This is a genomic window from Kitasatospora sp. NPDC086791 (assembly GCF_040685975.1).
In the GTDB taxonomy this organism is placed as follows: Bacteria; Actinomycetota; Actinomycetes; order Streptomycetales; family Streptomycetaceae; genus Kitasatospora.
The window spans coordinates 1-57,011 of the sequence record NZ_JBFBOC010000005.1 but is presented as its reverse complement, the minus strand read 5'-3'; the positions used below and the strand labels follow the sequence as shown (position 1 = coordinate 57,011).

Annotated in this window: 52 protein-coding genes and 3 tRNA genes (1 of these 55 running past the window's edge); 10 read left to right on the top strand and 45 right to left on the bottom strand. The window is 71.8% G+C overall.

Annotation, left to right across the window (positions count from 1 at the left end):
• From AB0Q99_RS10530 to rfbB, 7 genes are all read right to left on the bottom strand, one after another.
• On the bottom strand, positions 1-476 hold the 5' portion of the coding sequence (locus tag AB0Q99_RS10530) for a glycosyltransferase family 2 protein (protein WP_363570153.1). The gene continues 214 nt to the left of window position 1, outside the view; 476 of the gene's 690 nt are visible here — the first part of the coding sequence; it begins with the start codon at positions 474-476; its stop codon lies beyond the left edge, outside the window.
• A 48-nt stretch (positions 477-524) separates the two neighbouring features.
• Positions 525-1,418, bottom strand: a complete 894-nt coding sequence (locus AB0Q99_RS10525; RefSeq protein WP_363570151.1) for a glycosyltransferase family 2 protein — start codon at positions 1,416-1,418, stop codon at positions 525-527.
• Positions 1,419-1,425: 7 nt separating this feature from the next.
• Positions 1,426-2,205, bottom strand: a complete 780-nt coding sequence (locus AB0Q99_RS10520; protein WP_363570149.1) for a glycosyltransferase family 2 protein — start codon at positions 2,203-2,205, stop codon at positions 1,426-1,428.
• Positions 2,202-2,582 (bottom strand): DUF2304 domain-containing protein, encoded by a 381-nt coding sequence (locus AB0Q99_RS10515; RefSeq protein ID WP_350519905.1) that lies wholly within the window; start codon positions 2,580-2,582, stop codon positions 2,202-2,204. The genes AB0Q99_RS10520 and AB0Q99_RS10515 overlap by 4 nt, the downstream gene beginning before the upstream one ends.
• A gap of 121 nt (positions 2,583-2,703) precedes the next feature.
• Positions 2,704-4,002: a hypothetical protein gene (locus tag AB0Q99_RS10510; RefSeq protein ID WP_363570147.1), complete on the bottom strand. Its 1,299-nt coding sequence runs from the start codon at positions 4,000-4,002 to the stop codon at positions 2,704-2,706.
• A 17-nt stretch (positions 4,003-4,019) separates the two neighbouring features.
• On the bottom strand, positions 4,020-4,934 hold the full coding sequence (gene rfbD / locus AB0Q99_RS10505) for a dTDP-4-dehydrorhamnose reductase (protein ID WP_363570145.1): 915 nt from the start codon (positions 4,932-4,934) through the stop codon (positions 4,020-4,022).
• Entirely contained in the window at positions 4,931-5,908 is a 978-nt protein-coding gene (gene rfbB, locus AB0Q99_RS10500; RefSeq protein WP_363570143.1) for a dTDP-glucose 4,6-dehydratase, read from the bottom strand. The genes rfbD and rfbB overlap by 4 nt, the downstream gene beginning before the upstream one ends.
• An 83-nt stretch (positions 5,909-5,991) precedes the next feature.
• Here rfbB and rfbA point away from each other — a divergent pair, with 83 nt between their 5' ends.
• Positions 5,992-6,867, top strand: a complete 876-nt coding sequence (gene rfbA, locus AB0Q99_RS10495) for a glucose-1-phosphate thymidylyltransferase RfbA (protein WP_363570141.1) — start codon at positions 5,992-5,994, stop codon at positions 6,865-6,867.
• Complete coding sequence (gene rfbC, locus AB0Q99_RS10490; protein WP_363570139.1) at positions 6,864-7,469, top strand: dTDP-4-dehydrorhamnose 3,5-epimerase; 606 nt, start codon at positions 6,864-6,866, stop codon at positions 7,467-7,469. Before rfbA ends, rfbC begins: the two co-directional genes overlap by 4 nt.
• A gap of 79 nt (positions 7,470-7,548) precedes the next feature.
• Here the strand turns inward: rfbC and AB0Q99_RS10485 are convergent, their stop codons facing one another.
• The gene (locus AB0Q99_RS10485) at positions 7,549-7,986 is read right to left on the bottom strand and encodes a GtrA family protein (protein ID WP_363570137.1); all 438 of its coding nucleotides are present in this window, start codon (positions 7,984-7,986) and stop codon (positions 7,549-7,551) included.
• Positions 7,987-8,087: 101 nt separating this feature from the next.
• Between AB0Q99_RS10485 and AB0Q99_RS10480 the strand changes: the two genes are divergently transcribed.
• Positions 8,088-9,662, top strand: coding sequence for a DUF2142 domain-containing protein (locus AB0Q99_RS10480; protein WP_363570135.1), 1,575 nt, complete (start codon positions 8,088-8,090; stop codon positions 9,660-9,662).
• Here AB0Q99_RS10480 and AB0Q99_RS10475 read toward each other — a convergent pair.
• The 7 genes from AB0Q99_RS10475 to AB0Q99_RS10445 form a co-directional block, all read right to left on the bottom strand.
• On the bottom strand, positions 9,649-10,134 hold the full coding sequence (locus AB0Q99_RS10475; protein ID WP_363570133.1) for a GtrA family protein: 486 nt from the start codon (positions 10,132-10,134) through the stop codon (positions 9,649-9,651). The genes AB0Q99_RS10480 and AB0Q99_RS10475 overlap by 14 nt on opposite strands.
• The gene (locus AB0Q99_RS10470; protein WP_363570131.1) at positions 10,131-11,096 is read right to left on the bottom strand and encodes a glycosyltransferase family 2 protein; all 966 of its coding nucleotides are present in this window, start codon (positions 11,094-11,096) and stop codon (positions 10,131-10,133) included. Before AB0Q99_RS10470 ends, AB0Q99_RS10475 begins: the two co-directional genes overlap by 4 nt.
• A 191-nt stretch (positions 11,097-11,287) precedes the next feature.
• Positions 11,288-12,481: an elongation factor Tu gene (tuf, locus tag AB0Q99_RS10465; protein ID WP_363570130.1), complete on the bottom strand. Its 1,194-nt coding sequence runs from the start codon at positions 12,479-12,481 to the stop codon at positions 11,288-11,290.
• A 219-nt stretch (positions 12,482-12,700) separates the two neighbouring features.
• On the bottom strand, positions 12,701-14,806 hold the full coding sequence (fusA, locus tag AB0Q99_RS10460; protein ID WP_363570128.1) for an elongation factor G: 2,106 nt from the start codon (positions 14,804-14,806) through the stop codon (positions 12,701-12,703).
• 39 nt (positions 14,807-14,845) lie between these two features.
• Positions 14,846-15,316 carry a 30S ribosomal protein S7 gene (gene rpsG, locus AB0Q99_RS10455; RefSeq protein WP_148644378.1) on the bottom strand — a complete coding sequence of 157 codons (471 nt, stop codon included), beginning with the start codon at positions 15,314-15,316 and terminating at the stop codon, positions 14,846-14,848.
• A gap of 2 nt (positions 15,317-15,318) precedes the next feature.
• Complete coding sequence (gene rpsL / locus AB0Q99_RS10450) at positions 15,319-15,690, bottom strand: 30S ribosomal protein S12 (RefSeq protein ID WP_014144289.1); 372 nt, start codon at positions 15,688-15,690, stop codon at positions 15,319-15,321.
• Positions 15,691-16,110: 420 nt separating this feature from the next.
• The gene (locus AB0Q99_RS10445; protein WP_363570126.1) at positions 16,111-16,707 is read right to left on the bottom strand and encodes a DUF1707 domain-containing protein; all 597 of its coding nucleotides are present in this window, start codon (positions 16,705-16,707) and stop codon (positions 16,111-16,113) included.
• 242 nt (positions 16,708-16,949) lie between these two features.
• Here AB0Q99_RS10445 and AB0Q99_RS10440 point away from each other — a divergent pair, with 242 nt between their 5' ends.
• The 4 genes from AB0Q99_RS10440 to AB0Q99_RS10425 all read left to right on the top strand — a co-directional run bounded on the left by AB0Q99_RS10440 (position 16,950) and on the right by AB0Q99_RS10425 (position 22,057).
• Positions 16,950-17,771 (top strand): ABC transporter ATP-binding protein, encoded by an 822-nt coding sequence (locus AB0Q99_RS10440; protein WP_363570124.1) that lies wholly within the window; start codon positions 16,950-16,952, stop codon positions 17,769-17,771.
• Between the two features lie 23 nt (positions 17,772-17,794).
• Positions 17,795-19,405, top strand: a complete 1,611-nt coding sequence (locus AB0Q99_RS10435; RefSeq protein ID WP_363570122.1) for a transporter — start codon at positions 17,795-17,797, stop codon at positions 19,403-19,405.
• 167 nt (positions 19,406-19,572) lie between these two features.
• Positions 19,573-20,889 carry a DUF2786 domain-containing protein gene (locus AB0Q99_RS10430; RefSeq protein ID WP_363570120.1) on the top strand — a complete coding sequence of 439 codons (1,317 nt, stop codon included), beginning with the start codon at positions 19,573-19,575 and terminating at the stop codon, positions 20,887-20,889.
• A gap of 55 nt (positions 20,890-20,944) precedes the next feature.
• Positions 20,945-22,057 carry an ADP-ribosylglycohydrolase family protein gene (locus AB0Q99_RS10425; RefSeq protein ID WP_363570118.1) on the top strand — a complete coding sequence of 371 codons (1,113 nt, stop codon included), beginning with the start codon at positions 20,945-20,947 and terminating at the stop codon, positions 22,055-22,057.
• Positions 22,058-22,129: 72 nt separating this feature from the next.
• Here the strand turns inward: AB0Q99_RS10425 and AB0Q99_RS10420 are convergent, their stop codons facing one another.
• The 20 genes from AB0Q99_RS10420 to AB0Q99_RS10325 form a co-directional block, all read right to left on the bottom strand.
• The gene (locus AB0Q99_RS10420) at positions 22,130-23,449 is read right to left on the bottom strand and encodes a serpin family protein (RefSeq protein WP_363570116.1); all 1,320 of its coding nucleotides are present in this window, start codon (positions 23,447-23,449) and stop codon (positions 22,130-22,132) included.
• Between the two features lie 117 nt (positions 23,450-23,566).
• Positions 23,567-24,565: an ADP-ribosylglycohydrolase family protein gene (locus AB0Q99_RS10415; protein WP_363570114.1), complete on the bottom strand. Its 999-nt coding sequence runs from the start codon at positions 24,563-24,565 to the stop codon at positions 23,567-23,569.
• Between the two features lie 29 nt (positions 24,566-24,594).
• The gene (locus AB0Q99_RS10410) at positions 24,595-25,809 is read right to left on the bottom strand and encodes a cytochrome P450 (RefSeq protein ID WP_363570112.1); all 1,215 of its coding nucleotides are present in this window, start codon (positions 25,807-25,809) and stop codon (positions 24,595-24,597) included.
• A 131-nt stretch (positions 25,810-25,940) separates the two neighbouring features.
• On the bottom strand, positions 25,941-26,681 hold the full coding sequence (locus tag AB0Q99_RS10405) for a Sir2 family NAD-dependent protein deacetylase (protein ID WP_363570110.1): 741 nt from the start codon (positions 26,679-26,681) through the stop codon (positions 25,941-25,943).
• Between the two features lie 125 nt (positions 26,682-26,806).
• Complete coding sequence (locus tag AB0Q99_RS10400) at positions 26,807-27,424, bottom strand: hypothetical protein (protein ID WP_363570108.1); 618 nt, start codon at positions 27,422-27,424, stop codon at positions 26,807-26,809.
• 195 nt (positions 27,425-27,619) lie between these two features.
• Entirely contained in the window at positions 27,620-28,300 is a 681-nt protein-coding gene (locus tag AB0Q99_RS10395) for a response regulator transcription factor (protein ID WP_363570106.1), read from the bottom strand.
• On the bottom strand, positions 28,300-29,496 hold the full coding sequence (locus tag AB0Q99_RS10390; protein ID WP_363570104.1) for a sensor histidine kinase: 1,197 nt from the start codon (positions 29,494-29,496) through the stop codon (positions 28,300-28,302). The genes AB0Q99_RS10395 and AB0Q99_RS10390 overlap by 1 nt, the downstream gene beginning before the upstream one ends.
• 82 nt (positions 29,497-29,578) lie before the next feature.
• Positions 29,579-30,253, bottom strand: coding sequence for a DUF4097 family beta strand repeat-containing protein (locus tag AB0Q99_RS10385; protein WP_363570102.1), 675 nt, complete (start codon positions 30,251-30,253; stop codon positions 29,579-29,581).
• A gap of 272 nt (positions 30,254-30,525) precedes the next feature.
• The gene (locus tag AB0Q99_RS10380) at positions 30,526-34,419 is read right to left on the bottom strand and encodes a DNA-directed RNA polymerase subunit beta' (protein WP_363570100.1); all 3,894 of its coding nucleotides are present in this window, start codon (positions 34,417-34,419) and stop codon (positions 30,526-30,528) included.
• A 100-nt stretch (positions 34,420-34,519) separates the two neighbouring features.
• Positions 34,520-37,996: a DNA-directed RNA polymerase subunit beta gene (rpoB, locus tag AB0Q99_RS10375; protein WP_360254595.1), complete on the bottom strand. Its 3,477-nt coding sequence runs from the start codon at positions 37,994-37,996 to the stop codon at positions 34,520-34,522.
• Positions 37,997-38,691: 695 nt separating this feature from the next.
• A complete protein-coding gene (gene rplL / locus AB0Q99_RS10370; protein ID WP_363570098.1) occupies positions 38,692-39,075 on the bottom strand; it encodes a 50S ribosomal protein L7/L12 in 384 nt (127 codons plus the stop codon).
• A gap of 87 nt (positions 39,076-39,162) precedes the next feature.
• Positions 39,163-39,726, bottom strand: a complete 564-nt coding sequence (gene rplJ, locus AB0Q99_RS10365; protein WP_045693068.1) for a 50S ribosomal protein L10 — start codon at positions 39,724-39,726, stop codon at positions 39,163-39,165.
• A gap of 406 nt (positions 39,727-40,132) precedes the next feature.
• Positions 40,133-41,011, bottom strand: coding sequence for a hypothetical protein (locus AB0Q99_RS10360; RefSeq protein WP_363570096.1), 879 nt, complete (start codon positions 41,009-41,011; stop codon positions 40,133-40,135).
• 231 nt (positions 41,012-41,242) lie between these two features.
• Positions 41,243-42,070, bottom strand: a complete 828-nt coding sequence (locus AB0Q99_RS10355) for a hypothetical protein (RefSeq protein WP_363570095.1) — start codon at positions 42,068-42,070, stop codon at positions 41,243-41,245.
• A 126-nt stretch (positions 42,071-42,196) separates the two neighbouring features.
• Complete coding sequence (locus AB0Q99_RS10350; protein ID WP_363570094.1) at positions 42,197-42,979, bottom strand: hypothetical protein; 783 nt, start codon at positions 42,977-42,979, stop codon at positions 42,197-42,199.
• A gap of 201 nt (positions 42,980-43,180) precedes the next feature.
• Positions 43,181-43,903: a 50S ribosomal protein L1 gene (gene rplA / locus AB0Q99_RS10345; protein ID WP_030290441.1), complete on the bottom strand. Its 723-nt coding sequence runs from the start codon at positions 43,901-43,903 to the stop codon at positions 43,181-43,183.
• 76 nt (positions 43,904-43,979) lie between these two features.
• Positions 43,980-44,414: a 50S ribosomal protein L11 gene (gene rplK / locus AB0Q99_RS10340; protein ID WP_363570092.1), complete on the bottom strand. Its 435-nt coding sequence runs from the start codon at positions 44,412-44,414 to the stop codon at positions 43,980-43,982.
• A gap of 165 nt (positions 44,415-44,579) precedes the next feature.
• Positions 44,580-45,479 (bottom strand): transcription termination/antitermination protein NusG, encoded by a 900-nt coding sequence (nusG, locus tag AB0Q99_RS10335; protein WP_363570090.1) that lies wholly within the window; start codon positions 45,477-45,479, stop codon positions 44,580-44,582.
• Between the two features lie 209 nt (positions 45,480-45,688).
• Positions 45,689-46,048, bottom strand: coding sequence for a preprotein translocase subunit SecE (gene secE, locus AB0Q99_RS10330; protein WP_363570088.1), 360 nt, complete (start codon positions 46,046-46,048; stop codon positions 45,689-45,691).
• A gap of 146 nt (positions 46,049-46,194) precedes the next feature.
• A tRNA-Trp gene (locus AB0Q99_RS10325) sits at positions 46,195-46,267 on the bottom strand.
• Between the two features lie 284 nt (positions 46,268-46,551).
• Between AB0Q99_RS10325 and AB0Q99_RS10320 the strand changes: the two genes are divergently transcribed.
• Together AB0Q99_RS10320 and AB0Q99_RS10315 are read left to right on the top strand one after the other, a co-directional pair.
• Positions 46,552-47,799 (top strand): pyridoxal phosphate-dependent aminotransferase, encoded by a 1,248-nt coding sequence (locus tag AB0Q99_RS10320; protein WP_363570086.1) that lies wholly within the window; start codon positions 46,552-46,554, stop codon positions 47,797-47,799.
• Positions 47,800-47,951: 152 nt separating this feature from the next.
• Positions 47,952-49,073 carry an adenosine deaminase gene (locus AB0Q99_RS10315; protein WP_363570084.1) on the top strand — a complete coding sequence of 374 codons (1,122 nt, stop codon included), beginning with the start codon at positions 47,952-47,954 and terminating at the stop codon, positions 49,071-49,073.
• On the opposite strand, the gene AB0Q99_RS10310 is transcribed toward AB0Q99_RS10315, so the two are convergent.
• From AB0Q99_RS10310 to AB0Q99_RS10275, 8 genes are all read right to left on the bottom strand, one after another.
• Positions 49,070-50,113: a UDP-N-acetylmuramate dehydrogenase gene (locus tag AB0Q99_RS10310; protein ID WP_363570082.1), complete on the bottom strand. Its 1,044-nt coding sequence runs from the start codon at positions 50,111-50,113 to the stop codon at positions 49,070-49,072. The genes AB0Q99_RS10315 and AB0Q99_RS10310 overlap by 4 nt on opposite strands.
• Positions 50,114-50,225: 112 nt before the next feature.
• Entirely contained in the window at positions 50,226-51,683 is a 1,458-nt protein-coding gene (locus AB0Q99_RS10305) for an MFS transporter (RefSeq protein ID WP_363570080.1), read from the bottom strand.
• 86 nt (positions 51,684-51,769) lie between these two features.
• Positions 51,770-52,333 carry a TetR/AcrR family transcriptional regulator gene (locus tag AB0Q99_RS10300; protein ID WP_363570079.1) on the bottom strand — a complete coding sequence of 188 codons (564 nt, stop codon included), beginning with the start codon at positions 52,331-52,333 and terminating at the stop codon, positions 51,770-51,772.
• A 149-nt stretch (positions 52,334-52,482) separates the two neighbouring features.
• Positions 52,483-52,905 (bottom strand): MaoC family dehydratase, encoded by a 423-nt coding sequence (locus AB0Q99_RS10295; protein ID WP_363570077.1) that lies wholly within the window; start codon positions 52,903-52,905, stop codon positions 52,483-52,485.
• 5 nt (positions 52,906-52,910) lie between these two features.
• On the bottom strand, positions 52,911-53,369 hold the full coding sequence (locus AB0Q99_RS10290) for a MaoC family dehydratase N-terminal domain-containing protein (RefSeq protein WP_363570076.1): 459 nt from the start codon (positions 53,367-53,369) through the stop codon (positions 52,911-52,913).
• A 134-nt stretch (positions 53,370-53,503) separates the two neighbouring features.
• Complete coding sequence (rpmG, locus tag AB0Q99_RS10285) at positions 53,504-53,668, bottom strand: 50S ribosomal protein L33 (RefSeq protein WP_006604855.1); 165 nt, start codon at positions 53,666-53,668, stop codon at positions 53,504-53,506.
• Between the two features lie 83 nt (positions 53,669-53,751).
• Positions 53,752-53,824: transfer RNA gene (locus AB0Q99_RS10280), tRNA-Met, on the bottom strand.
• Between the two features lie 43 nt (positions 53,825-53,867).
• A tRNA-Thr gene (locus AB0Q99_RS10275) sits at positions 53,868-53,940 on the bottom strand.
• Positions 53,941-54,192: 252 nt separating this feature from the next.
• Here AB0Q99_RS10275 and AB0Q99_RS10270 point away from each other — a divergent pair.
• On the top strand, positions 54,193-55,461 hold the full coding sequence (locus AB0Q99_RS10270; RefSeq protein ID WP_363570074.1) for a hydrolase: 1,269 nt from the start codon (positions 54,193-54,195) through the stop codon (positions 55,459-55,461).
• Between the two features lie 279 nt (positions 55,462-55,740).
• On the opposite strand, the gene AB0Q99_RS10265 is transcribed toward AB0Q99_RS10270, so the two are convergent.
• Complete coding sequence (locus AB0Q99_RS10265; protein ID WP_363570072.1) at positions 55,741-56,415, bottom strand: response regulator; 675 nt, start codon at positions 56,413-56,415, stop codon at positions 55,741-55,743.
• The coding region (locus AB0Q99_RS10260; protein ID WP_363570070.1) for an ATP-binding protein at positions 56,408-57,011 on the bottom strand (604 nt) is incomplete at its 5' end. The genes AB0Q99_RS10260 and AB0Q99_RS10265, both read right to left, overlap by 8 nt.

The following is a 57,011-nucleotide window of genomic DNA, read 5'->3' as shown; positions in this document are numbered from 1 at the left end:
ATCACGCGCAGGCCGTTGTGCGAGTCGGTGAGCTTCAGCTTGCGGGCGGTCGGGCTGACCGCGGCCGCCGTGCGGAGCACCACGCGCTTGATCATCGGGACCTGCTCGGACTGCTCGATGAACCGCGACCCGAGGACGACGTCGGCGGTTCCGCCGCGCAGCACGGCGACCATCTTCTCGACGTCGGCCGTCTGGTGCTGGCCGTCGGCGTCGAAGGTGGCGAAGTAGCGGGCGTCCGGCTGCTGCAACGCGTAGGAGAGCCCGGTCTGCAGGGCGGCGCCCTGGCCGAGGTTGACCGGGTGCCGCACCAGGTGGGCGCCGGTGGTCAGGATGTGCTCGGCCGAGCCGTCGGTGCTCCCGTCGTCGACCACGACGATGTTCGGGAACGTCTTGCGGGCGTTCTCCACCACATCGGCGATCACCTGGCCTTCGTTGTAGGCGGGGATCACCAGCCAGACGTCGTCGTATTGGGACATGGTCGCTTCCTGGGCGCTGGGAGGGGGTTGCTGGAGGGATCTCACGGGTCAGGCCCGGCGGCCGGCCACATGGCTCAGCATCGCCCCGACGCCGCGCAGGCCCGCCTTGCGGCCGGCCGCGGGGATCATGCTGAGCGCGTGCAGCCGGGACGAGACGAAGCGGCGGGAGATGGTGGCCGCCCGGTGCCAGCCGTGCGCGTCCAGCCGGTCCGCGGTCTCCCGGAAGAAGCGGCGGGCCTCCTCGAAGCGCTTGCCGGTGAAGGCGGTGACCGAGGACTCGCTGACCGCGTGCCGCCGGTAGCTGAAGCACACCTCGGGCACGACCGCCAGCGACACGTCGGCGAGCAGCAGGTCGACGATGATCGCGAGGTCCTGGATGACGCCCAGGTCGGCCCGGAAGCCGGTCGCCTGCATCTCCTTGGTGCGCCAGCACACGGACGGGAAGTACAGCCAGTCGCCGCGCATCAGGCTCATCGCGAGCGGCTCGCCGGACATCAGCAGCGGCCCGGGGTCCTTCGGCGCGTACAGCCGGCGCTTGACGGTGTCGGCGAGGCTGCCGACCGGGTTGCCGTCGGCGCCGATGACCAGCACGCCGGGCTGGACCATGCCGGCGTCCGGGAAGCGCTCCAGCGCGTCCCGGACCACCTTCAGGTAGTTGGGGTGCATCAGGTCGTCGCAGCCCATGAGCACGAGGTAGTCGTACTCGGCGAGCTGGACGCAGCGGTTGAAGTTGCCGCTGACGCCGAGGTTGGTCTCGTTGCGCAGGTACCGCACCCGTGGGTCCGCGAGGGACTCGAACCAGCCGGGGACGTCCGGCTCCTTGCCGTCGTCGACGACCGTGAGTCGCCAGTCGTCACCGTCCTGGGCCAGCACGCTGCGGACGGCGTCCTGCATCAGCCGGACGTCGCCGTAGTACGGCATCAGGATCTCGAAACGGGACATCGGGTACCTAGACCTTGCCAATGAGCTCGGGGCGGCGGGCGGCGGCGCGGGTGGCGGGCTCGATGGCCTTCACGTTCGCCGGCATGCGGCGGATGAGGGCCAGCAGCAGCACCAGGCCGGCCCGGGCCAGGTAGATCGTCGCCTTGATCGGGGAGGCGGAGGGCGTACCGGTGGTCCGCTCGCGCATCGCGACCGGGACCTGGCGGATGACGAAGCCGCAGCGGGCGGCGCCGACCATGCTCTCGATGGTGTCGCCCAGGTACTCGACCGGGTACCAGTGCGAGAAGAACTCGATCATCGGCTTGTTGCAGGCCTTGAAGCCCGAGGTGGTGTCGGTGAGCCGGGTCCTGGCGACCCGCGACAGCACCACCGAGAGCAGCTTCATCGCCCAGGCCCGCGGGCCGCGCACCTTGTACGAGCCCTCGCCGGCGAAGCGGGCGCCGATGACCAGGTCCGCCTCGTCGCGGAGCTTCTCCAGCAGCGCGGGCACGTAGGCCGGGTCGTGCTGGCCGTCCGCGTCGCACTGGATCGCCACGTCGTAGTCGTGCAGGTGCGCGTAGCGGTAGCCGAAGCGCATCGCGCCGCCGACACCGAGGTTGTACGGCAGCTGCGCGACCTTCGAGCCGTAGGCGGCGGCGACCGCCGCGGTGCTGTCCGTCGAACCGTCGTCGACCACCAGGGTGTCCACGCCGGGGAGCTTCTGCTGGATCTCGCGGAGGATCTTCGGCAGGCCCTCGGCCTCGTTCCAGGCGGGGAGGATGATCAGTACCCGCTTGCCGTCGATCATGCCTTCACCTCGGGGTCGTTCACGTCGCTGCCGGAGCGGGCAATCGGGAAGTCGTGGTGCTCGGCGAGGTGGGCGCGCATCATCGCGACGTCCTCGGCCAAGGTACGGGTCTCGGCCTCCAGCCGGCTGGTCTCCCAGCTGAGGTGCACGCAGACCAGCAGGACCAGCACGAAGCCGGCGAACAGGACGAGGCTGACCCCGGAGGCGACCCCGAGCCGGCGGGCCGTCGAGTCCAGCAGCCGGGGGAAGAAGCCCAGCGGGGCGATCACGACGCCGATGGCCAGCCAGAGGGCCGCGTACTTCTCCCGGAGCTGCTGACGGCGCAGCAGCTCCAGGATCCACACGAGCACCAGCACGCCGGTGATCGAAGTCAGCACACTCAGCTGCACGATGGATCTCGCCTTTCACGCTTCGGTGAGGCATGGGGGTGAATGGGGCACATGCTAGGGATACCGGTACCGCGGGACGTCTCCGGGGGGAGCCCTGACGACATCGCGATCAGCTCGCGGAGACCGAGTCGGCGGAGACGGCGGCCTGCGGGGAGTCCGCACCGGCGCCGCGCACGCTACCGTCGCCGCGCAGCGCCAGCAACATGACCAGGAGCACCACCAGCGGACCGGCGGTGTAGGCGGCCTCCACCCGGACGGCGGGGGCCCCCGGGAGGCAGGTGACCAGCAGCAGCGCGGCGGTGCCGATCGCCCAGCCGAGCAGTTGGCGGCGGTGGTGGCCGCGGGCGATGACCGCCTGGCCGACGACTGTGGCGAGCAGGTAGGCGAGCGTGCCCACCGAGAGCCAGAGGAAGTCCACCGGGCCGAGAGCATGCCGGTCCGCGTTGAACGCGACGTGAATCATCCATGGCCCCAGGACCACGGCGGGCACCCCGCCGAGGACCCCGAGGGCCGTCACGATGCCGCAGGTCTTGGTGAGGAGCTTGCGGAAGCCGACCCGGTCGCCGGTCGACGCGGCCGTCGACAGCCCCGACATCAACGAGGCCTGCAGCGCGCCGAACACGAACAGCGGGACCCGGCTGAGCACCATCGCGCCGGTGATCGCGCCGACCAGGACGGCCTGCGAGGGCGCCAGCACCTTGATGCTGAGCACGGCGGCGTTGGCGACGAACTGCGCCAGCAGGAAGGAGACGGTCAGCATGCCCAGGCCGCTGCACAGCTCCCGCCAGCCGATGGCCGGCCCGGGCAGGGCGATCCGCAGCGTCCGCGGCAGGCTGACGAGCATGGCCAGCACCGGGGAGACGGCCAGGACCAGGCTGTACGCGAGCGCCGAGTGCACACCCGCCACCAGCAGGCCGACCGAGAGGGCGATCCGCAGGACGCCGTCCAGGCCGAGCTGGAGGCCGTACGAACCGAAGTGTCCGAGACCGGCCAGCACGCCGCGGGTCAGGTAGCAGGCGGCCGGTCCGACGAAAGCGGCGGCCAGGGCCACCACCAGGCTCCGGTCGCCGTGGAAGAACGTGTCCGCGAGCGGGCGGGAGAACGCCCCCAGCCCGGTGAGCACCACCAGCAGCAGCCCGCCGGTCAGCACGGTCGCCTTGCGCAGCACCGGGGCCGCGCCCTCGCCCCGGGCGGCGCGGGCGGCGATCACCCGGGTCAGCTCCTGCTCGACCGGGAAGAACAGCCCGAGGGCGAACGCCATGGCTATCGTCCACAGGACGTTGACGTCGGCGATCGCCTGGCGGTCGAGCGCGTGCCCGGCCACCCCGAGGTGCACGTACGAGGCGCCCCCGAGGGTGACCGTCCCCACGCCGACCGCCAGCAGTCCCGGCGGCAGCGCGCGCGTCATCCGGCCGAGCACCCCGCTCACCGCTCCGCCGCGACGCGCAGCGCCTCGAAGGCCGGGCGCTCCAGGGCCTCGGCGAGCATGGCCCGCCACTCGGGCAGCGGCGCCAGCCCGGCGGCGGCCCAGCGGTCGTGGCCCAGCACGCTGAAGGCGGGGCGGACGGCCGGTCGGACGAACGCCTCCGAGGTGGTCGGGCGGATCCGCTCCGGGTCGAGCCCGCTCAGCGCGTAGGTCTCCCGGGCCAGTCCGCACCAGGTGGTCCGGCCGCTCGCGGTGCCGTGGTAGACCCCGGCCGGGGCCCGCCCGGCGAGCGCGGCCCGGCCGAGCTCGGCCAGCCGGCCGGCCAGCGCGTACGACCAGGTCGGCTGACCGTGCTGGTCGTCGACCACGTCCAGGGTGTCCCGCTGGGCGGCCAGCTTGAGCATGGTGGCCACGAAGTTCGGGCCGTGCTCGCCGTACAGCCAGGCGGTGCGCACCACGTAGCCGTGCTCGGGGAGCAGTTCGGCGACGGCCCGCTCCCCCGCCAGCTTGCTCCGGCCGTACGCGTTGACCGGCGCGGTCGGGGCGTCCTCCGGGCAGGGCTCGGTGGCGTCGCCCGGCAGCACGTAGTCGGTGGAGACCTGCAGCAGCCGGGCACCGGTCCCGGCGCAGGCCGCGGCCAGGTGGCGCGCGCCGGTGCCGTTGACGGCGGTGGCGGCCTCCTCCTCGGTCTCCGCGGCGTCGACGTCCGTCCACGCGGCGCAGTTGACCACGAGGTCGTGGCCCTCGACGGCGGCCCGCACGGCCGCGGCGTCGGTGATGTCGAGGTCCGCCCGGCGCAGCGCGGTGACCCCGGCGGCCGGGTCGGCGGCCAGCACCGACAGCAGGTCCTGCCCGAGCATCCCGGCCGCGCCGGTGACCAGCCAGCGCACCCGGCCGGCGGCGTTCACGGTCACTTGGCCAGGGCCGCCTTCTGCTTCAGCGGCTCCCACCAGGCGCGGTTCTCGCGGTACCAGGCGATGGTCGCGGCGAGGCCGTCCGGGAAGGACACCTGCGGCTCGTAGCCGAGCTCTTCGCGGATCTTGCTGATGTCCAGGGAGTAGCGCAGGTCGTGGCCCTTGCGGTCCTCGACGTACTCGACCATGTCCCAGCCGGTGCCCGCGGCCTCCAGCAGCAGGCCGGTCAGCTCCTTGTTGGTGACCTCGGTGCCGCCGCCGATGTTGTAGACCTCGCCGGCGCGGCCGTCGCGCATGACCAGCTCGATGCCCCGGCAGTGGTCCGAGACGTGCAGCCAGTCGCGGATGTTGCCGCCGTTGCCGTACAGCGGCACCTTCTTGCCGTCGATCAGGTTGGTCGTGAACAGCGGGATGACCTTCTCCGGGAACTGGTAGTGCCCGTAGTTGTTGGAGCAGCGGGTCACCACGACGTCCATGCCGTGGGTGCGGTGGTACGCCAGCGCCAGCAGGTCGGAGCCGGCCTTGGAGGCCGAGTAGGGGGAGTTCGGGGCCAGCGGCCAGGTCTCGGTCCAGGAGCCCTCGCTGATGGAGCCGTAGACCTCGTCGGTGGAGACGTGGACGAAGCGGCCGACGCCGTGCTTGCGGGCGGAGTCCAGCAGGACCTGGGTGCCGAGGACGTTGGTCACGACGAAGGGGCCCGCACCGGCGATCGAACGGTCCACGTGCGACTCGGCGGCGAAGTGCACCACCACGTCGTGGCCCGGCATCACCTGGTCGACGGCGTCCGCGTCGCAGATGTCGCCCTGCACGAAGGTGTAGCCCTGGTGGCCGGCCACCGGGGCCAGGTTCTCCAGGACGCCCGAGTAGGTGAGCTTGTCGAAGACGGTTATCCGGGCGCTCTCGTCCGCTCCGAGGAGCTGACGGACGAACTCCGAACCGATGAATCCGGCGCCGCCGGTCACGAGGATGCGCATAATGCGCGTAGTCTACCGTCGCCGATCGGCCCCCTCGAACGGCCCGGGACGGGGCGCACCCGGCTCTCACTTAAGCTGCTCGCATGCGTGGAATCCTCCTGGCCGGCGGGACCGGCTCGCGCCTGTGGCCACTCACCCGGGCGGTCTCGAAGCAGCTGCTCCCCGTCTTCGACAAGCCGATGATCTACTACCCGCTGTCCACCCTGGTGATGGCGGGCATCAGCGAGATCCTGATCATCACCACCCCCGCCGACCGCGAGCAGTTCGAACGCCTGCTGGGCGACGGCTCGCAGCTCGGCCTCAAGCTGGAGTACGCCGTCCAGGAGAAGCCCGAAGGCATCGCCCAGGCCTTCGTGCTCGGTGCGGACTTCATCGGCGACGAGTCCGTCGCCCTGATCCTCGGCGACAACATCTTCCACGGCAGCGGCCTCGGCACGCGCCTGGCCGAGCACACCGACTCCGCCGGCGGCCGGGTCTTCGCCTACCCGGTGGCCGACCCGACCGCGTACGGCGTGGTCGAGTTCGACGAGAACGGCCAGGCGATCTCCATCGAGGAGAAGCCCGAGAAGCCCAAGTCGCGCTACGCCGTCCCCGGCCTCTACTTCTACGACAACCGGGTCGTGGAGATCGCCCGCGGCCTGAAGCCCAGCGCGCGCGGCGAGCTGGAGATCACCGCGGTCAACGACGCCTACCTGCGCCGGGGCGAGCTGAACGTCACGATCCTGGACCGCGGCACCGCCTGGCTGGACACCGGCACCTTCGTCTCGATGGTGCAGGCCTCGGAGTTCGTCCGGGTCATCGAGGAGCGCCAGGGCTTCAAGATCGGCTGCATCGAGGAGGCCGTCTGGCGGGCCGGCCTGATCGGCTCCGAGCAGCTGCGCGAGCTCGCCGAACCGCTCCTGAAGAGCGGCTACGGACAGTACCTGCTGGCCCTGCTGGACGAGGAGGACGCCCGGTGAAGTTCCGCGAACTGAGCATCGAGGGCCTGGTCGAGATCACCCCTCAGCTGCACGGCGACCCGCGCGGCATGTTCACCGAGTGGTACCGCTTCGACCGGCTGGCCGAGGTCGTCGGCCACCCGCTGCGGCTGGCCCAGGCCAACCTGTCGGTCTCCTCGCGCGGCGTGGTCCGCGGCATCCACTTCGCCGACGTGCCGCCCGGCCAGGCCAAGTACGTGACCTGCGTGCGCGGCGCCGTGCTCGACGTCATCGTGGACCTGCGGGTCGGCTCGCCGACCTTCGGCCGTTGGGAGGGCGTCCGGCTCGACGACGAGGAGCGCCGCGCGGTCTACATCCCGGAGGGCCTCGGCCACGGCTTCTGCGCACTGAGCGACGACGCCACGCTCTCGTACCTCTGCTCCGAGACGTACAACCCGACCGGCGAGCACTCGGTCCACCCGCTCGACCCCGACCTGGGCATCGAGTGGCCGGCCGAGCAGCCGCTGCTGTCGGCCCGGGACGAGGCCGCGCCGTCGCTGGCGGAGGCGATCTCCTCCGGCCTGCTGCCGACGTACGAGACCTGCAAGGCGTTCACCGAGAGCCTGCGCACCGAGCAGGCCTGAGGCCCCGGCGGGACCGGGGTCCCGTCACGACGCGCGAAGGCCCGGCCGGATTCCTCCGGCCGGGCCTTCGTCGTCCCGGTCACTCGTCCCGGAACACCCAGTACTTGTAGCCGAAGTAGTTGACCACCGAGAGGACCACCAGCGCGACCGCGCGGGCCAGCAGGTAGAAGAGGCCCAGCTTCACCAGGCCGCCGACCAGCAGCACGGTGCCGACCCAGTTTCCGCCCGCCATCACCAGGTAGCGGGCGGTCTGCTTGCCGACCGGCGAGGAGCTGTCGAACGCCCAGATCCGGTTCAGCAGGAAGTTCGTCGTGAAGCCCGCCAGCACCGCGACGAACGTGGACGGGGCGAGCGGCAGGTCGAGCACCCCGTGCAGGACGTACAGCAGGCCCATGTCGACGGTCGTGCTGGTGACGCCGGCGGCCAGGAACCGCACCGCGCTATGGCCCAGGAGTCCGGCGATCCTGCCCTTCGCGGTGGAGCCGGACACTTCCGAGGGCGATTCCAGTTGAGTCACGGGGAAATCGTAAGTGCAACGCCCGGCGGCCACACAGCCGCCCGGGTCGGGCGATTTCGGCCACCCGTTATCTTGGTCGCGTGTCCTCATACTCCCCCTCCGTGACCTCTCCTCCCTCGCCCGCCGCGAGCAGATCCGGCCACGGCTCCAGCAGTTCGGGCCGGCTGCTGTTCCGGCGGACCTGGTGGACCGCGTTCATCGGGTTCTTCCTCGTCTGCGCGGGCTGGGCCCTCGCCTCGCCGTACGACGCGAGCCCGGACGAGCGGGAGCACATCATCCGCGCGGTCGGGGTGGCCCGGGGCGAGTTCGCGCCCAAGCCCGAGGCCGCCGGTGGTGGCGTCGGCGCCTTCCAGCACGTGCCGGCCTCGATCGTCCGGGAGAACTGCTGGTGGTTCGACCCCACCAAGTCGGTGGCCTGCGCCAAGGCGCCCGGCGGTGAGGACCGGCAGATCGAGCGGGTGGGCACCCGGGCCGGCCGGTACAACCCGGTCTACTACGCGCTGGTCGGCTGGCCGATGGCGCTCTGGCCGAACTGGCTCGGCCTCACCCTGGCCCGGCTGATCAGCGCGGGCCTGGTCGCGGCGCTGCTCGCCTCCGCCGCGCACAGCCTCGTCGCCTGGACCAGGCACCGGGTCGCGGCGGCCGGGCTGCTGGTCGCGGTCACCCCGATCACCGCGCACCTGGCGGGCTCGATCAACCCCAACGGCATCGAGATCGCGGCCGGGGTGGCCCTGGTCGCGGCCCTGATCCCGACCCTGCTGGACCCGGAGCAGCCGCTGCGCCGCGCGGCCATGGTGCAGATCGGGATCGCCGGTTCGGTGCTCATGACGGTCCGCGCGCTCGGTCCGCTCTGGTGCGCGGCGATCTTCGGGATCATGCTGGTCCCGGCGAAGCGCGAGCGGCTGAAGCCGCTGCTGCGCTTCCGGCCGGCCTGGTGGACGGCCGGCGCCCTGGGCGCGGTCGGCGCCGCGGGGGCGCTGTGGACCGTGGTCATGAAGGCCTCGGAACTGATGCCCGTCCAGGTGGCGCCCGGGATCACGGTGCCCAAGGCGATCCGGCACGAGGTGATCGTGCGCTGGCCCGACTACTTCACCGAGGTGATCGGTGTGCCGTCGTGGCTGGACACCCACCTGCCCGGCACCGCGTACTACCTCTGGTACCTGGCGATCGGCTGCCTGGTGCTGCCCGCGCTCGCCTTCGGCGCGTGGAGCGACCGCTGGCGGGTGCTCGCCTTCTTCCTCGCCCCGTTCGCGGTGGTCACGCTCTCGGACGCGCTCGCGGCGCACAAGGTCGGCTTCGTCGGCCAGGGCCGGTACCTGCTCCCGGTCGCCGTCGGGGTGCCGCTGATCGCGGCCTTCGTCCTCGGGCGCCGCGGTGTGCTCGACGGGGCCCGGTCGGCCTCGCTGGTGCGGACGATCGCGCTGCTGGTGCTGCCCCTGCAGCTGGCGTTCCTGGGGTACACCATGATCCGCTGGCAGTCCGGGGTCGGCACCTCGGTGGACTACACCCCGCTCAACCCGCTGGCCGGCAGCTGGCACCCGCCGGCCGGCTCGGCGACCGCGCTGCTGACCGCCGCGGCCGGCTGCGTGGTGCTCGGGATCTGGGCCTGGACCAGCACCGGCCGACCGGCCGGGGCCGAGCCGGCGGCGCGCACCGCCGAGGTCAGCGCTTCCTGAAGACCCACAGTTTGAGGAGGACGAACCGGGCCACGGTGGCGAGACCGTTCGCCACCACGAGCCCGGTCACCTCCACCACGCGGGACGCGTGCGGCACGGCCGCGTCGAGCAGCGCCAGGGCACCGCTGCTGAGGCCGAGCCCGATCAGGAACGCGACCGCGCCCTGCAGTTGGTCCCGCACCGCGCCGGCCGAGCCGGTGATGCCGAAGGTGAAGCGGCGGTTGGCCGCGGTGTTGGCCACCGCGCTGACGGCCAGCGCGACCAGGTTGGCCACCTGCGAGGAGGCGACCAGGCGCAGGGTGACGAACAGCGCCAGGTAGAAGAGGGTGCTCAGCACCCCGATGACCAGGAAGGACGGCAGCTGCCGCCGGACCGTTCGCGGGCCGGCGGCAGCCGCGTTCCGGGCGTCCCGGGCGGAACCACCGCGGTGCTCGTCGTGCTCGTCCCGGTCCGCGGAGAGGATCTCGTTCACTCGCCGGACCCGCCGTACCGGTCCGGCTCCTCGGCCGAGTCGTAGCCCACGAAGTAGGCGGGCCGCGCCTGGACCGCCGAGTAGATCCGGCCGACGTACTCGCCGAGCAGTCCGACGCAGACCAGCTGGACGGCACCGATGAACAGCATCCCTATGAACAGCGAGGACCAGCCGGGCACGGTGGAGCCGACCGCGTACGCGATCGTGGTGTAGAGCGCCAGCGCGATGCAGACCAGGAAGCTGAACAGCCCGAGCCAGGTCGCCAGCCGCAACGGGGAGGCGGAGAAGCTGGTGACGCTGTCCAGCGCCAGCCCGACCATCTTGGACAGCGGGTAGTGGGTGCTGCCCGCGACCCGCTCCTCCCGCACGTAGACCACCTCGCCGCTGGGGAAGCCCAGCCACGGCACCAGCAGCCGGTAGACCGGCTGGTGCTCGGGCATCGCCTTCAGCGCGTTCACGGCGGCCCGGCTGAGCAGCCGGAAGTCACCGGCCTGGTTGGGCATCCGCTTGCCGACCAGCTTGCGCATCAGCCAGTAGTACCCGCCGGCGGTGTGCCGCTTGAAGAAGGTGTCGGTGCCGCGGTCCCCGCGGACGCCGTAGACGATGTCGAGGCTCCGCTCGCGGGCGAGCTCCAGCATCTCCGGGATCTTCTCCGGCGGGTCCTGCAGGTCGGCGTCGATGGAGACGACGTAGTCGCCGAAGGCACGGTGGATGCCGGCCGTGAGGGCGGCCTGGTGGCCGGAGTTGCGGGCGAAGCGGACGATGCGGAACTCCGGCCAGTCCTGGTGGACCTTCTGCATCAGCACCGGGGTCGCGTCGGTGCTCCCGTCGTCGACGCCGACCACCTCGTAGGTCACGTCGAGCGCGTCGAGGATCGGCCGCAGCCGTTCGACGGTCAGCGGGAGCGCCTCCTGCTCGTTGTAGATCGGCATCACGACCGACAACAGCGGTGCCGTTGACATGCGTTGGTCCCACTTTCCGCGACGGCGGGGCTGGTTGGTGGCCCGACCATAACAGTCTGCGATGAGCGGCCGGTGAAAGGAGGAGCGCTCCGGTGAGCGCCCCGTGAGACGCCGAAGGGCCCCGCGCACCGTGCGGTGCGCGGAGCCCTTCGGACTCAGCCTGTACGAGGCAGGCAGGTCAGATCGTCAAATTACTTGAGGATCTTGGTGACCTGGCCGGCGCCGACGGTGCGGCCACCCTCACGGATGGCGAACTTCAGGCCCTCCTCCATGGCGATCGGCTGGATCAGCGCGACGGTCATGGCGGTGTTGTCGCCCGGCATGACCATCTCGGTGCCCTCGGGGAGGGTCACGACGCCGGTCACGTCCGTGGTACGGAAGTAGAACTGCGGGCGGTAGTTGTTGAAGAAGGGGGTGTGACGGCCACCCTCGTCCTTCGACAGGATGTAGGACTGGGCCTCGAAGTCGGTGTGCGGCGTGACCGAACCCGGCTTGATGATGACCTGGCCGCGCTCGACGTCCTCGCGCTTGATGCCACGGAGGAGCAGACCGACGTTCTCACCGGCCTGGCCCTCGTCGAGCAGCTTGCGGAACATCTCGATGCCGGTGACCGTGGTGGTGGTCTTGGTCTCCTTGATGCCGATGATGTCGACAGTCTCGTTGACCTTGAGGATGCCACGCTCGATACGACCGGTGACGACGGTGCCACGACCGGTGATCGTGAAGACGTCCTCGATCGGCATCAGGAACGGCTGGTCCACGGCGCGGGCCGGGGTCGGGATGCTCTCGTCGACCGCGTGCATGAGGCCGAGGAGCTTCTCGCCCCACTCCTTGTCGCCCTCCAGCGCCTTCAGCGCGGAGACGCGGACGACCGGCAGGTCGTCGCCCGGGAACTCGTACTCGGAGAGGAGCTCACGGACCTCGAGCTCGACGAGCTCCAGGATCTCCTCGTCGTCCACCATGTCGGCCTTGTTCAGGGCGACGACGATGTAGGGGACGCCGACCTGGCGGGCCAGGAGGACGTGCTCCTTGGTCTGCGGCATCGGGCCGTCGGTGGCGGCGACGACGAGGATCGCACCGTCCATCTGGGCCGCACCGGTGATCATGTTCTTGATGTAGTCCGCGTGACCCGGGCAGTCGACGTGGGCGTAGTGACGCGCCTCGGTCTGGTACTCGACGTGCGCGATCGAGATGGTGATACCGCGCTGCCGCTCCTCCGGCGCCTTGTCGATCTGGTCGAACGGCGTGAAGGGGTTGATCTCCGGGTACGCGTCGTGCAGCACCTTGGTGATGGCCGCGGTAAGGGTCGTCTTACCGTGGTCGATGTGACCGATGGTGCCGATGTTGACGTGGGGCTTCGTCCGCTCGAACTTCGCCTTCGCCACTGCAGTCCTCCTGAGGACAGTTCCTGTACGCCGTGCTGACGTCAGTTGGTCTTGTATCGGGCTTGGTCCGCGGTGCCGGAAGCACCTCGTACCGTCCCGCGGGTGGGGGCCGGAGGCCCCGGGAGGATCCGTGCGGATCCTCCCGGGTCGCCTCCTCATAGCCTAAGGGGTCGGAATCATCCCGAATGTCGGACTGATTCCGGACCGGCGGAGCCGGACCTACTCGCCCTTGGACTTGGCGATGATCTCCTCGGCCACGGCCTTGGGGACCTCGGCGTACGAGTCGAACTGCATCGAGTAGCTGGCGCGACCAGAGGTCTTGCTGCGCAGGTCACCGACGTAGCCGAACATCTCGGAGAGGGGCACCAGCGCCGTGACGACGCGGGCACCGTGACGCTCGTCCATGGACCGGATCTGGCCACGGCGAGAGTTGATGTCGCCGATCACATCGCCCATGTAGTCCTCGGGCGTGGTGACCTCGACGGCCATCATCGGCTCGAGAAGGACCGGCTTGGCCTTCTTCGCGCCTTCCTTGAAGGCCATCGAACCGGCGATCTTGAACGCGAGCTCGGAGGAGTCGACGTCGTGCGCCTGACCGTCGAGCAGGCTCACGCGGACACCCTGCAGCGGGTAGCCGGCGAGGATGCCGAACTCCATGGCCTCCTGGCAACCGGCGTCGACCGACGGGATGTACTCCCGCGGCACGCGGCCACCGGTGACCTTGTTGACGAACTCGTAGCCCTCGGCCTGCTCGAGCGGCTCGATCGCGATCTGCACCTTGGCGAACTGACCGGAACCACCGGTCTGCTTCTTGTGGGTGTAGTCGATGCGCTCGACGGCCTGACGGATCGTCTCGCGGTACGCGACCTGCGGCTTGCCGACGTTGGCCTCGACCTTGAACTCACGCTTCATACGGTCGACCAGCACCTCGAGGTGCAGCTCGCCCATACCCGCGATGATGGTCTGGCCGGTCTCCTCGTCCGTGTTGACCTGGAAGGACGGGTCCTCCTCGGCGAGACGCTGGATGGCGACACCCAGCTTCTCCTGGTCACCCTTGGACTTGGGCTCGATCGCGACGCGGATGACCGGGGCCGGGAAGTCCATGGACTCCAGGATGACCGGGTTCTTCTCGTCGGACAGCGTCTCACCGGTGGTGGTCTGCTTCAGGCCCATGACGGCGACGATGTCGCCGGCGCCCACCGACTCGATCTCCTCACGCTTGTTCGCGTGCATGCGGTAGATCTTGCCGATGCGCTCCTTCTTGCCCTTGACGGCGTTCAGCACCGAGGTGCCGGACTCCAGGCGGCCGGAGTAGATCCGGACGAAGGTGAGCTTGCCCAGGTGCGGGTCGGACATGATCTTGAACGCCAGCGCGGACAGCGGCTCGTCGTCCGACGCCTTGCGGGAGATCTTGGTCTCCGGGTCGTTGGGCTTGGTGCCCTCGACCGACTCGATGTCCAGCGGCGACGGCAGGTACTTGACGACCGCGTCGAGCAGGGGCTGAACGCCCTTGTTCTTGAAGGCGGTACCGCAGAAGATCGGGGTGAAGTCCGAGTTCAGGGTGCCCTTGCGGATCGCGTCCTGCAGCAGCTCGACCGGGATCTCCTCGCCCTCCAGGGCGAGCTCCATGATCTCGTCGCTGACGTTCGAGACCGTGTCGATCAGCTGCTCGCGGTACTCCTCGGCCTGCTCCTGCAGCTCGGCCGGGATGTCGACGATGTCGTACATCTCGCCCTTGGCGGCCTCGGCCGACCAGACCAGCGCCTTCATGCGGACAAGGTCGACAACGCCCTTGAAGTCCGACTCGGCACCGATCGGCAGCTGCATGACCAGCGGGGTGGCGCCGAGGCGGTCCACGATGGTCTTGACACAGAAGAAGAAGTTCGCGCCCGTGCGGTCCAGCTTGTTGATGAAGCAGATGCGCGGGACGCCGTAGCGGTCAGCCTGCCGCCACACGGTCTCGGACTGGGGCTCGACACCGGCGACACCGTCGAACACCGTCACGGCACCGTCGAGGACGCGCAGCGAACGCTCCACCTCGACGGTGAAGTCGACGTGACCCGGGGTGTCGATGATGTTGATGGTGTTGTCGACGCCGTCGACCGTCCAGTGACAGGTCGTCGCGGCCGACGTGATCGTGATGCCGCGCTCCTGCTCCTGCTCCATCCAGTCCATGGTGGCAGCGCCATCGTGGACCTCACCGATCTTGTACGAGACACCGGTGTAGAACAGGATCCGCTCGGTGGTGGTGGTCTTGCCCGCGTCGATGTGCGCCATGATCCCGATGTTGCGGACCCTGGCGAGGTCAAGGGAGGTTGCAGCCATGGTGGCTCGTTCTCTCTCTGTCTAGTGACGGGGTACGGACTACCAGCGGTAGTGCGCGAAGGCCTTGTTGGACTCGGCCATCTTGTGGGTGTCCTCGCGACGCTTCACGGAAGCGCCCAGGCCGTTGCTGGCGTCGAGGATCTCGTTCATCAGGCGCTCGGTCATGGTCTTCTCGCGACGGGCGCGGGAGTAACCGACCATCCAGCGCAGCGCCAGGGTGCTGGCGCGGCCCGGACGGACCTCGACCGGAACCTGGTAGGTCGCGCCACCGACACGGCGGGACTTGACCTCGAGGGCCGGCTTGACGTTCTCCAGCGCGCGCTTCAGCGCGACGACCGGGTCCGAGCCGGTCTTCTCACGGACGCCCTCGAGGGCGCCGTAGACGATCCGCTCGGCGGTGGAGCGCTTGCCGTGCAGCAGGATCTTGTTGACCAGCTGGGTGACGACCGGGGAGCCGTAAACCGGGTCGATGATGACCGGGCGCTTCGGGGCGGGGCCCTTACGAGGCATTCTTACTTCTCCTTCTTGGCGCCGTAGCGGCTGCGGGCCTGCTTGCGGTTCTTGACACCCTGGGTGTCGAGCGAACCGCGGATGATCTTGTAGCGGACACCAGGAAGGTCCTTCACACGACCACCGCGCACCAGCACGATGGAGTGCTCCTGCAGGTTGTGGCCCTCGCCCGGGATGTAAGCGGTGACCTCGATCCCGCTGGTGAGGCGCACACGGGCGACCTTACGAAGCGCCGAGTTCGGCTTCTTCGGGGTGGTCGTGTACACACGCGTGCAGACCCCACGGCGCTGCGGGGAGCCCTTCAGCGCGGGAGTCTTGTTCTTCTCGACCTTGTCCTGCCGGCCCTTTCGGACCAGCTGCTGGATCGTAGGCACCGTTTCTCCGTTTTCTGTGTGCCAAGGCTTGGTGGAACTAACCTGCGGTGTCTCCCTCGCACACGACCCCGTGGTCGACCCACGCGGTCGGGTGTGTTGGGCTTTTTCCGGCACGGAATCCCATGGCTGATGTACAGCGACGGCGCTCTACGCGCGGGGCGCTGGGAAGCGCTCCGGCTCGGCGCGGCGACCGGTGTGCATGCACGCACAAGGACCCGGGGACACCCCAGGCACAAGGTCAGAGCGTACCTAGCGCATGGGGCGCGGTCAAAACAAATGCAACACCGCAGGTCGCCGCCTTCGGCCGGGCGTCACGCGGGTGTCCCGCACGTGACCGCCCGGTGTCGGGCCGTCTCCACCCGCTCTACCACAGTCGCCGGCCACCCGCCACCGGAGCGCCGGCTGGCCGGGCCGGCCCGGCTAGCCGATGCCCGCCAGGATCATCAGGGTCCAGAACGCCGAGCCCAGGTAGCCGAGGACCAGGCCGAGGACCGCCGCCCAGTCCCCGTCCATGTTCCGCCGGCGGATCTGCGAGCGGGCGATGTGGCCGGTGACCACCGCCGGGAGGGAGAAGAACGACAGGCTGAAGACCAGGGAGACCACCGCCAGCACGTTGGTGGGGCGGGCCGGCGGGGGCGCGGCGGGCAGGAAGGTGGCCGGCACCGGCGGGGCGGCCGGGGCCGACGTGCCCATCGGGCCGACGGGCAGGTCCGCCACCAGCGCGGCCAGCTGGCCGTAGGTCTGCGCCATGGCCGCGGCCTCGTGGCGCTGCTCGTACTCCTCGACGGTGAGCCGGCCCTCGGCGAAGCCGGCCTTCAGCACGTCGATCGTCCGGTCGCGGTCCGCGTGACCCGCCCGCATCGCGTCCTGCCCGAACGCGGCCGGGGCCGGGGCCGGCTGCCGGCCGACGAGCGGACGGTGACCGTGCCCACGGTCGCGGCCACGGTAGTGGTCGACGTCACGGTCGTGGCCGTGCTCGTGGCCGGGACCGGACTCGCCCCACGGTTGAACGGACATCCGCCACCTCCCGGTACCGCGGCACCCCCGCGCACCCTCACTGGTCCTCATAGTGCAGGACGAACAGGCGAACTGAGTAGTTGCCGATTCGGTCCGGCAACCGTCGGGAAAGGGGATCCGAGCGGCGTGCCTCACCCGTTCGGCGGACACGCTCAGGGGATCCTCAACTCGGGCGACAGCCCGTCCGGGCAGTGACACGCTGAAACCCGGGAGTTCCGTCCACCACGAGCAGAGAAGGCCGCATGCAGGCGTCAGCACCACCGTCCGTCGACCACCCCGAGCCGGGCACCCCGTCCGCCGTCAGCATCCGAGGGCTGTGGAAGCACTTCGGCACCCAGGCCGCCGTGGCAGGACTCAGTCTGGAGCTGCCGGCCGGCTCGTTCATCGGCCTGGTCGGTCCGAACGGCGCCGGGAAGACCACCACGCTGTCGATGGCCACCGGCCTGCTCCGGCCCGACCAGGGCACCGTCCTGGTGCACGGCACCGACGTGTGGGCCGACCCGGTCACGGTCAAGGCGCGGATCGGCATCCTGCCCGAGGGCCTGCGGATGTTCGAGCGGCTCAGCGGGCGCGAACTGCTGCAGTACACCGGCCGGTTGCGCGGCCTGCCGGGCTCCGAGGTGGACCGCCGTGCCGAGGAGCTGCTGGCCGTCCTGGACCTCGGCCGGGACGCCGACAAGCTGGTCGCCGACTACTCCACCGGCATGCGCAAGAAGATCGGGCTGGCCGCCGCGCTGCTGCACAACCCCGACGTGCTGTTCCTGGACGAGCCCTTCGAGGGCGTCGACCCGGTCTCCGCCCAGACCATCCGCGGCGTGCTCAAGCGGTACGCGGCGGCCGGCTCCACGGTCGTCTTCTCCAGCCACGTGATGGAGCTGGTCGAGCAGCTCTGCGACTGGGTCGCGGTGGTCAACGCGGGCCGGGTGATCGCCCAGGGCCCGCTGGACTCGGTGCGGGACGGGCGCAGCCTGCACGAGGCCTTCCTCGACCTGATCGGCGTCCGCGAGGACGACGGGCAGGCGCTCGGCTGGCTCGGCGGCGGGCAGTTCGGGGGCGGGCAGTGAGTGCGGCCGTGCCCCGTCCGGCCGTGCCCCATCCGGTGCCGGACGGGCGGACGGTGGTCCGCGCCCTGGTGGCGCTCAAGCTGCGGCTGCTGCGCAACGGGCTGCGGCGCAGCCCCGGCCGGACCGCCGTCTACGTGATCGGCGGCATCGTCGGCCTGGCCTTCGCGAGCGGCATCGCCGTTGCCATGGCCGCGCTGAACGGGCGCTTCGCGGGCTCGGCGGACGCCGGGGTGATGCTGCTCGGCGTGCTGACCCTGGGCTGGGCGGCGCTGCCGCTGTTCCTGTTCTCCAGCGACGAGAGCGCCGACCCGACCCGGCTCACCATGCTGCCGCTGCGGCCCGGCCCGCTGCTGCGCGGTTCGCTGCTGGCCGCGCTGATCGGGCCCGGGCCGCTGATCAACCTGGTGCTGGTGACCGGCGCGGTGCTGGCCGGCGCCGACGGGGGCGTCTCCGCCGCGGTCGCCGTGGTCGGCGTGCCGCTCACGGTGCTCTGCCTGGTCACGCTCTCCCGGGCGGTCGCGGCCGGCAACGCCCGGATGCTCTCGAGCCGCCGCGGCAAGGACTTCGCGATCTTCGGCGGGCTGTCCTTCGCACTGCTGATCCAGGCCGCCAACGTCGGTTCGCAGAGCGTCTTCGGCCGCCCCGGCCAGGACATCGACCTCGGCCCGCTGAAGCCGATCGCCGCCGTGCTGCGCTGGATCCCGCCGATCAGCGCGGCGGACGCGCCGCACACCGCCGCCGAGGGCCGGTACGGGCTCGCGCTGCTGCAGCTCGCCGCGGCCGGCCTGCTGCTGGCGCTGCTGCTGCGCTGGTGGCGCGGCAGCCTGCGGGAGCTGATGGTCACCGCCGACTCCTCCACCCTGGAGGTGGCCCGCGGGGTGCAGCGTTCGGGCGGCTGGTCGTTCCTGCCCGCGGGCCGGGCCGGCGCGGTGATGCAGCGCCACCTGCGGTACGCCTGGCGCGAACCGCGGGCCAAGGCCGCGCTGTTCACCAGCATCGGGATGACGGCGGTGATCTGCGTGCTGTCGATGGTCCAGGGCTGGGCGAGCGTCTACCTGCTGGCGATGACCGGGACGTTCCTCGGGCTGCAGATGCTCAACCTGTTCGGCATGGACGGTTCGGCGTTCTGGATGGTCGCCGCCACCCTGCGCACCCCGGCCGACGCCCGGGACGAGCTGCGCGGCCGGGCGTACGCGGTGCTGTCGTACGCGGTCCCGGTGACGGTGGTGCTCGGGCTGGCGCTGGCGGCCGTCACCGGCGGGTGGGGCGAGCTGCCGGCCGCGCTCGGCCTCGCGTTCGCGCTGCTCGGCTGCGGAGTGGCGCTCGGCACGGTGTTCAGCGTGCTGGTGCCGTACACCATGCCGGCCGACAGCAACCCGATGCGCAACGCCGCCCCCGGCCAGGGCGGGCTGGTCATGCTCAACTCGTTCGGCTCGATGTTCGGCGTCGCGCTGCTCGCCCTGCCGGTGGGCGGCTACCTCGGCTGGGCGCTGCTCTCGGACGGGCCGAGCTGGCCGGTCCTGCTGATCGGCCCGCTCTACGGCGCCCTGGTCGCCGTGCTCGGCGTGCGGATGGCGGCCGCCCGGCTGCTGGAGCGCGCCCCGGAGATCCTGGCCAAGGCCGTCGAGCGCTGAGCCGCGCCGTTCCGTCCGGCGCCCGGTCCCGCCCCGGGGCCGGGCGCCGCTGTCTCTCCCGGTCTCCGAAGTCCGCCCCGGCCGCCCGCCGGCCGCCCGGGCGTTCCCGGGCGCTCCGGCATCATGGGCAGGAGGAACCGGGCCGTCGAGGAGAGCAGGGACACACCGTGGGCAAGCGCGCGCAGCAGGGCGGGGACGCCGGGCCGCTGCTGGAGCAGGCGGTGCGGTCGGTGCTGACGGCACCGGAGGAGGGGCTGGACCTGGCGCTGGACACCGGGGCCTCGCTGCTGGCCGCCTCGGCCGGGCAGTGGTCGGCGGTCAGCCGGGCGCTGCTGGGGTACGCGGACACCGCCGTCGGCCGCTGCTGGTCCGCCGGGTGGCGCCCGGCCGACCTGGTGCGGGTGGTGCGGCGCGGGCTGAAGCCCGTCCACCTGGCGCTCGCGGTGGACCTGATCGCCGCCGAGGACCGCCGCCACCCCGCGGCGGCGCTCGACCGGCGCTGGCGGGAGCAGCTGCGCGAACTGGAGGCCGAGGTCTGGTGGCCCGGCGACGAGCAGTACCTGGGGGCCTTCGCCCACCGGCACCGGCTGGACCGCTTCGCGCTCGCCACCGCCGTCCTGGAGCTGTTGCGCACCTGGGGCCGGCTGCCGCCGATCGCCCCGGTCGGGCCGGTCCCCGGGCGGACGGCGCGGCCGCAGCGCTCCGGTCCGCAGCAGCACGGGCCGCAGCACTCCGGGCCGCAGCACTCCGGGGCGATGACCGGCGAGCCGCGGATGCTGGCCCGGATCCGGGCGCTGCTGGCCAAGGCCGAGTCCACCGAGTACCCCGAGGAGGCCGAGGCGCTGACCGCCAAGGCCCAGCAGCTGATGGCCCAGCACAGCATCGACGAGGCGCTGCTGGCCGCGGCCGGTGCCGACCGGGACACCCCGGCGGCGCTGCGGATCGGGGTGGACAACCCGTACGAGGGCCCCAAGACGATGCTGCTGGACGCGGTCGCGGCGGCCAACCGGTGCCGGGTGGTGTGGGCGAAGGAGTTCGGCTTCTGCACCGTGGTCGGCTTCGACGGCGACCTGGACGGCGTCGAGCTGCTGTACACCTCGCTGCTGGTGCAGGCCACCCACGCGCTCAACAAGGCGGGCTCCGGCCGGGATTCGCGCAGCAAGGCGTTCCGGCAGTCCTTCCTGGTCGCCTACGCGGCGCGGATCCGCGAGCGGCTGACCGCCGCCACCGAGCGGACCACCAGCGCCGCCGCGGCCGGCCGGCACCTGCGCGAGGACGGCACCGAGGAGCAGCTGCTGCCGGACGAGCGGCTGCTGCCCGCGCTCGCCGCCCGCTCGGAGGCGGTGGACGAGGAGGTCGGCCGGCTGTTCCCGAAGCTGGTCTCCCAGCGGGTCCGGGTCAGCGACGGCGAGGGCTGGGCGGCCGGACGCGCCGCCGCCGACCGGGCCGCGCTGCACGGGCGCGCCGGGGAGATCCGCCGTTAGCTCCGCACGGAGACCTGATAGAAACGAAGCCGCCACGAACCAAGGGGGATTCGACGTGACGGAGCCGGCTGCCGAGTCGGGGTACCGGGACCGGGTGCGCGGAGCCCTGCTCGGCGGAGCGATCGGCGATGCGCTGGGCTGGCCGGTGGAGTTCCAGCAGCTCCACCAGATCCAGGACCGGTACGGGCCGGCGGGTGTGACCGCGTTGCCGGCCGGGCCGGGGCCGGTCGAGGTCACCGACGACACCCAGATGACGCTGTTCACCGCCGAGGGCCTGATCCGCGGCTTCGTCCGCGGCTGGACGGGCGGCGGCGGCTCGGTGCCGGAGGCCGTCCACGGCGCCTACCGGCGGTGGCTGCTGACGCAGTACCAGCCCGCGCCGGACGCCGAGCCGCAGCCCCGCCCGTACGACGGCTGGCTGCTGCGGCAGCCCTTCCTGTACGCGCGGCGGGCGCCGGGCAACGCCTGCCTGAGCGGGGTGTCCGAGCACCCGGTGTTCGAGGCGCCGTCCACGATCGGGCGGCCGGGGCCGATCAACCCGGGCTCCAAGGGCTGCGGCTCGGTGATGCGCTCGGCGCCGTTCGGGCTGGCCCGGTTGGGCGTCGAGCACTCCTTCGGGCTGGCCGTGCAGTGCGCCCAGCTCACCCACGGGCACCCGACCGGCTACCTCGCGGCGGGCGCCTTCGCGGCGCTGGTCGAGCGGCTGGTGAACGGGACGGAGCCATGGGCGGCGGTCGGCGAGACCGTGGAGCAGATCCGCGAGCTGCCCTCGTCCAAGGAGACCGTCCAGGCGCTGGCCCGGGCGGTGCGGATCGCCCAGGAGTCCGAGCCGGGGGCGGAGTCGGTGGAGCGGGTCGGGCTCGGCTGGACCGCCGAGGAGTGCCTGGCCATCGCGGTGCACTCGCTGCTGGCGGCCACCCTCGACCCCGACCCGGTGCGCACCGCACTGCGGCTCTCGGTGAACCACTCCGGAGACAGCGACTCGACCGGCGCGGTCTGCGGCAACCTGGTCGGGGCCGCGTACGGCGCCTCGGCGCTGCCCGCCGAGTGGGCCGGGGCGGTCGAGGGGCGGGCCACGCTGCGGCAGGTCGCGGACGACCTGCTGGTGCTGTTCGGCAGCCGCGACCCGCTCCACCCGGGGCTCGGCGGGCGCTACCCGGCCTGGTGAACCGCCCGGCTCCCGCTCCGGCGGGCGGCCGAGTAGCCCGGCGGCCGCTCCGGCGCCCGGCCGGCCCGGCGGCTACTTCGCCGTCGGGTCGGCGACCTGGCCCAGGAACAGCGGCTGCCCGCCGTGGGTGTCCCTGATCAGGAACAGGAACGGCCGGTCGATGTGCAGCTGGACGGCCTGGTCCTGGGCCGGCGCGGCCGCCGCGGCGACCCCGGCGCCACTGCCGGCCGCCGCGACCGTCCCCTTCTCGTCGACCTCGACGGTGGCCTTCTGCACCACCGTGCTGACGGCGAGCGGCTCCTCGGCGATGCCGCTGAGGTCGGCGTGGTCGAAGACCGCGTTCACACCGAGCGAGCGCAGCGCGGGGGTGAGCTCGTTGGACGTGTCGAAGTGGAAGCGCGGGAGCTGCAGGTCGACCCGTCGCTCGGCGAGGGCGCCGAGGATCCGGTCGAGCTGGGGCTGGTCCAGGCCCTTGCCGAAGGCCGCGAAGCCGCCCTGCCCGGGGACGATCAGGTCCATCACCAACCCGCCGTCCGCGTAGGGGAGTTCGACGGCCTGCCAGGGCTCGCCGACGATCCCGCCGGAGCCGTCGGCGTACTTGAACTCGCCGGTCTGGCTCATCGAGGGGACGGCCGGGGCGGAGCCGTCGAGCTGGTGGAACGGGCGGTCGGCGGTCTGCGCGGGCTTGAACGCGGAGGCCCAGTCGGCCTTGAGGTAGAGCGCGTCGGTGAGCACCAGCCGGGTGTCCGGGGTGATCGCGTTCGGGGCGAAGAGGTCCTTGATCCGGCCCTCGGTGGCCTTCTCCACGGCCGCGTTGACGGTCTTGCGGGAGCCCTCCGGGTCCTTGGCGAAGTCGACGGGGTGCACGCCGGTGTCGAAGGCGGTGGCCAGCGTGGCCAGGTAGTCCGGCCGCACCGGGAAGCCCTGCTGGGTCCAGAGGTCGTCGCTGCGACGCAGGGTGAGCCCGCCGGCGGACGGGGTGCCGCGGTTCAGCGCGCCGGTGGCGAGGGCGTACTGCTGCGGGGTGAGCCCGGTGTGCAGGGCCTTGGCGAGCTCGTCGGCGGTGGCGCCGCGGGCGCCGGGCAGCAGCATGGCGAGCACGGTGGCCAGGCCGGACGGGGAGACCACGAGGTTGCGGCCGGCGTCGTCGGGCCGCGCGGTGAGGGTGTGCAGGAGGTCGAGACCGAAGGCGTCGGTGGCGGCCGCGGTCGCGGCGATCTGCGCCGGGTCGACCGCCGGGCGGCTCGCGGGCGCCGAGGCCCGGAGCTCCGCGGGCGCGGCGGCGCCGTTGCTGCCGCACCCGGCGAGCAGCGGTGCGGCGAGCGCGGCGGCGAGGAGCAGCGCCGCCGGACGGCGGGGTGGACGACGGGTTCCGGTGCTGCGGTTCGTCATGGCCCTTCGACGCACCACCCCGCGGACCGGTTCCCCGTCGGCCGGTTCCCCCCACCCCGTCGGCCGGTCGCGCTCAGCCCGTCGGCCGGTCGCGCCCGGCCCGTCGGCCGGTCGCGCTCAGTCCCAGAGCGCCCCGAGCTCCAGCAGCTCCTCCCGGTGCTCGATCCGCTCCACCCACTCGGCGGGCCAGGCCGTCTCGCCGTGGCGGGCCCCCGCGAAGGCGCCGGTCAGGCAGGCGAGGGAGTCGGAGTCGCCGCTGGAGTAGGCGGCCCGGCGGACGGCGGCCACCGGGTCGTCCGGCAGCAGCAGGAAGCAGAGCAGGCCGGTGCCGAAGGCCTCCTCGGCGACCCAGCCCTCGCCGGTGGCCAGACAGGGGTCGGCCTCCGGGTCCGGGGCGGCGAGCGCGGCGTCCAGCTGGTCGAGCACCGTCAGGCAGTCGTCCCAGCCGCGGGCGAGGACGGCCTGCGGCGAGCGGCCGTACCAGCGGTCGGCGAGGTCGCCGAGCCAGAACTCGTCGTACCGCTCCCGGCTCGCCAGCGCGTACGCCCGCAGCACCGCCGGCAGGCCGGCCGGCGGCAGGCCCTCGGCGAGCTTGCGGACGGCGTACGCGGTGAGGTCACTGGCGGCGAGCGCGGTGGGGTGGCCGTGGGTGAGCGCGGACTGCAGCTGGGCGGCACCGGAGAGCTGTCGGCCGTCCAGCTCGCGGACCAGCCCGATCGGGGCGACCCGCATGTTGGCGCCGCAGCCCTTGGAGCCGACGTCGCTCGCCTGCTGCCAGCGGACCCCGTCGTGGCTCAGCCGCTCGCAGGAGCGCAGGCAGGTGATGCCGGGGGCGCGGTTGTTCTGCGGGGAGCGCCACCAGTCGACGAACTCCTCGCGGACCGGCCGCTCCAGGCGCGACGGGGTCAGCGGCCCGCGCGCCAGGGCGGTGCGCAGGCCGCGGCCGAGGGCGAGCGTCATCTGGGTGTCGTCGGTGACCAACGCCCTTTCCGGGAGCGGGAGTTGCCGCCAGTCCGGATGGTCGGCGGCGATCGCCTCGACGGTCTTGAACTCCGTCACCCGGCCGATCGCGTCCCCGATCGCCAGCCCCAGCAGTGCTCCGGTCGCCTTGCCCACGGCCGCTCCCCCTCGTCTCCGCCGCCCCGTCAGACCTCGACCGGCAGTTCCTTGAGCCCCCGGATCACGTAGCCCGGGTTCCACTCGGGCTCGCGGACCAGCCGCAGGCCCGGGGCCCGGCGCAACAGCGCGCCGTAGGACTCGGTGAGTTCCAGTCTGGCAAGCGGGGCGCCCAGACAGAAGTGGATTCCGGCGCCGAAGGTGATGTGCGGGTTGTCGGCGCGGCCGAGGTCGAGGCGGTCGGGGTCGGCGAAGCGCTCGGGGTCGCGGTTGGCGGAGCCGAAGAGCAGGGCGATCTCGGACCCGCGCGGGATGGTGACGCCGCGGACCTCGATGTCCTCCAGGACCCAGCGCTCGAACATCTGCAGCGGGGTGTCCCAGCGCATCAGTTCCTCGATCGCGGTGGGCAGCAGCTCGTCCACCGAGCCGCGCAGCCGGGCGAGTTCCCCGGGGTGGCGGAACAGCGCCCACCAGCCGTTGCCGGTGGTGTTGACGGTCGCCTCGTGGCCGGCGTTGAGCAGCAGCACGCAGGTGGAGACCATCTCCTGCTCGCTGAGCGCGTCGGAGCCCTCCTGGGCCTGGATGAGCGCGCTGATCAGGTCCTCGCCCGGGTCCGCCCGGCGTTCGCGGATCAGGGTGCGCAGGTAGTCGGAGAACTCGGTGCTCGCGGTGACGGCCCGGCGGGCGGCCTCCTCGGTCGGGTTGAGTTCGAACATCCCGGTGATGTCGGCGGACCACGGCCGCAGCAGGTGCCGGTCGGCCTCCGGGACGCCGAGCATCTCGGCGACCACGGCGACCGGCAGCGGCTCGGCGACGGTGGCGATCAGGTCGCCGCCGCCGGCCGCGAGCAGGTCGTCGACCAGCTCGCCGGCCAGGCGCCGGACGGTCGGGCGCAGGCCCTCGACCATGCGCGGGGTGAAGGCCTTGGAGACCAGCCGGCGGATCCGGGTGTGGTCGGGCGCCTCCAGGTCGAGCAGGCCGTGGTCGTTCAGGGTGTGGAAGGGCTCGTGCGCCGGGTCGGGCTCGGGGCGGCCGAACTCCGCGTGGCTGAAGCGGTGGGTGTAGGTGCGGCCGAGCCGACGGTCGCGCAGCAGCGCGCTGACGTCCTCGTGGCGCGAGACGAGCCACTGGTTCGTGGGCTCGAAGTACGTCACCGGCGCGTGGTCGCGCAGCTCGGCGTACGCGTCGTACGGGTGGGCCACGAACTCCGCCGACCAGGGGTCGAACTTCGCCGTCGTCGTCATCGGTCGATCACTCCAGGCCGTGAGGGGGAGCCGGAAGGATCATCGTACGCATGCGGTTGGTCCGTGGATAAGACCCTTCCCGCCCTTGCCCCCTCCCCCCGGAGCCCGCCCCCTCCCAGCCCTCCCCCCGCTCAGGCGCGCTCCCTCACCAACCGCCGCACCAGCTCGGGCAGCGCCTCCGAGATCGGCTCCCGGATCACCTCGTCCGCCGCCTCGTCGTACGGCGTCGGCTCGGCGTTCAGGATGATCAGCCGCGCCCCGGTCTTCACCGCGTTGTACGGCAGCGCCGCCACCGGGAACACCTGCAGGCTGGTGCCGACCGCGACGAAGACGTCGCAGGCCCGCGCGATCGAGTCGGCCCGCCCGAGCACCTCCGGGTCCAGGTCCTCGCCGAACATCACCGTGCGCGGCTTGAGGATCCCCCCGCACGCCCGGCACGCCGGGTCCGGCTCGCCCGCCTCGACCCGCGCCAGCGCCTCCGCCATCGGCCCGACCGCCCGGCAGCGCAGGCACTGCGTCTCCCGTGCGGTGCCGTGCAGTTCGAGCACCTTGCGGGCGGTCAGCCCGGCCGCCTGGTGCAGCCCGTCCACGTTCTGGGTGAGCACCCGCAGCGGCAGCCCGGAGCGCTCCAGGTCGACCAGCGCACGGTGCCCGGCGTTCGGCTCGGCGGCCGACGCGCCGGTCTCCAGCCGCAGCCGCCAGGCCCGCCGCCGGACCTCCGGGTCGTCCCGGTACGGCCCGATGGTGACCAGCTCCTGCGCCGACGGGTCCTTCCGCCACAACCCCTGCGGGCCGCGGTAGTCGGGGATGCCGGAGTCGGTCGAGATGCCCGCTCCGGTGAGCACGGCGATCAGGGGACGCTTCGCGTTCATGCCCCGGACGCTACGGCCCCGGACCCTCCCCCGGCCACCGAAATTCCGGACCGCCGTTCGTCCCGCCGTTCGCCCCGCGCGGGCCGGTGCTGCGGAGGAACCGACGGGCGTCGCACGGCGACCGGTCAGGCCGGCACCGGCCGCGGTGCGACCGCCGGACGGGCGAGCGGGGCCAGCGCGACCAGGTAGCAGACGGCGGCGAGCGGGATGAGGGCCAGGTCGGCCCCCGAGGCGAGGATGCCGAGCAGCACCAGCACCGGGCTCCACCAGCGCAGCGGCCGGGAGCGGCCGACCGAGGCGGCGGTCAGCAGCGCCAGCAGTCCGACGTAGAAGAGCAGCGGGCCGACCTGGTAGACGACCGGCAGCACCCCCGGAACGCCCTGCACCCGGTCGAACAGCCGCGACTGCTCGGCCTTGTCCGCCGCCGCGAGGCCGACGACCAGGTCGATCCCGATCTGCGCCAGTGAGCAGAGCAGCCCCGCGAAGGCGGCCCCCACCGCCGCCCCGGCCGCGATCCGCCCGGCCGCGCCGCGCGGGGCGAGCTTGCCGCGCAGGGCGAGGAAGACCGGCGCGAAGAGCAGCAGCCCGGCGAACATCGCGGTGTGGCCGGCCGTCCAGCCGGGGCCCGGCTCACGGGAGCCCGGCAGCAGGCGGATGCCGCCGTAGAGGGCCATCAGGGCGGGGGCGCCCACGACGGCGTACGGGGTGAGGCGAGCGGGGCTCGTGGTGCGGTTGGCGTTCAACTGACGACCTCCGACGGTGTGGTCCGTTCCGACACCGCAGAGCCTCCCGGTGCGGGCCCTCGTCCCGGATCGCCCGCACCGGCGAACTCCCCGCCTCCCCCACACGAGGGAGCCCGCCGCTGCGGCGGAGCCCGCCCGCCCCGGGGCCGCAGGACGTCCCGGACCTCAGCACCCCGGACCTCTGCACCCGGGACCTCAGGACTCCCCCGCCACCACCGCCCCCGCCTCGTACGCGAACACCACCGCGTGCACCCGGTCCCGCAGCCCGAGCTTGCTCAGCACATTGCTGACGTGCGTCTTCACCGTGTGCTCGCTGACCACCAGCTCGGCCGCGATCTCGGCGTTGGACAGCCCGCGCGCGATCAGCCGCAGCGTCTCCTGCTCGCGCAGGGTCAGCTGCTCCAGCAGCCCGGACGGCGGCCGCACCGCCCGCTCCGGCGCCCCGGGCCGGCGGGCGGCGAACTCGCCGATCAGCCGCCTGGTCACCGAGGGCGCGAGCAGCGCCTCCCCCGAGGCGACCATCCGCACCCCGTGCGCCAGGTCGTCCCGCCGGACGTCCTTCAGCAGGAAGCCGCTGGCGCCCGCGTACAGCGCGTCGAAGACGTAGTCGTCGATGTCGAAGGTGGTCAGCATGATCACCTTGGTGGACGGGAACTCCGCGCACACCCGGCGGGCGGCCTCCAGCCCGTCCATCACCGGCATCCGGACGTCCAGCAGCAGCACGTCCGGCCCGTGCGCGCGGACCGCCTCGACCGCCTCGGCGCCGTCGGCCGCCTCGGCCACCACCTCGATGTCCGGCTGCGCGTCCAGGATCATCCCGAACCCGGCCCGCACCAGCTCCTGGTCGTCCGCGACGACCACCCGAATCGGCGTCATCAGCCCATCCCCTCCACCGTTCCGCCCGCCCGCAGCGGCAGCCGGGCGCTCACCACGAAACCCCTGCCCCCCGGTCCCGGACCGGCCTCGGCCCGCCCGCCGCAGGCCGTCGCCCGCTCCCGGATGCCGACCAGCCCACGCCCGCCGGACCAGCCGACCACCGTACGGTCGGCCGCCGGCGGCACCCCGCGGCCGTTGTCGGAGACCACGACCTCCAGCACCTCCCCGGTCCGCCGCACGCGGACCGTCGCCCGGTCGGCCCCGGCGTGCTTGACCGTGTTGGTCAGCGCCTCCTGCACGATCCGGTACGCCGCCGCCTCCACGTCGGCGGGCAACCCGACCCGGTCCCCGGGGAGTTCGAGCTCCACCCGCAGGCCGGCCCCGCGCACCCGCTCGGCCACGTCCGCGAGTTCGGCCAGCCGGGGCTGCGGCGCCAACTGCCGGCCCACCTCCGGATCCTTCAACACCCCGAGCACCCGTCGCAGTTGGACCATCGCGTCCCGGCCGGCGTCGCCGATGGTGTCGAACGCGCGGATCGCCCGGTCCGGATCGCTGCGCACCACCACCGGCCCGGCCTCGGCCTGGATCACCATCAACGAGACGGCGTGCGCCAGGATGTCGTGCATCTCCCGGGCGATCCGGGACCGTTCCTCCGCGACCGCCCGCGCCGCCTCGCTCGCCGCCCGCTCACCGGCCTCCCGGGCCCGCTCCGCCTGCACCCGGGCCAACTGCCGCTGGGTCCGCACCAGCGAGCCGAAGACGAAGGTGCCGACGGAGGTGAGGAGGCTGAACAGCGCGCCGTTCGGCGAGTGGGTGCCGACCACGTTGCCGGTCACCACCACGGCCAGCACGCTCCACCGCGCCCGGTCCGAGGACCGCTCCGCCACCGTGTACAGGGCGATCACCCCGGACAGCGGCACCTGGGGGTTCGCCGAGTGCGCCACCACCGAGATCACCAACGACGGCGCCGTCGCCAGCGCCAGCACCGTCAGCGGCCCTCGGCGCCGCCAGGGCAGCGGCAGGGCGGTCGTCACCGCGAGCAGGTAGATCCACCACGGCCGGGGCGTCTCGTCCTGGGACACCGCCCACACCGCGACCCCGGCCGCAGCCACCGCCGACAGCGAGTCCGGCAGGTACGGACCCACCCCGCCCGGCCGGCTCAGCCGGCTCAGCCGGCCCGTCGCACGCTCCTCCACCCCGCTACCTCCCCCGTAGCCGGGGACGCCGCCCCCGTGGAGAAGATCATGCCCTACCGGCAGGACCGCCGGGACGGCCCGGTCAGGCACCGCTGACCGTCACGCCACCGGTCTCCGCCCGGGCGGTGATGCTGCGCGCCGCCCCCGGCCGCGAGGGGATGCCCACCTCCACCCCGCCGACCGAGGCGCGCGCGTCCACCGCGTACGCCTCCCCGGTCGGCACCGTGACCCGCACCCCGCCGTTCGAGGTCGTCGCCTCCACCGTCGACGGCGCGGCCGCGAAGTCGGCCCGCACCCCGCCGTTCACCGCGGTCAGCTTCGCCTGCGGGGAGGTCAGCCCGCTCGCCTCGACCCCGCCGTTCCCGACCTCGGCCTCCACCTCGGCGGCCAGCCCGGTCAGCCTGACGCCGCCGTTGGCCTCCTTCACCCGCACCTTGGTCCCGGCCGGCACCTGCACGGTGTACCCGATGCCGCAGTGGTCGCAGTCGTACGTCAGCCGGAGCACGCCGTCCTTCACCTCGTGCGTGCTCCTCGGCGCGTCCCCCCGGTAGTTCTGGTTCTCGACCACGTGCACGGCGTCACCGCCGCCGGTCACCACCACACCGCCGTTCTCCCCCTCGACCACCAGCTCCCTGACCGGCTCCGCCACGCCGTAGCCCACCGTCCGGTGCTCCTGGTCCTCCCCGATCGGCAGACAGCCCGACATCCCGACCAGCACCCCCGCCGTGATCGCCATCGCGCCCAGCACCCGCTTCATCCCCGGCCCCCTTCGAAAGTCCGTCAACCCGACGCCGAGAACCCTGCTCCACCCACGCCCTCCCCGCCTCCCTCCCCGGAGCGGTTCCCGCCCCTCCCCCGCACGGGTGAGCCCGCCCGGCCCCCCGCGCCCCCGCGCCCGCATCCCTGCATCCCTGCGGCCCGGCCACGCCGCCGCCCGGGAACGCCGCAGGGCGGCCACCCCGTGTGGGGTGACCGCCCTGCGATCGGTGACCTGGCCCCTCCTGCCCGATGACGGGCACGGGGGGAGACTCAGCCGGTGTACGGGCCGTAGTCGTAGTCGTCCAGCGGAACCGCCTGGCCGGAGCCGGCGCCGAAGGGCGACAGGTCGTAGTCGTCGTAGCCGACGGCCGAGTACATCGCGGCCTTGGCCTCCTCGGTCGGCTCGACCCGGATGTTGCGGTAGCGGGGCAGACCCGTACCGGCCGGGATGAGCTTACCGAGGATGACGTTCTCCTTGAGGCCCAGCAGCGGGTCCGACTTGGCGTGGATCGCCGCGTCGGTGAGGACCCGGGTCGTCTCCTGGAAGGAGGCGGCCGACAGCCAGGACTCGGTGGCCAGCGAGGCCTTGGTGATACCCATCAGCTGCGGACGGCCGGAGGCGGGGTGACCGCCCTCGGCGACCACACGACGGTTCTCGGTCTCGAAGCGGCCGCGCTCGACGAGCTCGCCCGGGAGCAGCTCGGCGTCGCCCGACTCGATGATCGTCACGCGGCGCAGCATCTGCCGGATGATGATCTCGATGTGCTTGTCGTGGATCGACACACCCTGCGAGTTGTAGACCTTCTGGACCTCGGCGACCAGGTGGACCTGGACGGCACGCTGGCCCATGATGCGCAGGACGTCGTGCGGGTTGGTGGCACCCATGGTCAGCTTCTGGCCGACCTCGACCGCCTCGCCCTCGCTGACCAGCAGCTTCACACGCTTGGAGACCGGGTAGGCGATCTCGTCGCTGCCGTCGTCCGGGGTGATGACGATCTTGCGGGTCTTCTCGGTGTCCTCGATCCGCGCCCGGCCGGTGGCCTCCGAGATCGGGGCCACACCCTTGGGGGTACGGGCCTCGAAGAGCTCGACGACACGCGGCAGACCCTGGGTGATGTCGTCACCGGCCACACCACCGGTGTGGAAGGTACGCATCGTCAGCTGGGTACCGGGCTCACCGATGGACTGGGCGGCGATGATGCCGACCGCCTCACCGATGTCGACCAGCTTGCCGGTGGCCAGCGAGCGCCCGTAGCACATGGCGCAGGTGCCGACGGCCGACTCACAGGTCAGGATCGAGCGGGTCTTGACCTCGCCGATGCCGTGGCGGATCAGCTCGTCGATCAGCACGTCACCGAGGTCGGTGTTCGCGGTGGCCAGCAGCTTGCCGTCGATGGTGATGTCTTCGGCGAGCATGCGGGCGTACACGCTGGTCTCGACGTCGTCGGCCTTGCGCAGCACGCCGTCCGCACCCACGGAGCCGATCGCCAGCTTCAGGCCGCGCTCGGTGCCGCAGTCCTCCTCGCGGATGATGACGTCCTGGGAGACGTCGACCAGACGACGGGTGAGGTAGCCGGAGTCGGCGGTACGGAGGGCGGTGTCGGCCAGACCCTTACGGGCACCGTGGGTGGAGATGAAGTACTCCAGCACGGTGAGACCCTCACGGAACGACGCCTTGATGGGTCGCGGGATGGTCTCGTTCTTGGCGTTCGACACCAGACCACGCATACCGGCGATCTGGCGCATCTGCATCATGTTTCCACGAGCACCCGAGTCGACCATCATGAAGATGGGGTTCGTCTTCGGGAAGTTCGCGGCCATGGCGTCCGCGACCTCGTTGGTGGCCTGGGTCCAGATGCCGACGAGCTCCTGCTTGCGCTCGTCGTTGGTGATCAGACCGCGCTCGTACTGCTTCTGGACCTTCTCCGCCTTCGCCTCGAAGCCCTCCAGGATCTGGGGCTTGCTCGGCGGGACGATGACGTCCGAGATCGAGACGGTGACACCCGAACGGGTCGACCAGTGGAAACCGGCCGCCTTCAGGTTGTCCAGGGTCGCCGCGACGACGACCTTGGGGTAGCGCTCCGCCAGGTCGTTGACGATCGCGGAGAGCTGCTTCTTGCCCACCTCGTAGTCGACGAACGGGTAGTCCTCGGGCAGCAGCTCGTTGAAGAGCGCGCGGCCCAGGGTGGTGGTCAGGCGGAAGGGCTCGCCCTCGTACCAGCCCGGCTGGCCGTCCTCGTCCACCGGAGCGGCCCAGCCGCGCGGCGGGACGGTGCCGGCCGGCAGGCGCAGCTCGATCGGGGCCTGGACGTCCAGGTCGCGGGCGTCGAAGGCCATGATCGCCTCGGCGGTCGACGAGAAGGTGCGGCCGGCGCCCTTCACGTTCTCGCGGTCCGAGGTGAGGAAGAACAGACCGAGCACCATGTCCTGGGTCGGCATGGTGACGGGGCGACCGTCGGCCGGCTTCAGGATGTTGTTCGAGGACAGCATCAGGATGCGGGCCTCGGCCTGCGCCTCCGCGGAGAGCGGCAGGTGGACGGCCATCTGGTCACCGTCGAAGTCCGCGTTGAACGCGGTGCAGACGAGCGGGTGGATCTGGATGGCCTTGCCCTCGACCAGCTGCGGCTCGAAGGCCTGGATGCCGAGGCGGTGCAGGGTGGGCGCACGGTTCAGCAGGACCGGGTGCTCGGCGATGACCTCTTCGAGCACGTCCCACACGACCGGGCGGGCACGCTCGACCATGCGCTTGGCCGACTTGATGTTCTGCGCGTGGTTCAGGTCGACCAGGCGCTTCATCACGAACGGCTTGAAGAGCTCCAGCGCCATGGCCTTCGGCAGACCGCACTGGTGCAGCTTGAGCTGCGGGCCGACGACGATGACCGAACGGGCCGAGTAGTCGACTCGCTTGCCGAGCAGGTTCTGACGGAAACGACCCTGCTTGCCCTTCAGCATGTCGCTGAGGGACTTCAGCGGGCGGTTGCCCGGGCCGGTGACCGGACGGCCGCGGCGGCCGTTGTCGAACAGCGCGTCGACGGCCTCCTGGAGCATGCGCTTCTCGTTGTTCACGATGATCTCGGGGGCACCGAGGTCGAGCAGGCGCTTCAGGCGGTTGTTGCGGTTGATCACGCGGCGGTACAGGTCGTTCAGGTCGGAGGTCGCGAAGCGGCCACCGTCCAGCTGCACCATCGGACGCAGGTCCGGCGGGATGACCGGGACGCAGTCCAGCACCATGCCGTTGGGCTTGTTGGTGGTCTGCAGGAACGCGGAGACGACCTTGAGGCGCTTCAGCGCACGGGTCTTCTTCTGGCCCTTGCCGGTGCGGATGATCTCGCGCAGGCGCTCGGACTCCTCCGCCAGGTCGAAGTTCTCCAGGCGGTCCTTGAGGGCCGCCGCGCCCATCGAGCCCGAGAAGTAGGTGCCGAAGCGGTCGCGCAGCTCGCGGTAGAGCAGCTCGTCGCCCTCCAGGTCCTGGACCTTGAGGTTCTTGAAGCGGGCCCACACCTCGTCGAGGCGGTCGAGCTCGCGCTGCGCGCGGTCGCGCAGCTGCTTCATCTCGCGCTCGGCACCCTCGCGCACCTTGCGGCGCACGTCGGCCTTGGCGCCCTCGGCCTCCAGCTCGGCCAGGTCGGTCTCGGCCTTCTTGGCGCGGCCTTCGAGGTCGGAGTCGCGGCGGTTCTCGATCTGCTGACGCTCGACCGAGACGTGCGCCTCCAGCGACGGGAGGTCGCGCTGGCGGCGCTCGTCGTCGACCCAGGTGATCATGTAGGCGGCGAAGTAGATGACCTTCTCGAGGTCCTTCGGCGCCAGGTCCAGCAGGTAGCCCAGGCGGGACGGGACACCCTTGAAGTACCAGATGTGGGTGACCGGGGCGGCCAGCTCGATGTGGCCCATCCGCTCGCGGCGCACCTTGGCGCGGGTCACCTCGACGCCGCAGCGCTCACAGATGATGCCCTTGAAGCGGACGCGCTTGTACTTGCCGCAGTAGCACTCCCAGTCCCGGGTGGGGCCGAAGATCTTCTCGCAGAAGAGCCCGTCCTTTTCCGGCTTCAGGGTGCGGTAGTTGATGGTCTCCGGCTTCTTGACCTCGCCGTGCGACCACTGGCGGATGTCGTCGGCGGTGGCCAGGCCGATGCGGAGCTCGTCGAAGAAGTTGACGTCAAGCACTGGTCGTCAAGCCCTCTTTCGTAAGTCGAGAGTCGTTCATGTGGTCTGAGGGGGGCCTGGGGGCGGGCCGGCCGCGGTCGTGCGGCCGGCCCGGCCTCCGTCAGACCTCTTCGACGCTGCTCGGCTCGCGCCGGGACAGGTCGATGCCGAGCTCCTCGGCGGCGCGGAACACGTCCTCGTCGGAGTCCCGCATCTCGATGGACTGGCCGTCCGAGGACAGCACCTCCACGTTGAGGCAGAGCGACTGCATTTCCTTGATGAGGACCTTGAAGGACTCGGGAATGCCGGGCTCGGGGATGTTCTCGCCCTTGACGATGGCCTCGTAGACCTTCACGCGGCCGAGCACGTCGTCGGACTTGATGGTGAGCAGCTCCTGCAGCGCGTAGGCCGCGCCGTACGCCTCAAGGGCCCACACCTCCATCTCACCGAAGCGCTGACCACCGAACTGCGCCTTACCACCGAGCGGCTGCTGGGTGATCATCGAGTACGGACCGGTCGAACGGGCGTGCAGCTTGTCGTCGACCAGGTGGTGCAGCTTGAGGATGTACATGTAGCCGACCGAGACCGGCATCGGGAACGGCTCGCCGGAGCGGCCGTCGAACAGCCGGGCCTTGCCGGTGGAGTTCACCAGGCGCTCACCGTCACGGGTGAGGGTGGTGTTGTCCAGCAGGCCGGTGATCTCGTCCTCGCGGGCGCCGTCGAAGACCGGGGTGGCGAGGTTGGTGCCACCGTCGACCTGGTCGGCGCCGATCGCCTGCAGGCGCTGGGCCCACTCGTCGGCGAGGCCGGAGACGTCCCAGCCCTGCTTGGCGAGCCACCCGAGGTGGATCTCCAGGACCTGTCCCGGGTTCATTCGGGACGGGACACCCAGCGGGTTGAGGATGATGTCGACCGGGGTGCCGTCCTCCAGGAACGGCATGTCCTCGACCGGCAGGATCTTCGAGATGACGCCCTTGTTGCCGTGACGGCCGGCGAGCTTGTCACCGTTGGTGATCTTGCGCTTCTGGGCCACGTAGACGCGGACCAGCTGGTTCACGCCCGGCGGGAGCTCGTCGCCCTCTTCGCGGTCGAAGACGCGGACGCCGATGACCTTGCCGGACTCACCGTGCGGGACCTTGAGCGAGGTGTCGCGGACCTCACGGGCCTTCTCGCCGAAGATCGCGCGGAGCAGGCGCTCCTCGGGGGTCAGCTCGGTCTCGCCCTTCGGGGTGACCTTGCCGACCAGGATGTCGCCGGTGACGACGTCGGCGCCGATGCGGATGATGCCGCGCTCGTCGAGGTCGGCGAGGACCTCCTCGGAGACGTTCGGGATGTCCCGGGTGATCTCCTCGGGGCCGAGCTTGGTGTCACGGGCGTCGACCTCGTGCTCCTCGATGTGGATCGAGGAGAGGACGTCGTCCTGCACGAGGCGCTGCGACAGGATGATCGCGTCCTCGTAGTTGTGACCCTCCCACGACATGAACGCCACGAGCAGGTTCTTGCCGAGGGCCATCTCGCCCTCGTCGGTGCAGGGGCCGTCGGCCAGCACCTGGTTGACCTCGACCCGGGCGCCCTCGTCCACGAGCACCTTCTGGTTGAAGGCGGTGCCCTGGTTGGAGCGGGTGAACTTGGCGGCGCGGTACGTGGTGTACGTGCCGTCGTCGTTGGCCACGGTGACGTAGTCGGCCGAGACCTCCTGGACGACACCGGCCTTCTCGGCGGTGATGACGTCGGCGGCGTCGACGGCGCAGCGGTACTCCATGCCGGTGCCGACCAGCGGGGCCTCGCTCTTCAGCAGCGGCACCGCCTGGCGCATCATGTTCGAGCCCATGAGCGCGCGGTTGGCGTCGTCGTGCTCGAGGAACGGGATCATGGCGGTCGCGACCGACACCATCTGGCGCGGCGAGACGTCCATGTAGTCGATCTCGGAGCCCGGGATGTAGTCGATCTCGCCGCCACGGCGGCGGACCAGGACGCGCGGCTCGGCGAAGGTCAGCTCCGCCGTCAGCGGGGCGTTGGCCTGCGCGATGACGTAGCGGTCCTCCTCGTCGGCGGTCAGGTAGTCCACCTGCTCGGTGACCACACCGTCGACGACCTTGCGGTACGGGGTCTCGATGAAGCCGAAGGCGTTGACCCGGCCGTACGAGGCCAGCGACCCGATCAGACCGATGTTCGGGCCTTCGGGGGTCTCGATCGGACACATGCGGCCGTAGTGCGAGGGGTGCACGTCACGGACCTCGAAGCCGGCGCGCTCACGGGAGAGACCGCCGGGGCCGAGCGCGGACAGACGACGCTTGTGGGTCAGGCCCGACAGCGGGTTCGTCTGGTCCATGAACTGCGACAGCTGGCTGGTGCCGAAGAACTCCTTGATGGAGGCGACGACCGGCCGGATGTTGATCAGGGTCTGCGGCGTGATCGCCTCGACGTCCTGGGTGGTCATGCGCTCGCGCACGACGCGCTCCATGCGGGCGAGACCCGTACGGACCTGGTTCTGGATGAGCTCGCCGACGTTGCGCAGGCGACGGTTGCCGAAGTGGTCGATGTCGTCGACCTCGACCACGATGTCGCGGCCCTCGCCGTCACGCCACTCGGTCTCGCCCGCGTGCAGCTTCACCAGGTACTTGATCGCACCGATGATGTCGGGCTCGGTGAGCACGCCGGAGTCCAGCGACTCGGCGTTGCCCAGCTTCCGGTTGACCTTGTAGCGGCCGACCTTCGCGAGGTCGTAGCGCTTCGGGTTGAAGTAGAGGTTCTCGAGCAGCGTCTGCGCGGCCTCACGCGTCGGCGGCTCGCCCGGACGCAGCTTGCGGTAGATGTCCAGCAGCGCGTCGTCCTGGCCCTGGGTGTGGTCCTTCTCCAGGGTGGCGCGCATCGACTCGTACTCGCCGAACTCCTCGAGAATCATCTCGTTGGTCCAGCCGAGCGCCTTGAGCAGCACGGTGACGGACTGCTTGCGCTTGCGGTCGATGCGGACGCCGACCATGTCGCGCTTGTCGATCTCCATCTCCAGCCAGGCACCACGCGAGGGGATGACCTTGCAGGAGTAGATGTCCTTGTCGGACACCTTGTCCAGGGTGGAGTCGAAGTACACACCCGGGGAGCGGACCAGCTGCGAGACGACGACACGCTCGGTGCCGTTGATCACGAACGTGCCCTTGTGGGTCATGAGCGGGAAGTCGCCCATGAAGACCGTCTGAGACTTGATCTCACCGGTCTCGTTGTTGGTGAACTCGGCCGTGACGAAGAGCGGGGCCGCGAACGTGAAGTCGCGGTCCTTGCACTCGTCAATGGAGTTCTTCGGCGGCTCGAAACGGTGGTCGCGGAAGGTCAGGGACATCGACCCGCTGAAGTCCTCGATCGGGGAGATCTCCTCGAAGATCTCCTCCAGACCGGACTTGGTGGGGACGTCCTGACCACTCTCCAGGGCCGCCTCGACCCGGGACTTCCAGGCCGCGTTGCCGAGCAGCCAGTCAAAGCTCTCGGTCTGCAGGGCCAGGAGGTTCGGGACCTCGAGGGGCTCCTTGATCTTCGCGAACGAGACGCGGAGCGGGGCGGTGGATGCGGCGGAATTGTTCGAGGCGTTGCGCGGCGCGGCCAAGAGGGGGGTCCTTCCGAGGGCTCGGAGCTCACTACGCGCGTACCAGCCGGGCCTTCGTGGGCTTGGTCCCGCCTCCATCGCCACCGGTTTCCGCCGGGGTCGAAACCCCAGGTCAGAGCCGCTTTGCGGAGGCGATGCCAGACCCCTTCAGGGCAACGCAAACTCCGGGCGACGAGTCACGGAGAAGCTAACAGGCAGCGCAAAGGGACAGTGTAGCCAAAGGCCACACTGCTGTCCAGCTCTGATTCGGAGACCGAATCGGAGACTCCTCCCGGTAGCCGGCGAGCGCGGACGCCCACCGGGTACTGCTCTAACTCACGTGGAGTCATTTCCCGCCGGGCCACTGGTTATGCATCCAGCAGCGGACCAACCGGGCGGACTCGCGCCTCGAGAATCGCGCGCCGCGCCGGGTTCGTCAAGGGCCCGCCGACGGCGCGGGCCTCACCCCGTGCATCGGTCCGGACCCCTCCGGCGTTACAGAAGCCGTGGTGGGGGCCGTCCGACGACGGTGATCACCATACCCCTCGCCACCGACGGTGCCGAGTGCGCGATCGGCCACACCGGTGGAGCGCGTCACTCCGGACGGCGGAACGGACTCCCGGGGGCCGGCCCGGCCCGGAAACGCGAAAAGGCCGGGCCGACCACCCGCAAGGGTGATCGGCCCGGCCGCACGCCCCCTCAGAGGGGGCGCAAGATCACTTGACGGTGACCTTGGCGCCGGCACCCTCGAGGGCAGCCTTGGCCTTCTCGGCAACGTCCTTGGCAACCTTCTCCAGGACCTTGGCACCAGCGGTGTCAACGAGGTCCTTGGCCTCCTTCAGGCCGAGGGAGGTCAGGGTGCGCACCTCCTTGATGACCTGGATCTTCTTGTCGCCGGCACCCTCGAGGATGACGTCGAACTCGTCCTGCTCCTCAGCGGCCTCGGCGGCCGGGCCGGCAACACCGGCGGCGGCGACGGCGACCGGCGCGGCGGCGGTGACGTCGAACTTCTCCTCGAAGGCCTTCACGAAGGCGGCGAGCTCGATGAGGGTGAGCTCCTCGAACTGCGCGAGCAGCTCGTCCTGGGTCAGCTTCGCCATGATGGCGTCCTTCCACTAAATCGGCAGGTGGTGCCGGATGTACGGGTTGGGCGGGCACGGGCCCGCAGCGAGGCGTGAGCCTGCCGATTACTCGGCGGCGGCGTCCTCGGCGGCGGGAGCCGGCGTACCGGCACCGCCCTGCTCGACCTTGTCGCGCAGCGCGTCCACAGTGCGGACGAGCTTCGACGGCAGGGCCTGGAAGAGCGCGGCAGCCTGGGACTGCTTGGCCTTCAGGGCACCCGCCAGCTTGGCGAGCAGCACCTCGCGGGACTCGAGGTCCGCGAGCTTCTTGATCTCATCGGCGGACAGCGCCTTACCGTCAAGGACACCGCCCTTGATGATGAGAGCGGGGTTCTCCTTGGCGAAGTCACGCAGAGCCTTCGCCGACTCCACCGGGTCACCGGTGACGAAGGCGACAGCCGTCGGACCGTTGAACAGGTCGTCGAGCTCCGTGATCCCGACCTCATTGGCCGCGATCTTGGTCAGCGTGTTCTTCACCACGGCGTACTCGGCGTTGTCGCCGAGCGAGCGACGCAGGGTCTTGACCTGCTTCACCGAGAGACCGCGGTACTCGGTCAGCAGCGCCGCGGAGGAGCCGCGGAACTTGTCCGTGATCTCGGCGACGGCAGCAGCCTTGTCGGGCCTGGCCATAGGCTTACGCCTCCTTCCGTGATGTCGAAGTCCGGCCGACCGCGAAAGTCGACCAATGTCGCCGCGGACCGACCGGACGGAAGGAAAGCTCCTGCACAAATGCAACGAGCCCCGGTGCGCAGGGGCACGGGGCTCGGAACGACCTCGACGGACCTCCACGCGAACGCGGGACCCGGAAGTCGAAGCTCCAGACGCACCTGCGCGGGCTGCCTGCGACGAGTCGCAGATCCTTCGGCCACCGGCTCCCTCTCGGGCGCACGGCGACAACCAGCGGTCTTTGGCTTCGGCCAGAGTAGCCGGAGGCGTTCCCCGGGTGCAAATCGCCCCCGGACGGAGCAACCGGGAGCGGCCCCGGCGAGGCGGCGGAGCGGCCCCGGAACCGGGTCGGCCGGACCCGACCGCCGGCTCAGCGGGCCAGCGGGGAGACCGTCCGGACGCCGGTGTCCGCGGTGTCCGCCTCGGCCGGCGCCTGCGCCGAGAGCAGCGCCCCGGCGAGGTCGGTGTAGAGCACCGAGTCGTCCGCCCGGCCGCTGTCCCCGGTGCCGGTGCGCTGGAGCCGGACCAGCTGGTCCTTGTCGTTGAGCCAGAGGTCCAGGGTGAGCGAGAGCGAGCCACCGGGCGCGAGCGCGGCCCGCAGGCCGTCCCGCCGGGCCTGGGTCAGCTGGGTCTGGGCGGCCGCGTACTTCTCGGCGGTGGTGGTGACCCGGTAGTGCTCGACGGTCGATTCCTCGGACTTCTCCTCGCCGACGAAGGCCGGGTCCGCCCCGTCGGCGGTGGCCGCGGCCAGCGCCTCGACCGGGTTCAGCAGGTCGACCAGACCGGCGTAGGGGATCTCCTTGTGGCCGTCCGGGGCGGGCGGGACGGTGAAGCGCTCCCAGTGCCTGCCGCCCTGCCGGGCCGCGGTGGCGGCGTCGCCGCCCTGGTAGGCGACGGTGTCCACGATGATCAGCTGCTCGGCGTCGGCCGGGGTGGAGCGCTTGATCTGCAGCGCCGTCTTGGGCTGCCAGAAGAGCGGGCCGGACCCGGCGTCCGCGCCGAGCCGGTAGCTGACCTTGGCGCGGCGGGCGGTCTGCATGGCCAGCTGGGCGGAGAGCAGCACCCCGTGCGGGGAGCGGTCGGTCGGTTTGGCCGGCCCGGTCGGGACGGCGCCGGTCGGCGCGGCGCTGGTCGGGGTCGGGCTGCCGGACGGCGTGGCGGGCGCGTCGTCGCTCCCGCCGCAGCCGCTCAGCCCGCTCGCCAGCAGGGCGACGACGGCCACTGCCGCCAACCGCCGCCGTCCCGCCACGTCCGTTCCCTTCCTCGCCCGGCCCCGTCCGGCGGCCGTCCTCGTCCGGCCACCATGCCACCCGTCCCCGGCCCGCCCGGTGGCGGCCCCCCCGGTCGGGTCGCGCGGGCCCGGCCGGATCCACCGGTCGGCCGAATCGGGACGCGGAACGGCGGGCCGCCGCCGACCCGTCGGGTCGGAGCCGGAGCCGGAGCCGGACCAGCGCCGGAGCGGAGCCGAGCCGGCGCCGGATCAGCCGAGCAGCTTGAGCAGGTCCGCCTCGCTGCCGAGGTCGGTGGCGGCGGGCGCCGTGATCGCGGCGGCCTTGCCGAGGCCCGAGTACTTGACGGTGACGGCCTGCTTCGCGCCGTTGGTGTCGCCGTACTCCTGGTACTGGACGAGTTCCTGCTTGCCGTTCAGCCAGAAGTCGAAGGTGAGGGTCTTGCCGTCCTGCTCCAGCGTCTTCTGGACGATCTTGCGCTGGTCCTCGGGGAGCGCCGACATCCCGGCCACCAGGACGGAGGTCTCCTCGACCGCCCGCAGGTGGGTGGTCTGGGCGCCGTCCAGGCTCTCCTGGCCGACCTTGGAGAGCTTTCCGCTCTGGGCCGCGACGGTGAGCGGGACGACCGGGTTCAGCAGCTGGCCGGCCGCCCGGAAGCCGTCACCGGCCTGGTCGCCGGCGGGCAGCTTGACCCAGTGCTTGCCGCCCAGGGCCGCGGCCGCGTCGTCCCCGCCGAGGTAGGCGTCCGGCCCGATCACCCGGATCCTGAGCTTCTTGCCCTCCATGTCGCCGACCAGGTCCACCGCGGCCTTGGCCGGGTCCTTCCAGTCGGCGTCGCCGGTGCCGCCGCCCTTGCTGTCGTTCGGGCTGACCATGGTGACCTTGCCGTTGCCGGCCTTCTGCATGACCAGCGCGGAGGCGGCCAGCGCCGCCTTCGGGTCCCCGGTCAGCGCCGCCGCGATCGGGTCGCCCCCCTTGGCGTCACCGCTCTCGGCGTCGTTGCCGCTGCTGCAGGCGGTGACCGCACCGAGCAGGACGGCCGTCGTCGCGACGGCCGAGGCGAGGCGCACAGCGCGCATGAGAGTACCCCCGTGAGATCCGAAACAGCTCCACGGAAGAGCCGCTCGTCGGCCCTTCCCGGGTCTTGCCCAGCCGGACTCTAACGGATCGTCGGATCCGCCACGCCCCGAATGTCCGGCCTCCGGTCAGCCTCCCGCGGCGGGCACCGCGTCCCCCGTGCCGGAGGATGGGACGTCCGTGGTGGTCACGGTGGTTCCGTCGCTCCCCCGGACCGTCTCCCGCAGCCTGAGCAGCCGCTCGCCGGGCCCCACCCAGACGTCGAAGGCGATCGCCGTCACCCCGCGCTGCCGGTACCAGTCGATCGTCGCGGCGCGCCGCTGCGGGCTCGACTCCCGGTCCGCGCCGACGAACCCGTCCACCGGCGCGGAGCCCTGGTAGTGCGCCACGGTCGTCCCGGCCAGCTGTTCGGCGCCGAGCGAGCCGAGCGTGACGTTCTGTGCGATCGCGTACGCGCGGCTGCCGGGGGCGGTGACCAGCGCGGTCGTCCAGCCGCCCGCGTAGCCGTCCGGATCGGGGCCGGCCGTCGGGTCCAGCGACTCGGCGGTGGCCCGCTCGGCGTGCTTGGCCGCGCCGCCCTGGTAGGTCAGGTCGATCGCACCGTCCTTCATCGCCAGCTGCCCGGAGCCCGCCTCGTCGGTGACGGTCAGCGCGGCCTCGTCCCGGGGCCCCCAGACCAGCGTGCCGCTCGCGGTGCGCCGGCCGGCCGGGCCCTCCCGCACCACCTCGATCCGGGCGCCGCCCACGTCGTCCAGCGCCTGCGCGGCCGAGAGCACCACCTGCTTGGGCGGTACGGCCGCCGGGGAGCCGGGGGTGCGGCCGGCCGGGGCGGCCAGCAGGCTGCAGCCGGCACTGGCACCGAGCAGCAGCAGGGCCGCCACCAGGGCGGCGGAGCGGGGGGCGGGCGGCACGGCACACTCCGTCGGTCACGGGTACTCCACATGCTGACCGGCAGAGCGTACGACTACTCGGGCACCTGTTCCCATCCGGGCAGGTCCCGGTCCTGCGGCCGCGCTCCGGAGCACGGACCCGCCCGGGGAACGACGGCGGGCCCGCACCCCCGGCGAAGGGGGTACGGGCCCGCCGTACGGACTGCTCTAGAGCGCTGGGGCTCAGACCGCGGCCGGGTCCTCCTCGACGAGGAGGTTGCGGGTGCGGTTCGGGTCCACCTGGATGCCGGGGCCCATGGTGGTCGAGAACGCGGTCTTCTTGATGTAGCGGCCCTTGGCGGCGGACGGCTTGGCGCGGAGCACCTCGTCCAGCGCGGCGGCGTAGTTCTCGACCAGCTGCTCGTCGGTGAAGGAGGCCTTACCGATGATGAAGTGCAGGTTCGAGTGCTTGTCGACGCGGAACTCGATCTTGCCGCCCTTGATGTCGTTGACAGCCTTGGCGACGTCCGGGGTCACGGTGCCGGTCTTCGGGTTCGGCATCAGACCACGGGGACCGAGCACGCGGCCGAGGCGGCCGACCTTGCCCATGAGGTCCGGGGTGGCGACGACGGCGTCGAAGTCCAGCTTGCCCTTCGCGACCTCGTCGATCAGCTCGTCGGCACCGACGATGTCGGCACCCGCAGCACGCGCGGCCTCGGCACGCTCGCCGGTCGCGAAGACCAGGACCCGAGCGGTCTTACCGGTGCCGTGCGGGAGGATCACGGTGCTGCGGACCATCTGGTCGGCCTTGCGCGGGTCGACGCCCAGACGCATGGCGACCTCGACGGTGCCGTCGAACTTGGTGGTGCTGGTCGCCTTGGCGAGGCGGACGGCCTCGAGGGGGGCGTAAAGGCGCTCGCGGTCGACCTTGGCGTCCGCGGCCTTCAGAGCCTTGCTGCGCTTCACTGCTGCTCCTGAATGGTGATTGGAGTTGTGGTATTCACGGGCCTGCGCAGGCCCTACCACAGGGACGAGAAGGTGATCAGCCCTCGATGGTGATGCCCATCGACCGGGCGGTGCCGGCGATGATCTTCTCCGCGGCGTCCAGGTCGTTGGCGTTCAGGTCGGGCATCTTCGTGGTGGCGATGTCGCGGACCTGGGCGCTGGTGAGCTTGGCGACCTTGGTCTTGTGCGGCTCGCTGGAGCCCTTCTCGATACCGGCGGCCTTCAGGATGAGGCGCGCGGCCGGCGGCGTCTTCGTGACGAAGGTGAAGGAACGGTCCTCGTAGACCGTGATCTCCACCGGCACGATCATGCCGCGCTGCGACTCGGTCGCAGCGTTGTAGGCCTTGCAGAACTCCATGATGTTGACGCCGTGCTGGCCCAGCGCGGGGCCGACCGGCGGCGCCGGGTTGGCCGCACCGGCGTTGATCTGGAGCTTGATAAGCCCCGTGACCTTCTTCTTCTTGGGAGGCATGTCTCTCCGGGTCCTTCCGAGAGGTGATTGCTGGTGCGTGCGGAACCGGGGCGACACCCGGCCGCCAGCACACACATCGGACCAGGCTAACGCGTTCGCGCCGCTGGACCAAAACGGATCCGGGGCAGGGCCCTCGGCCCCACCCCGGATCCGAAGACCGTATGACTAGTTCTTCTGGATCTGGTCGAAGGAGAGCTCGACCGGGGTCTCCCGGCCGAAGATCTCGACCAGGCCCTTGACCTTCTTCGAGTCGGGGTTGATCTCGTTGATGGTCGCCTGCAGGGTCGCGAACGGACCGTCGGTGACGGTGACCGAGTCGCCGACCTCGAAGTCCAGCACCTGGATCTCGCTCGGCTTGATCGGCGAGGGCTTGCCGGCCTCCTTGGCCGCCTGGCGCTCGACGTCGGGGGCGAGCATCTTGACGACCTCGTCCAGGGTCAGCGGGTACGGGTCGTAGGCGTTGCCGACGAAGCCGGTGACACCGGGGGTGTTGCGCACGACGCCCCAGGACTCCGGGGTGAGGTCCATGCGCACCAGGACGTAGCCGGGGAGCTTGTTCTGGCGGATGGTCTTGCGGTCGCCGTTCTTGATCTGGACGACCTCCTCCTGCGGCACCTCGGCCTGGAAGATGTACTCCTCGACGTTCAGCGAGACGGCGCGCTGCTCCAGGTTCTGCTTCACCCGGTTCTCGTAGCCGGCATAGGTGTGGATCACGTACCACTCGCCCGGCATGAAGCGCAGGTCCTCGCGGAACTTGGCGACCGGGTCGACCTCCTCGACCTCGACCTCCTCGGCGGCCTCGGCCTCGACCTCCTCGGCCTCCTCGACCTCGGTCTCCTCGGCGGCGGCCTCGACGTCGCTCTCCACGTGCAGCGCGGCCTCCTCGGCGGGCTCGCCCGCCTCGGCCTCGTCGTACGCCTCGACCTCGTCCTCGTCGCTGTCCGCGGCGTCGACGACCTGCTCGGCGGACTCGGTGTCGTCAGCCAGCTCGGCCGCGTCCAGCTCGGCGGCGACATCCGCCTCGCGGACGGTCTCGTCGGCGTCGTACAGGGGGGACTCAGACACGGTGGCTGCTTCTTTCCTGGAGATGGTGAAGGTGGCGCGCTCCGGAACCGGACCCGGCACGCTGCCGCTCGCGCGGGCGCCTGGTGAGGCCTCGGAGACTTCAACAGTACCGAGTCAACGGTAACGGCGCGTACGACCTCCGCCGACAGCTCGACCCGGGCCGAAGGTCGGCCCGGGTCGGGAGGCTGTTTCGAAGGTGGTCGGCCGCGTCAGCCGAAGATCCAGAGGCTCAGCTTGGAGAAGCCGTAGTCCAGGCTGGCCACGAAGGCCATCATGACGACGACGAACACGACCACGACGGTGGTGTAGTTGGTGAGCTCGCCCCGGGTGGGCCAGACGACCTTGCGCAGCTCGGCGATGATCTGGCGGTAGAACAGCCCGATGCGGGCGAACAGGCCCTTCTTGGCCCGCTTGCCGGACTTCTTGTCGCCCGAGCGGTTGGCCCGCTTGCGGTCGCGGCGCGACAGCGCCTTCTCCCCGCCCTCCGAGGACGCGGCCTCGGCCGCGCCGTCGGCACCCTCGGGGTTGCCGCTCTCAGGCGTTGCGGTGGAGCCCGTGGTCTCCGTCACTCGTCCTCACCTGAATCCGGGTCCTGCCGGACTCGCCGCACACCCGATGGGGCACGACCGGCCGGCTTAGCGGTGCTGATCGGTGCCATCTCCGCACCAAGCCCGCTCGCTCTGTGGAGCGAACGGGCTGACGACGGATCTAGCAGCAGGGCAAGAGGGACTCGAACCCCCAACCGCCGGTTTTGGAGACCGGTGCTCTACCAATTGAGCTATTGCCCTACGGTGCCTCGCGGCTCCTGTGGCGACCAACCTACCGCATCTCCCCCCGCTGTTTGTACAAGCGGTGAAAGCTTCGGTCTTTTCGGCGGGCCGTCGAGCAGCGAGTGTACGTGGTCGAGGGGTGTTTGGTCGAACCTCTTCTTCCGGGACGCCCGAACACCCGACGGATGTCCGGTCGGGAGAGGCGCCGACCGACGGATCGGCGGACGCCGCGATGCGGACGGGACCGTACGGATACTGGAACCGCGCTGCCCGGTCCGTCCCGGTTCTGCGACGATGCAGGCATGAGCGCTTCCACCCCGCAGCCCGACCAGTCCATCCGCCCCGCCGACCGCCGGGTGTCCGCCCGGATCGGCGCGATCGCCGAGTCCGCGACCCTCGCCGTGGACGCCAAGGCCAAGGCCCTCAAGGCCGCCGGCCGCCCGGTCATCGGCTTCGGTGCCGGCGAGCCCGACTTCCCGACGCCGGACTACATCGTCGAGGCGGCCGTCGAGGCCTGCCGCGACCCGAAGAACCACCGGTACACCCCGGCGGGCGGCCTGCCCGAGCTGAAGGCCGCGATCGCCGCCAAGACGCTGCGGGACTCCGGCTACGCGGTGGACGCCTCCCAGGTGCTGGTCACCAACGGCGGCAAGCAGGCGATCTACGAGGCGTTCGCGGCGATCCTGGACCCGGGCGACGAGGTCATCATCCCGGCCCCGTACTGGACCACCTACCCGGAGTCGGTCCAGCTGGCCGGCGGTGTCCCGGTGGAGGTCGTGGCCGACGAGACCACCGGCTACAAGGTCTCGGTCGAGCAGCTGGAGGCGGCCCGCACCGAGAACACCAAGGTGGTGCTGTTCGTCTCGCCGTCCAACCCGACCGGCGCGGTGTACACCCGGGCCGAGGCCGAGGCGATCGGCCGCTGGGCGCTGGAGCACGGCCTGTGGGTGCTCACCGACGAGATCTACGAGCACCTGGTCTACGGCGACGCCACCTTCACCTCGCTGCCGGCCCTGCTGCCCGAGCTGGCCGACAAGTGCATCGTGGTCAACGGCGTCGCCAAGACCTACGCGATGACCGGCTGGCGGGTGGGCTGGGTGATCGCCCCCAAGGACGTCGTCAAGGCCGCGACCAACCTGCAGTCGCACGCCACCTCGAACGTCTCCAACGTCGCGCAGCGCGCCGCCCTGGCCGCCGTCGCCGGGGACCTGGAGGCCGTCGCCGAGATGCGCACCGCCTTCGACCGCCGCCGGAAGACCATCGTGCGGATGCTCAACGAGATCGAGGGCGTCCTCTGCCCCGAGCCCGAGGGCGCCTTCTACGCCTACCCGTCGGTGAAGGGCCTGCTGGGCAAGGAGATCCGCGGCACCCGCCCGCAGACCTCCGCCGAGCTGGCGACCCTGATCCTGGACGAGGCCGAGGTCGCGGTCGTCCCCGGCGAGGCCTTCGGCACCCCCGGCTACCTGCGGCTCTCCTACGCGCTCGGCGACGCCGACCTGGTCGAGGGCGTCAGCCGGATCCAGAAGCTGCTCGGCGAGGCCCGCGACTGACACCCGGCACCGACCGGGCGTCCGGGGTCGGCCCGACACCCGCGGCCGACCGGACACCCGGGATTCACCCGGCACACCGCCCTCTTTCACCCCTTCGGGGGATGAGAAGAGGGCGGTTCCCGTTTGGGGGTCGCATACGGCAGTATCGGTGAATGGAACGCCAGTTGAACCCGCGAGACGTCAGGGGCCTCCCGAAGGCCCACCTGCACCTGCACTTCACCGGCTCGATGCGCCCCGCCACGCTGCTGGAGCTGGCCGACAAGCACGGCGTCCGGCTGCCGGAGGCGCTCAGCTCGGGCGAGCCGCCGAAACTGCGGGCCACCGACGAGCGCGGCTGGTTCCGCTTCCAGCGCCTCTACGACACCGCCCGCTCGGTGCTGCGGGACGAGGCGGACATCCGCCGGCTGGTCCTGGAGACCGCGCAGGACGAGCGGCGGGACGGCTCCCGCTGGCTGGAGATCCAGGTCGACCCGACCTCGTACGCACCCCGGCTGGGCGGGCTGATCCCCGCGCTGGAGCTGATCCTGGACGCGGTGGAGCAGGCCGCCCGGGCCACCGGGGTGGGCATCCGGGTGCTGGTCGCGGCCAACCGGATGAAGTCCCCGATGGACGCCCGGACGCTGGCCCGGCTGGCCGTCCGCTACGCCGACCACGGGGTGGTCGGCTTCGGCCTCTCCAACGACGAACGCCGCGGCCTCGCCCGGGACTTCGACCGGGCCTTCGCGATCGCCCGCAGGGGTGGTCTGCTGGCGGCCCCGCACGGCGGCGAACTGGCCGGCCCGGAGTCGATCCGGGACTGCCTGGACGACCTGGACGCCGGCCGGATCGGCCACGGCGTGCGGGCCGCCGAGGACCCGCGGCTGATGGAGCGGCTGGCGGCCCGGCAGGTCACCTGTGAGGTGTGCCCGTCCTCCAACGTCTCGCTGGGCGTCTACGAGAGCCCCGAGGAGGTGCCGCTGCGCAGGCTCTTCGACGCCGGGGTGCCGCTGGCGCTGGGCGCGGACGACCCGCTGCTGTTCGGCAGCCGGCTGGCCGCGCAGTACGACCTGGCCCGGGACGTCCTGGGCTTCAGTGACGCCGAACTCGCCGAGCTGGCACGGCAGTCGGTGCGCGGCTCGGTCGCGCCGGAGGCCGTCCGGAAGGAGCTGCTGGCGGACATCGACGCCTGGCTGGCGAACGGGCACGCCCCTGCGGTCGCGCCTGCGGACGCCGCCGTCGCCACTGCCACGACGGCGACCGCGGCGGCACCGGCGACGGCGACCGCGACCGCCTAGAGCGCGACGCCGATCATCACCGGCTCGTTCACCAGCTCCACCCCGAAGGCCTCGCGGACCCCGTCCCGGATCTCCCGGGCCAGGGCCAGCAGGTCCTCGGCGGTGGCCGAGCCGCGGTTGGTGAGCGCCAGGGTGTGCTTGGTGGAGAGGGTCGCCGGGCCGCTGCCGTAGCCCTTGCCGAAGCCGGCCTTGTCGATCAGCCAGGCCGCCGAGGTCTTGGTGCAGCCCTCCGGGGCCGGGTAGGCGGGGGCGTTCTCGGCACCCGGGCGGGTGCGGAAGGACTCGTACTGCGCGGCCGTGAGCACCGGGTTGGTGAAGAAGGAGCCCGCCGACCAGGTGTCGTGGTCCGCCGGGTCCAGCACCATGCCCTTGCCGGAGCGCAGCCCCAGCACCGCCTCGTACGCCTCCGCCAGCGGCACCCGCTCGTCCGGCCCGACGCCGAAGTGCTTGGCCACCTCGGCGTACTTGACCGGGCTGGAGAGCCCGGCGTGGTCCGCCAGGGCGAACCGGACCCGCAGCACCACGTAGCGGTCCGGCTCGGCCTTGAACCGGCTGTGCCGGTAGGAGAACGCGCACTCGGCGTTCGAGAGCGTGACCACCTCGTCGGCCGCCCGGTCGTAGGCGACCACCTCGGTGATCGTCTGGGCGACCTCCTGGCCGTACGCGCCGACGTTCTGCACCGGGGTGGCACCGGCCGAGCCGGGAATGCCGGCCAGGAACTCGACGCCGGCCAGGCCGTGCTCGCGCACCGTCCGGGTGACCGCCTCCGACCACACCTCGCCGGCGGCCAGCTCCAGCACCGTGCCGTCCAGGGCGAAGCCGGCGGTGGCGATCCGCAGCACCGTACCGGGGAAGCCGTCGTCGCCGATCACCAGGTTGGAGCCGCCGCCGAGGACGAGCAGCGGCTCGTCGGCCGCGTCGGCCTCGCGCACGGCGGCGATCACCTCGTCGTCGGTGTGGGCGGTCACCAGGCGGCGGGCCGGGCCGCCGAGCCGGAGCGTGGTCAGCGGGGCGAGGGGGGCGTCGTTTTCTACCAGCACGCCCACCAGCGTACGGGGGGAAGGGCGGCCCCCCGGTCGCCCTTCCCCCGCAACCCGCCCGCACCGCTCCGGACCCGGTCCGTGCCCGGTCCGGCGCCCGGTCCGGACCGGCTCAGGTCCGGGCGGCCTCGGCCCGGTCCGCGGCCGGCTGCCCGGCGGCCGACCCGGCCGCGGCCGCCACGGCCTTGCGCCGGCGCGGTATGAGCGCCGCGGCGAGCGCCCCGACGGCGACGGCCGCCGCACCGGCGTACAGCGCGGGCACCAGCCCGTCCGCGAAGGCCTGCCCCGACTGGTAGCCGCCCTGGGCCGAGAACACCGCCGCCAGCGAGGCCACCCCGAGCGCCCCACCGACCTCGCGCAGCGCGTTGTTGGCGCCGGAGGCGATCCCCTGCTCCTGCGACCGGACGCTCGCCATCACCAGCTGGGCGGTCGGACCGAAGTACAGCGACATGCCGATCCCGCAGATCACGATGGCGGGGATCTGCGCGGCGTAGTCGAACCCGCCGTTCGGGTCGACCACGAGGCCGAACAGCGCGAGGCCGACGGCCTGGAGCACCAGCCCGGTGACCACGATCGGCCGCCCGCCGATCCGGTCGGAGACGATGCCCGCGACCGGCGAGATCAGCAGCGGCATCGCGGTCCACGGCAGCATCCGGAGCCCGGCCTCCTGCGGGCTGTAGCCGCCGACGCCCTGGAGGTACTGGCTGATCAGGAAGATCGAGCCGAACATCCCGAGGTACATCAGCAGGCTGGCGGCGTTGACGGCCGAGAAGGCGCGGCTGCGGAAGAGCCGCATCGGCAGCATCGGGTGGGCCGCCACGCGCTGCTCGAACCAGACGAAGGCGGCCAGCAGCACGGCGCCGGCGATCAGGGAGCCGAGGACCAACGGGCTGGTCCAGCCGTCCGGGTTGCCGCGGATCAGGCCGAGCACCACGCCGAACATCCCCAGGCTGACCAGCAGGGTCCCGGGCACGTCCAGGGCCCGGTCCGCGCCCCGGCTCTCGCCGAGCCGGAGGAAGGCCAGCGGCAGCAGCACCAGACCGACCGGGACGTTGACCCAGAAGATCCACTGCCAGGAGAAGTGCTCGGTCAGCGAGCCGCCGATCAGCGGTCCGGCGGCGACGGCGAGGCCGCTGACGCCCGACCAGATGCCGAAGGCCATGCCCCGCTTGGCCTCGGGCACGGCGGCGGTGAGCAGGGTGAGGGTGAGCGGCATCATCACCGCGGCGCCGACGCCCTGGACCGCCCGGGCGGCGATCAGCTCGCCGATCTCCGGGGAGAGGGCGGCCCCGGCGGAGCCGGCGGTGAAGATCGCCAGGCCGATCAGGAAGACCCGGCGTCGGCCGAAGCGGTCGCCGAGGGCCGCCCCGAACATCAGCAGCACGGCGAAGCTCAGGGTGTAGGCGCTGACCGTCCATTCGAGGTCGGACAGCCCGCCGCCGAGGTCCGCGCGGATCGACGGCAGTGCGGTGGTGACCACCAGGTTGTCCAGGGCGGCCATGAAACTGGCCACGCTGACGATCACCAGGGTCCAGATCGCGGTCCTGCCGAGGACCGGTTTCTCCGTCATGACTTCCCCAGGTTCTCTAGGTAGTTATTGATCAATAACTTTCAGGGGCCGAAAAGGGGCCGCACGGACACCACCGCGCGGCCCGGCTAGTCGATCCCGTCACACTCGTCGAAGCCGCCCCAGATCCGGTGCTCCGGCGGGAAGCCCAGGGCCACCAGGGTGTTGATCAGCATCCCGTGCGCGAAGAAGTGCGTGGCGTCCTTCATGTCGCCGCCGATCCGGATCCTGACCCGCTCGAACAGGCTCTCCCACAGCCGCCGGGCGCTCTCCCCGATCTCCTCCTCGCCGGCCGCCCTGGCCGCGAACACCGAGACGTAGAGCTGCATCTGCATCATGAGCTGGTCGCGGTCCTCGACCAGCCCCAGGTACGCCCCGGACATCGCCTCGGCGGCGGCCTCGCCGGTCAGACCGGCCGAGGCCTCGTCGAAGACCCTCCAGGTCTCCTCGACGCAACGCTCGGCGGCGGCCTCGAACATGGCCTGCTTGCCGGGGAACAGCCGGAACAGGTACGGCTGCGAGACGCCCACCCGACGGGCGATCGCCTCGGTGGAGGTGCCCCGGTAGCCACCCCGGGCGAACTCGATCATCGCGGCACGGACGACGCTCTCGCGCCGCTCCTCCGCGCTCATCCGCATGCTCGTCCTCGCCATGACTTCCAAGTTAGTGGCCAATCACTATCTATGCAAGACCCGCGGCCGCGACCGGGGATCCCGTCGTACGGCCCCGGTCGCGGCCCGGCCCGCCTCAGGCCGACCGGGCCTCGGGAGGGCCCGCCCGAGGCCCGGTCGTCCCGCCGGTCTCAGGCCAGCCGGACGATCGCCCTGGACATCCCGAGGACCTTCTGACCGCCCGTGGTGGCCAGCAGGTCGACCTGCACCTTGCCGTCGTCCAGCTTCTTGGCGACCTTGGCCGAGACCTCGATCACCGCGCCGACCCCGTCGTTCGGCACCGGCACCGGACGGGTGAACCGCACGCCGTACTCGACCACCGCGGCCGGGTCGCCGACCCAGTCGGTGACCACCCGGATCGCCTCGGCCATGGTGAACATGCCGTGCGCGATGACGTCCGGCAGGCCGACCTCCAGGGCGAACTTCTCGTTCCAGTGGATCGGGTTGAAGTCGCCCGAGGCGCCCGCGTAGCGCACCAGTGCGGCGCGGGTCACCGGGAACGACTGCGCCGGCAGCTCGGTGCCGACCTCGACCTCGTCGTAGCTGATCGCCATCGTCTTCACTCCCCCGCCTCGTCGGCGGCCCGCGCCACCAGGGTCATGACCGCCGTCAGCACCTGCTCGCCGGTCCCGTCCAGCACCTCGCCGCGCACGGTGAGCACGTCGTTGCCCGCCAGCGACTTGATGTTGTCGATGGTCACCACGACCGAGAGCCGGTCCCCGGCCCGCACCGGGCGGACGTAGCCGAACTTCTGGTCGCCGTGCACGACCCGGCTGAAGTCCAGGCCCAGCTCCGGGTCCTCCACCACCTGGGCGGCCGCGCGGTAGGTGACCACGAACGGGAAGGTCGGCGGGGCGATCACGTCCGGGTGGCCCAGCGCCTTCGCCGCCTCCGCGTCGGTGTACGCCGGGTTGGCGTCGCCGATCGCGATCGCGAACTCGCGGATCTTCTCCCGGCCGACCTCGTACGGCTCGGTGGGCGGGTAACTACGCCCGATGAAGGAGGGGTCGAGCGCCATGGCAGCTCCTCGGAACACGGATGGATGGACGAAGCGGACGGATGCGGAAATGACTCCGGGCCGCACCCCCCGTGAGGGATGCGGCCCGGAGTCGAAGACCTGAATTCACACAGGCCCGATGCCCTGCGAAGAGGTCAGCGGGTCTCGCGGTGCGCGGTGTGCGAGTTGCAGCGGGGGCAGTGCTTCTTCATCTCAAGACGGTCCGGGTCGTTACGCCGGTTCTTCTTGGTGATGTAGTTCCGCTCCTTGCACTCCACGCAGGCCAGCGTGATCTTCGGGCGGACATCGGTGGCAGCCACGGGAGTGCCTTCCTTGGACAACGAATAAGAACACAACAAGAGTAGCCGACCGGGAGTGCGATCTCCCGACCGACTACGCGGGGTAGCGGTGACCGGACTTGAACCGGTGACACAGCGATTATGAGCCGCTTGCTCTACCAACTGAGCTACACCGCCACAGTGATCCGCAGCACAGCCGAAACCGACTGCTTCTCACCAGAGCCCCCATGCGGAATCGAACCGCAGACCTTCTCCTTACCATGGAGACGCTCTACCGACTGAGCTATAGGGGCGAACGAGGAAGAGATTACACGTTTCGCGGCCGGAGGTGAAATCCGTATCCCGCGGCGAAGACCGCAGGTGGACGAGGTGCACGCAGGAGCGATCCAAGGCCGGGCGTTCGATCGTCCCCCGGGACGCACGGCCCGACCCGATACGACTATTGCCCGCCTCCCGGCGCCCCGCCCCCGCGCACCATAGGCTCGACGCTCATTGATCGGGATCGACTGGCCGCCCGCACGGGCCGGCCCGAGAAGGAGCCCGCGATGGACAGCGCAGCCGCCGACGGGCCGCACCACGGGCCCGGCCCGGCGGCCAACCCGCTCGGGCACGGCCCGGTCCTGCTGCTCACCGGCGCCCGGCTGGCCGACGGGCGGGTGGTGGACGTCCGGATCAGCGGCGACCGGATCCAGGCCGTCGGCACCGTCGGCAGCCTCGGCCCGATGCCCGCCCTGCCCGGCACGCCCACCGTCACCACCGGCGCCCGGATCGACCTCAAGGGCTACCTGCTGCTCCCGGCCCCTGCCGAGGCGCACGCCCACTACGACACCGCCTTCTCCGCCGCCCTGCCCGCCCCGCCCCCGGACACCCCGGCCGACCTCACCCGCCGGATCACCGAGGCCGCGCTCACCTCGCTCGGTTACGGCGCCACCGCCCAGCGCACCCACGTGCGGATCGGCGACGTGCACGGGCTGCGCCCGCTGGAGGCGGTGCTCACCGCCCGGCAGGCGCTGCGCGGGCTGGCCGACCTGCAGGCGGTGGCGATGCCCCGGCTGCTCACCGGCCGGGCCGGCGCGGACGGCCGGGCGCAGCTGCGCGAGGCGCTCAAGCTGGGCGCCACGGCGGCGGGCGGCTGCCCGGAGCTGGACCCGGACCCGGCCGGGTACGTCCAGCTGCTGTTGGAGGCCGCCCGGGAGGCGGACTGCCCGGTGGACCTGCACACCACCGCCGCCGACGCGGCCCAACTCGCCCGACTGGCAGGCGCCTTGGCGCCGCTGCGGCCGCGGGTGACGCTCGGGCCGTGCAGTGCGCTGGCCCCGGGCGGATCGACCGTGCTGGCGACCAGCGGGGTGCGGGTGGTCTGCCTGCCGCAGAACGGCGGCTGCACCGGCCTGGAGGGCCGCTCGACGGGCCTGCGACCGGGCCTGCTACGGGAGTTGGCGGCGGCCCGGGTGCCGCTGGCGGCGGGCAGCGGGGCGCTGCGCGACCCGTCCAACCCGGTCGGCCGGGCGGATCCGCTGGAGTCGGCGTACCTGCTGGCGGCCGGCGGGGAGCTGGACCCGGAGGCGGCGTACGACGCGGTGGCGAACCAGGCCCGGGCGGCGCTCGGGCTGCCGCCGGTCCGGGTGGACGCCGGGTTCCCGGCGGAGCTGCTGGCGGTGCGCGGGGACAGCCTGGCCGGGGCGCTCGCGGGCGGGCACAGTCGACTGGTGGTGCACAGCGGCCGGGTGGTCAGCCGGACCAGCGCGGTACGGGAGTTCGCGGACACCGTGGCGCTGGCGCTGCCCCGGCAGTCCGGGAGCGCCGAGGACTGACTCCGTTGGGGCCGGCCTGCGCAGCAGACCGGGAATCAAAGGGGCGCGCGACGGTTGTCGCGCGCCCCTCCCCCCACCTGCTGGCCGTCGTCCGACGGCGGTGCGAGCGGCCCCCGGCCTCCCCCACACGGAGCAGGACCCGCTCGGTCCGGTACCGACGCTACGCCCACGGAGCACCGGCGCCGACCGGCCTTGACGCTCTCCTGTCGTCCCGTGGACCGGTCTTGACGGTGCGTTGACGCCGACGGCCGTGGCGCCGCCCGCCGCCCTCGCCCGCCGCTACGGCACGTACCGGTACCCGATCCCCGGCTCGGTGATCAGGTGCCGCGGCCGGGCCGGGTCGCGCTCCAGCTTGCGGCGCAGCCCGGCGAGGTAGACCCGCAGGTAGTTGCCGCGCGCCTCCTGGGCCGGGCCCCACACCTCGCGCAGGATCTGCCGCCCGGGCACCAGCCGGCCGGGGTTGGCCAGCAGCAGGGCGAGGATCCGCCACTCGGTCGGGGTGAGCCGCACCGGGCCGGCCGGACCGTTCACGGTGGTGGCCGCGAGGTCCACGGTGTACTCGCCGATCACCGGCCTGTTCGGCGGGACGCCGCCCAGCGGGCGACGCAGTACCGCGCGCAGCCGGGCCAGCAGTTCGTCCATCAGGAACGGCTTGGTGAGGTAGTCGTCCGCGCCCGCGTCGAGGGCGCCGATCTTGTCGGCGGCGTCGCTCCGGCCGGAGAGCACGATGATCGGCATCGCGCTGTGGGTGCGCAGGCCGCGCAGCACGTCCATCCCGTCGAGATCGGGCAGGCCGAGGTCGAGCAGGACGGCGTCCGGGAGCGAGTGCGCGGCGCGGTCGAGCGCCTCGCCGCCGCTGGCGGCGGTGCGGACGGCGTACTGCCGGGCGCTGAGGTTGATCCTTAAGGTGCGCAGCAGCGCCGGTTCGTCGTCGACGATCAGGATGTCACTCATACGGTGGCTCCTCCCCGGGGGCGGCGGGCTCGGTGGTGGGGTGCGCGGTGACGGCGGGCAGCGTGAGCAGCATGGTGGTGCCGCCGCCGGGGGTGTCCTCGACCTCCAGGCTGCCGCCCATGGCCTCGGCGAGGCCGCGGGAGAGGGCGAGGCCGAGGCCGACGCCGGTGGTGTTGTCGGTGTCGCCGAGGCGTTGGAAGGGCAGGAAGACCCGGTTGCGGTCCTGGGGGGCGATGCCGGGGCCTCGGTCGATCACCCGGATCTCGACCTGGTCGGCGTGGTGGCTGCCGGTGACCAGGACGGGCGCGCCGGGGGCGTTGTGGCGCAGCGCGTTGGTGATGACGTTGGCGAGCACGCGCTCCAGCAGCGGCGGGTCGGCGAGGACCGCCGGCGTCGTGTCCAGGTCCAGCGGCTGGACCGGCGCGTACGGGTCGGGGAGGCTGTCGAGCGCCCGGGGCAGGATCTCGTCCAGGTGGGTCTCGGTGAGGTGCAGGGTGAGCACGCCGGCCTGGAGGCGGCTCATGTCGAGCAGGTTGTCGACCAGGCGGGTGAGCTTGACCAGCGATTCGTCGGCGGTGGCGAGGAGTTCGGCCTGG

What these genes read in the sequence shown, in the direction of transcription:
- AB0Q99_RS10525 (WP_363570151.1), bottom strand. Translation starts at nt 1,418, where the DNA reads ATGTCCCGTTTCGAGATCCTGATGCCGTACTACGGCGACGTCCGGCTG.
- AB0Q99_RS10520 (WP_363570149.1), bottom strand. Translation starts at nt 2,205, where the DNA reads ATGATCGACGGCAAGCGGGTACTGATCATCCTCCCCGCCTGGAACGAG.
- AB0Q99_RS10510 (WP_363570147.1), bottom strand. Translation starts at nt 4,002, where the DNA reads ATGACGCGCGCGCTGCCGCCGGGACTGCTGGCGGTCGGCGTGGGGACG.
- rfbB (WP_363570143.1), bottom strand. Translation starts at nt 5,908, where the DNA reads ATGCGCATCCTCGTGACCGGCGGCGCCGGATTCATCGGTTCGGAGTTC.
- rfbA (WP_363570141.1), top strand. Translation starts at nt 5,992, where the DNA reads ATGCGTGGAATCCTCCTGGCCGGCGGGACCGGCTCGCGCCTGTGGCCA.
- AB0Q99_RS10470 (WP_363570131.1), bottom strand. Translation starts at nt 11,096, where the DNA reads ATGTCAACGGCACCGCTGTTGTCGGTCGTGATGCCGATCTACAACGAG.
- fusA (WP_363570128.1), bottom strand. Translation starts at nt 14,806, where the DNA reads ATGGCTGCAACCTCCCTTGACCTCGCCAGGGTCCGCAACATCGGGATC.
- rpsG (WP_148644378.1), bottom strand. Translation starts at nt 15,316, where the DNA reads ATGCCTCGTAAGGGCCCCGCCCCGAAGCGCCCGGTCATCATCGACCCG.
- AB0Q99_RS10445 (WP_363570126.1), bottom strand. Translation starts at nt 16,707, where the DNA reads ATGTCCGTTCAACCGTGGGGCGAGTCCGGTCCCGGCCACGAGCACGGC.
- AB0Q99_RS10440 (WP_363570124.1), top strand. Translation starts at nt 16,950, where the DNA reads ATGCAGGCGTCAGCACCACCGTCCGTCGACCACCCCGAGCCGGGCACC.
- AB0Q99_RS10420 (WP_363570116.1), bottom strand. Translation starts at nt 23,449, where the DNA reads ATGACGAACCGCAGCACCGGAACCCGTCGTCCACCCCGCCGTCCGGCG.
- AB0Q99_RS10410 (WP_363570112.1), bottom strand. Translation starts at nt 25,809, where the DNA reads ATGACGACGACGGCGAAGTTCGACCCCTGGTCGGCGGAGTTCGTGGCC.
- AB0Q99_RS10405 (WP_363570110.1), bottom strand. Translation starts at nt 26,681, where the DNA reads ATGAACGCGAAGCGTCCCCTGATCGCCGTGCTCACCGGAGCGGGCATC.
- AB0Q99_RS10395 (WP_363570106.1), bottom strand. Translation starts at nt 28,300, where the DNA reads ATGACGCCGATTCGGGTGGTCGTCGCGGACGACCAGGAGCTGGTGCGG.
- AB0Q99_RS10385 (WP_363570102.1), bottom strand. Translation starts at nt 30,253, where the DNA reads ATGAAGCGGGTGCTGGGCGCGATGGCGATCACGGCGGGGGTGCTGGTC.
- rplL (WP_363570098.1), bottom strand. Translation starts at nt 39,075, where the DNA reads ATGGCGAAGCTGACCCAGGACGAGCTGCTCGCGCAGTTCGAGGAGCTC.
- rplJ (WP_045693068.1), bottom strand. Translation starts at nt 39,726, where the DNA reads ATGGCCAGGCCCGACAAGGCTGCTGCCGTCGCCGAGATCACGGACAAG.
- AB0Q99_RS10355 (WP_363570095.1), bottom strand. Translation starts at nt 42,070, where the DNA reads ATGCGCGCTGTGCGCCTCGCCTCGGCCGTCGCGACGACGGCCGTCCTG.
- rplK (WP_363570092.1), bottom strand. Translation starts at nt 44,414, where the DNA reads ATGCCTCCCAAGAAGAAGAAGGTCACGGGGCTTATCAAGCTCCAGATC.
- AB0Q99_RS10320 (WP_363570086.1), top strand. Translation starts at nt 46,552, where the DNA reads ATGAGCGCTTCCACCCCGCAGCCCGACCAGTCCATCCGCCCCGCCGAC.
- AB0Q99_RS10315 (WP_363570084.1), top strand. Translation starts at nt 47,952, where the DNA reads ATGGAACGCCAGTTGAACCCGCGAGACGTCAGGGGCCTCCCGAAGGCC.
- AB0Q99_RS10305 (WP_363570080.1), bottom strand. Translation starts at nt 51,683, where the DNA reads ATGACGGAGAAACCGGTCCTCGGCAGGACCGCGATCTGGACCCTGGTG.
- AB0Q99_RS10300 (WP_363570079.1), bottom strand. Translation starts at nt 52,333, where the DNA reads ATGGCGAGGACGAGCATGCGGATGAGCGCGGAGGAGCGGCGCGAGAGC.
- AB0Q99_RS10295 (WP_363570077.1), bottom strand. Translation starts at nt 52,905, where the DNA reads ATGGCGATCAGCTACGACGAGGTCGAGGTCGGCACCGAGCTGCCGGCG.
- AB0Q99_RS10290 (WP_363570076.1), bottom strand. Translation starts at nt 53,369, where the DNA reads ATGGCGCTCGACCCCTCCTTCATCGGGCGTAGTTACCCGCCCACCGAG.
- AB0Q99_RS10270 (WP_363570074.1), top strand. Translation starts at nt 54,193, where the DNA reads ATGGACAGCGCAGCCGCCGACGGGCCGCACCACGGGCCCGGCCCGGCG.
- AB0Q99_RS10265 (WP_363570072.1), bottom strand. Translation starts at nt 56,415, where the DNA reads ATGAGTGACATCCTGATCGTCGACGACGAACCGGCGCTGCTGCGCACC.